This window comes from Sphaerisporangium fuscum, assembly GCF_018531465.1.
In the GTDB taxonomy this organism is placed as follows: domain Bacteria; phylum Actinomycetota; class Actinomycetes; order Streptosporangiales; family Streptosporangiaceae; genus Sphaerisporangium; species Sphaerisporangium fuscum.
Genome location: NZ_JAHDTF010000004.1, coordinates 57462 through 113629, shown reverse-complemented (window position 1 = coordinate 113629; position 56168 = coordinate 57462). Strand labels below are relative to the sequence as shown.

53 protein-coding genes and 1 pseudogene are annotated in these 56168 nt (G+C 70.4%); 32 read left to right on the top strand and 22 right to left on the bottom strand.

What is annotated here, in order from left to right; genetic code table 11:
- Positions 1 to 90: 90 nt before the first annotated feature.
- On the bottom strand, positions 91 to 645 hold the full coding sequence (locus tag KIK05_RS05520) for a hypothetical protein (protein WP_214409456.1): 555 nt from the start codon (positions 643 to 645) through the stop codon (positions 91 to 93).
- Positions 646 to 738: 93 nt separating this feature from the next.
- On the opposite strand from KIK05_RS05520, the gene KIK05_RS05515 reads away from it, so the two are divergent.
- The 3 genes from KIK05_RS05515 to KIK05_RS05505 are packed head-to-tail and all read left to right on the top strand — an operon-like array spanning position 739 to position 3175.
- The gene (locus tag KIK05_RS05515) at positions 739 to 1419 is read left to right on the top strand and encodes a response regulator transcription factor (protein ID WP_214409455.1); all 681 of its coding nucleotides are present in this window, start codon (positions 739 to 741) and stop codon (positions 1417 to 1419) included.
- Positions 1416 to 2696 carry a sensor histidine kinase gene (locus tag KIK05_RS05510; RefSeq protein WP_214409454.1) on the top strand — a complete coding sequence of 427 codons (1281 nt, stop codon included), beginning with the start codon at positions 1416 to 1418 and terminating at the stop codon, positions 2694 to 2696. The genes KIK05_RS05515 and KIK05_RS05510 overlap by 4 nt, the downstream gene beginning before the upstream one ends.
- 47 nt (positions 2697 to 2743) lie before the next feature.
- Complete coding sequence (locus KIK05_RS05505; protein WP_214409453.1) at positions 2744 to 3175, top strand: PepSY domain-containing protein; 432 nt, start codon at positions 2744 to 2746, stop codon at positions 3173 to 3175.
- Positions 3176 to 3263: 88 nt separating this feature from the next.
- Here the strand turns inward: KIK05_RS05505 and KIK05_RS05500 are convergent, their stop codons facing one another.
- Together KIK05_RS05500 and KIK05_RS05495 are read right to left on the bottom strand one after the other, a co-directional pair.
- Positions 3264 to 4460 (bottom strand): alginate lyase family protein, encoded by a 1197-nt coding sequence (locus KIK05_RS05500; protein ID WP_214409452.1) that lies wholly within the window; start codon positions 4458 to 4460, stop codon positions 3264 to 3266.
- Positions 4461 to 4607: 147 nt separating this feature from the next.
- Positions 4608 to 5633, bottom strand: coding sequence for a GDP-mannose 4,6-dehydratase (locus KIK05_RS05495; RefSeq protein ID WP_214409451.1), 1026 nt, complete (start codon positions 5631 to 5633; stop codon positions 4608 to 4610).
- Positions 5634 to 6017: 384 nt separating this feature from the next.
- On the opposite strand from KIK05_RS05495, the gene KIK05_RS05490 reads away from it, so the two are divergent.
- The 9 genes and pseudogenes from KIK05_RS05490 (at position 6018) to KIK05_RS05450 (ending at position 15979) form a co-directional block, all read left to right on the top strand.
- Positions 6018 to 7256 (top strand): glycosyltransferase family 4 protein, encoded by a 1239-nt coding sequence (locus KIK05_RS05490; protein ID WP_250562353.1) that lies wholly within the window; start codon positions 6018 to 6020, stop codon positions 7254 to 7256.
- A gap of 64 nt (positions 7257 to 7320) precedes the next feature.
- Positions 7321 to 8034, top strand: coding sequence for a class I SAM-dependent methyltransferase (locus tag KIK05_RS05485; protein ID WP_214409449.1), 714 nt, complete (start codon positions 7321 to 7323; stop codon positions 8032 to 8034).
- The gene (locus tag KIK05_RS05480) at positions 8031 to 9143 is read left to right on the top strand and encodes a prenyltransferase (protein ID WP_214409448.1); all 1113 of its coding nucleotides are present in this window, start codon (positions 8031 to 8033) and stop codon (positions 9141 to 9143) included. The genes KIK05_RS05485 and KIK05_RS05480 overlap by 4 nt, the downstream gene beginning before the upstream one ends.
- Before the next feature lie 91 nt (positions 9144 to 9234).
- Positions 9235 to 9597 carry a type II toxin-antitoxin system RelE/ParE family toxin gene (locus KIK05_RS05475; protein WP_214409447.1) on the top strand — a complete coding sequence of 121 codons (363 nt, stop codon included), beginning with the start codon at positions 9235 to 9237 and terminating at the stop codon, positions 9595 to 9597.
- Positions 9594 to 9932 (top strand): helix-turn-helix domain-containing protein, encoded by a 339-nt coding sequence (locus KIK05_RS05470; protein WP_214409446.1) that lies wholly within the window; start codon positions 9594 to 9596, stop codon positions 9930 to 9932. The genes KIK05_RS05475 and KIK05_RS05470 overlap by 4 nt, the downstream gene beginning before the upstream one ends.
- Before the next feature lie 103 nt (positions 9933 to 10035).
- Positions 10036 to 10434, top strand: a pseudogene (locus KIK05_RS05465) (HD domain-containing protein); the annotation flags it as partial.
- A 347-nt stretch (positions 10435 to 10781) separates the two neighbouring features.
- Entirely contained in the window at positions 10782 to 12656 is a 1875-nt protein-coding gene (locus tag KIK05_RS05460; RefSeq protein WP_214409445.1) for an asparagine synthase-related protein, read from the top strand.
- 131 nt (positions 12657 to 12787) lie between these two features.
- The gene (locus KIK05_RS05455) at positions 12788 to 14383 is read left to right on the top strand and encodes a carboxylesterase/lipase family protein (protein ID WP_214409444.1); all 1596 of its coding nucleotides are present in this window, start codon (positions 12788 to 12790) and stop codon (positions 14381 to 14383) included.
- 9 nt (positions 14384 to 14392) lie between these two features.
- Positions 14393 to 15979, top strand: coding sequence for an outer membrane protein assembly factor BamB family protein (locus KIK05_RS05450; protein ID WP_214409443.1), 1587 nt, complete (start codon positions 14393 to 14395; stop codon positions 15977 to 15979).
- A gap of 27 nt (positions 15980 to 16006) precedes the next feature.
- On the opposite strand, the gene KIK05_RS05445 is transcribed toward KIK05_RS05450, so the two are convergent.
- Positions 16007 to 16792 carry an MBL fold metallo-hydrolase gene (locus KIK05_RS05445; RefSeq protein WP_214409442.1) on the bottom strand — a complete coding sequence of 262 codons (786 nt, stop codon included), beginning with the start codon at positions 16790 to 16792 and terminating at the stop codon, positions 16007 to 16009.
- A gap of 96 nt (positions 16793 to 16888) precedes the next feature.
- Between KIK05_RS05445 and KIK05_RS05440 the strand changes: the two genes are divergently transcribed.
- Positions 16889 to 17500: a CGNR zinc finger domain-containing protein gene (locus KIK05_RS05440; protein WP_214409441.1), complete on the top strand. Its 612-nt coding sequence runs from the start codon at positions 16889 to 16891 to the stop codon at positions 17498 to 17500.
- 44 nt (positions 17501 to 17544) lie between these two features.
- Here KIK05_RS05440 and KIK05_RS05435 read toward each other — a convergent pair whose 3' ends face one another.
- Complete coding sequence (locus KIK05_RS05435) at positions 17545 to 17892, bottom strand: VOC family protein (RefSeq protein WP_214409440.1); 348 nt, start codon at positions 17890 to 17892, stop codon at positions 17545 to 17547.
- 127 nt (positions 17893 to 18019) lie between these two features.
- Between KIK05_RS05435 and KIK05_RS05430 the strand changes: the two genes are divergently transcribed.
- On the top strand, positions 18020 to 18562 hold the full coding sequence (locus KIK05_RS05430) for an RNA polymerase sigma factor (RefSeq protein WP_214409439.1): 543 nt from the start codon (positions 18020 to 18022) through the stop codon (positions 18560 to 18562).
- Positions 18559 to 19476 (top strand): hypothetical protein, encoded by a 918-nt coding sequence (locus tag KIK05_RS05425; RefSeq protein ID WP_214409438.1) that lies wholly within the window; start codon positions 18559 to 18561, stop codon positions 19474 to 19476. Before KIK05_RS05430 ends, KIK05_RS05425 begins: the two co-directional genes overlap by 4 nt.
- A gap of 62 nt (positions 19477 to 19538) precedes the next feature.
- Here the strand turns inward: KIK05_RS05425 and KIK05_RS05420 are convergent, their stop codons facing one another.
- On the bottom strand, positions 19539 to 20174 hold the full coding sequence (locus KIK05_RS05420; RefSeq protein ID WP_214409437.1) for a class I SAM-dependent methyltransferase: 636 nt from the start codon (positions 20172 to 20174) through the stop codon (positions 19539 to 19541).
- A gap of 149 nt (positions 20175 to 20323) precedes the next feature.
- On the opposite strand from KIK05_RS05420, the gene KIK05_RS05415 reads away from it, so the two are divergent.
- From KIK05_RS05415 to KIK05_RS05405, 3 genes are read left to right on the top strand one after another with little or no spacing between them, the layout of a single operon-like run.
- The gene (locus KIK05_RS05415) at positions 20324 to 20794 is read left to right on the top strand and encodes a pyridoxamine 5'-phosphate oxidase family protein (RefSeq protein WP_214409436.1); all 471 of its coding nucleotides are present in this window, start codon (positions 20324 to 20326) and stop codon (positions 20792 to 20794) included.
- A 41-nt stretch (positions 20795 to 20835) separates the two neighbouring features.
- Positions 20836 to 21030, top strand: coding sequence for a ferredoxin (locus tag KIK05_RS05410; protein WP_214409435.1), 195 nt, complete (start codon positions 20836 to 20838; stop codon positions 21028 to 21030).
- 21 nt (positions 21031 to 21051) lie between these two features.
- Positions 21052 to 22137: a Zn-dependent alcohol dehydrogenase gene (locus KIK05_RS05405; RefSeq protein WP_214409434.1), complete on the top strand. Its 1086-nt coding sequence runs from the start codon at positions 21052 to 21054 to the stop codon at positions 22135 to 22137.
- 48 nt (positions 22138 to 22185) lie between these two features.
- Here the strand turns inward: KIK05_RS05405 and KIK05_RS05400 are convergent, their stop codons facing one another.
- The 7 genes from KIK05_RS05400 to KIK05_RS05370 form a co-directional block, all read right to left on the bottom strand.
- Positions 22186 to 23193, bottom strand: a complete 1008-nt coding sequence (locus KIK05_RS05400; RefSeq protein WP_214409433.1) for a sugar phosphate isomerase/epimerase family protein — start codon at positions 23191 to 23193, stop codon at positions 22186 to 22188.
- 30 nt (positions 23194 to 23223) lie between these two features.
- Positions 23224 to 24405 carry a Gfo/Idh/MocA family protein gene (locus KIK05_RS05395; RefSeq protein ID WP_308249765.1) on the bottom strand — a complete coding sequence of 394 codons (1182 nt, stop codon included), beginning with the start codon at positions 24403 to 24405 and terminating at the stop codon, positions 23224 to 23226.
- Positions 24406 to 24420: 15 nt separating this feature from the next.
- The gene (locus KIK05_RS05390) at positions 24421 to 25482 is read right to left on the bottom strand and encodes an ABC transporter substrate-binding protein (RefSeq protein ID WP_214409432.1); all 1062 of its coding nucleotides are present in this window, start codon (positions 25480 to 25482) and stop codon (positions 24421 to 24423) included.
- A gap of 46 nt (positions 25483 to 25528) precedes the next feature.
- Positions 25529 to 26542 (bottom strand): ABC transporter permease, encoded by a 1014-nt coding sequence (locus tag KIK05_RS05385; RefSeq protein ID WP_308249764.1) that lies wholly within the window; start codon positions 26540 to 26542, stop codon positions 25529 to 25531.
- The gene (locus KIK05_RS05380; protein WP_308249763.1) at positions 26539 to 28047 is read right to left on the bottom strand and encodes a sugar ABC transporter ATP-binding protein; all 1509 of its coding nucleotides are present in this window, start codon (positions 28045 to 28047) and stop codon (positions 26539 to 26541) included. The genes KIK05_RS05385 and KIK05_RS05380 overlap by 4 nt, the downstream gene beginning before the upstream one ends.
- A 94-nt stretch (positions 28048 to 28141) precedes the next feature.
- A complete protein-coding gene (locus KIK05_RS05375; RefSeq protein ID WP_250562347.1) occupies positions 28142 to 29314 on the bottom strand; it encodes an ROK family transcriptional regulator in 1173 nt (390 codons plus the stop codon).
- Between the two features lie 200 nt (positions 29315 to 29514).
- A complete protein-coding gene (locus KIK05_RS05370; RefSeq protein WP_214409430.1) occupies positions 29515 to 30411 on the bottom strand; it encodes an SDR family oxidoreductase in 897 nt (298 codons plus the stop codon).
- Between the two features lie 351 nt (positions 30412 to 30762).
- Here KIK05_RS05370 and KIK05_RS05365 point away from each other — a divergent pair, with 351 nt between their 5' ends.
- Positions 30763 to 31821, top strand: a complete 1059-nt coding sequence (locus tag KIK05_RS05365) for an NAD(P)H-dependent amine dehydrogenase family protein (RefSeq protein ID WP_214409429.1) — start codon at positions 30763 to 30765, stop codon at positions 31819 to 31821.
- 24 nt (positions 31822 to 31845) lie between these two features.
- Here KIK05_RS05365 and KIK05_RS05360 read toward each other — a convergent pair whose 3' ends face one another.
- The 6 genes from KIK05_RS05360 to KIK05_RS05335 all read right to left on the bottom strand — a co-directional run bounded on the left by KIK05_RS05360 (position 31846) and on the right by KIK05_RS05335 (position 36953).
- Complete coding sequence (locus KIK05_RS05360) at positions 31846 to 32412, bottom strand: DUF305 domain-containing protein (protein ID WP_214409428.1); 567 nt, start codon at positions 32410 to 32412, stop codon at positions 31846 to 31848.
- Between the two features lie 128 nt (positions 32413 to 32540).
- Positions 32541 to 33047 (bottom strand): flavin reductase family protein, encoded by a 507-nt coding sequence (locus KIK05_RS05355; RefSeq protein WP_214409427.1) that lies wholly within the window; start codon positions 33045 to 33047, stop codon positions 32541 to 32543.
- Positions 33044 to 33559 carry an NADPH-dependent FMN reductase gene (locus KIK05_RS05350; RefSeq protein WP_214409426.1) on the bottom strand — a complete coding sequence of 172 codons (516 nt, stop codon included), beginning with the start codon at positions 33557 to 33559 and terminating at the stop codon, positions 33044 to 33046. The genes KIK05_RS05355 and KIK05_RS05350 overlap by 4 nt, the downstream gene beginning before the upstream one ends.
- 287 nt (positions 33560 to 33846) lie before the next feature.
- Positions 33847 to 34977: an MBL fold metallo-hydrolase gene (locus KIK05_RS05345; RefSeq protein ID WP_250562297.1), complete on the bottom strand. Its 1131-nt coding sequence runs from the start codon at positions 34975 to 34977 to the stop codon at positions 33847 to 33849.
- A gap of 60 nt (positions 34978 to 35037) precedes the next feature.
- Positions 35038 to 36375 (bottom strand): MFS transporter, encoded by a 1338-nt coding sequence (locus KIK05_RS05340; protein WP_214409425.1) that lies wholly within the window; start codon positions 36373 to 36375, stop codon positions 35038 to 35040.
- Positions 36372 to 36953 carry a winged helix-turn-helix domain-containing protein gene (locus KIK05_RS05335; RefSeq protein ID WP_214409424.1) on the bottom strand — a complete coding sequence of 194 codons (582 nt, stop codon included), beginning with the start codon at positions 36951 to 36953 and terminating at the stop codon, positions 36372 to 36374. The genes KIK05_RS05340 and KIK05_RS05335 overlap by 4 nt, the downstream gene beginning before the upstream one ends.
- A gap of 226 nt (positions 36954 to 37179) precedes the next feature.
- Here KIK05_RS05335 and KIK05_RS05330 point away from each other — a divergent pair, with 226 nt between their 5' ends.
- From KIK05_RS05330 to KIK05_RS05305, 6 genes are all read left to right on the top strand, one after another.
- On the top strand, positions 37180 to 39786 hold the full coding sequence (locus tag KIK05_RS05330) for a glycoside hydrolase family 9 protein (RefSeq protein ID WP_308249762.1): 2607 nt from the start codon (positions 37180 to 37182) through the stop codon (positions 39784 to 39786).
- A gap of 66 nt (positions 39787 to 39852) precedes the next feature.
- Positions 39853 to 40521, top strand: a complete 669-nt coding sequence (locus KIK05_RS05325; RefSeq protein ID WP_214409422.1) for a B3/B4 domain-containing protein — start codon at positions 39853 to 39855, stop codon at positions 40519 to 40521.
- 259 nt (positions 40522 to 40780) lie between these two features.
- Positions 40781 to 44464 (top strand): multifunctional oxoglutarate decarboxylase/oxoglutarate dehydrogenase thiamine pyrophosphate-binding subunit/dihydrolipoyllysine-residue succinyltransferase subunit, encoded by a 3684-nt coding sequence (locus KIK05_RS05320; protein WP_214409421.1) that lies wholly within the window; start codon positions 40781 to 40783, stop codon positions 44462 to 44464.
- A 76-nt stretch (positions 44465 to 44540) separates the two neighbouring features.
- Positions 44541 to 44717 (top strand): DUF6104 family protein, encoded by a 177-nt coding sequence (locus KIK05_RS05315; protein WP_214409420.1) that lies wholly within the window; start codon positions 44541 to 44543, stop codon positions 44715 to 44717.
- A 107-nt stretch (positions 44718 to 44824) separates the two neighbouring features.
- A complete protein-coding gene (locus KIK05_RS05310; protein ID WP_214409419.1) occupies positions 44825 to 45619 on the top strand; it encodes a DUF4097 family beta strand repeat-containing protein in 795 nt (264 codons plus the stop codon).
- Positions 45616 to 46371 carry a PadR family transcriptional regulator gene (locus KIK05_RS05305; protein ID WP_214409418.1) on the top strand — a complete coding sequence of 252 codons (756 nt, stop codon included), beginning with the start codon at positions 45616 to 45618 and terminating at the stop codon, positions 46369 to 46371. Before KIK05_RS05310 ends, KIK05_RS05305 begins: the two co-directional genes overlap by 4 nt.
- 1025 nt (positions 46372 to 47396) lie before the next feature.
- Here KIK05_RS05305 and KIK05_RS05300 read toward each other — a convergent pair.
- Complete coding sequence (locus tag KIK05_RS05300; protein ID WP_214409417.1) at positions 47397 to 48374, bottom strand: zinc-binding dehydrogenase; 978 nt, start codon at positions 48372 to 48374, stop codon at positions 47397 to 47399.
- Positions 48375 to 49015: 641 nt separating this feature from the next.
- On the opposite strand from KIK05_RS05300, the gene KIK05_RS05295 reads away from it, so the two are divergent.
- Entirely contained in the window at positions 49016 to 50047 is a 1032-nt protein-coding gene (locus tag KIK05_RS05295) for an Ig-like domain-containing protein (RefSeq protein WP_214409416.1), read from the top strand.
- A gap of 508 nt (positions 50048 to 50555) precedes the next feature.
- Positions 50556 to 51401 (top strand): L,D-transpeptidase, encoded by an 846-nt coding sequence (gene ldt-CoaP / locus KIK05_RS05290; protein WP_214409415.1) that lies wholly within the window; start codon positions 50556 to 50558, stop codon positions 51399 to 51401.
- A gap of 263 nt (positions 51402 to 51664) precedes the next feature.
- On the opposite strand, the gene KIK05_RS05285 is transcribed toward ldt-CoaP, so the two are convergent.
- A complete protein-coding gene (locus tag KIK05_RS05285) occupies positions 51665 to 52516 on the bottom strand; it encodes an AraC family transcriptional regulator (RefSeq protein ID WP_250562296.1) in 852 nt (283 codons plus the stop codon).
- Between the two features lie 137 nt (positions 52517 to 52653).
- Positions 52654 to 52986 carry a DUF2218 domain-containing protein gene (locus tag KIK05_RS05280; protein WP_214409414.1) on the bottom strand — a complete coding sequence of 111 codons (333 nt, stop codon included), beginning with the start codon at positions 52984 to 52986 and terminating at the stop codon, positions 52654 to 52656.
- Positions 52987 to 53299: 313 nt separating this feature from the next.
- On the opposite strand from KIK05_RS05280, the gene KIK05_RS05275 reads away from it, so the two are divergent.
- The 5 genes from KIK05_RS05275 (at position 53300) to KIK05_RS05255 (ending at position 56126) form a co-directional block, all read left to right on the top strand.
- Positions 53300 to 53710, top strand: coding sequence for a DUF2000 domain-containing protein (locus tag KIK05_RS05275; protein ID WP_214409413.1), 411 nt, complete (start codon positions 53300 to 53302; stop codon positions 53708 to 53710).
- Between the two features lie 81 nt (positions 53711 to 53791).
- On the top strand, positions 53792 to 54211 hold the full coding sequence (locus tag KIK05_RS05270; protein ID WP_214409412.1) for an ester cyclase: 420 nt from the start codon (positions 53792 to 53794) through the stop codon (positions 54209 to 54211).
- Between the two features lie 176 nt (positions 54212 to 54387).
- Positions 54388 to 54621, top strand: coding sequence for a ribbon-helix-helix domain-containing protein (locus tag KIK05_RS05265; RefSeq protein WP_214409411.1), 234 nt, complete (start codon positions 54388 to 54390; stop codon positions 54619 to 54621).
- 97 nt (positions 54622 to 54718) lie between these two features.
- Positions 54719 to 55066, top strand: coding sequence for a type II toxin-antitoxin system PemK/MazF family toxin (locus tag KIK05_RS05260; RefSeq protein WP_308249761.1), 348 nt, complete (start codon positions 54719 to 54721; stop codon positions 55064 to 55066).
- Between the two features lie 502 nt (positions 55067 to 55568).
- Entirely contained in the window at positions 55569 to 56126 is a 558-nt protein-coding gene (locus KIK05_RS05255) for an ATP-binding protein (protein WP_214409409.1), read from the top strand.
- The last annotated feature ends 42 nt before the right edge of the window (positions 56127 to 56168 follow it).

The window sequence follows — 56168 nt, the reverse complement described above, 5'->3', positions numbered from 1 at the left end:
GTCGGCGCCGGGCCGGCGGGACGGTGTGCGATGAAGCCGGCGCCGCCGTACGGCGGGCAACGCAAGGAGCCTGCGACGGGAGGGGGACGATCAGTCGTACTTGACGGTGGAGACAGGGTGGCCGTCGGAGCAGCGGATCTCGAGCTCCGTCCTGGAGCTTTCCGTCTCGAACCTCACCCGCACCTTCTCCCGGGGGCCCCGCTCGGCGTCCTTGACCTCGTATCCCTGGGCGGGCGTCCAGGACTGCAGGGTGACCAGGCCACCGTCGCAGCGGGCCACCACCACGCCGCCGCGCGCCGCCAGCGCCTTGCTCCGCGCCTGTCCGGACGTCCCGCCGGAGGACGAGGCAGAGGACGCCCGAGGAGACGGTGCAGGGGACGACGGCGAGGGAGAGGCGTCCGGGAGGGCGGAGGAGTCGCCCGGGCCGGTGGAGGAGGAAGCGTCCGGGGTGGCGGAGGAGGAGGCGTCCGGAGTGGTGGAGGGGGAGGTGTCCAGGGCGCGTCGTACGTCGGCGGCCGAGAGGGCGCGTGTGGCCGAACCGGTCATCGCCTCGCCGAGGAAGCCGGTGACGACGACACCCGCGCCGGTGGCCGCCAGCACGACACCGAGCCATCCGGACACGGCCAGGAGCACACGCAACTTCATGCGCAGATCCTCCCCGACCGGACGCTAATAGGGGGTTAAGGGCACCATAACGCCCTTATGTCCATGCCGCCGGACCGGTTACCGTAACCGCACATGGCTACCGTCCTGCTCGTCGAGGATGACGCGACGATCCGCACCGCTCTCATGCGAGGCCTGCGTGACCGCGGTCACGCGGTGTCCTCCGCCCCCACCGCGATGGACGGCCTGCGGCAGGCCCTCGCGGAACGCCCCGACCTGATCGTGCTCGACCTCGGCCTGCCCGACCTGGACGGCACCGAGATGCTGCGCATGCTGCGCGCGGTCAGCCGGGTACCGGTGATCGTGGCCACCGCGCGGGACGGCGACGCCGAGATGGTCCGGCTGCTCGACGCCGGAGCCGACGACTACGTGGTCAAGCCCTTCAGCGCCGCCCAACTGGACGCCCGGGTCCGGGCCGTGCTCCGCCGCGGCGCCGAGAGCCGTACCGACTCCTCGGTGAGCGTCGGAGAGCTGCGGCTGGACCCGCGCAGCCGGGAGGCCCGCCTCGGCGGCGCGCTCCTGGACCTCACGCCGCGGGAGTTCGACCTGCTGCACTACCTGGCCGCCCGCCGCGGCGAGGTGGTGACCAAGCGGGAACTGCTCACCGAGGTGTGGCAGGTGCCCTACGGCGGGGCGGACAAGACCGTGGACGTCCACCTGTCGTGGCTGCGCCGCAAGCTCGGCGAGACGGCCCAGGAGCCGCGCTACCTGCAGACCGTGCGCGGTGTCGGGGTCAAGCTGGTCGACCCGTCGTGAGGCGCTGGCTCGCGCTGCTCGTCGCGGCGACCACGTCCCTGGTGCTGATCGCCCTGCTCGTACCGCTGGGACTGCTGGTCAGGGCCCTGGCGGAGAGCAGCGCCGTCACCCAGGCCACCGCGGAGGCGCAGTCGGTCGCCGCGTCCGTGGGCGGCGCGGACACCACGGCGCTCGCGCTGACCGCCGAGCGGACCGCCGCGTCGGGCGGACACCCGATCACCGTGTTCCTTCCCGGAGGGCAGGTCGTGGGCGCCCAGGCGCCCAGGTCGCCTGCCGTGGAACTGGCCGCGCGGGGGCAGAGCCTGACGGCCGAGACGCCGTCCGGGCTGGAGGTGCTGGTCGCCGTCCAAGGGCTGCCCGGCGGTACGGCGGTGGTGCGGGCGTATCTGAGCGAGGACGACCTGCGTCGCGGGGTGAGCCAGGCGTGGACCGGCATGCTGGTGCTCGGGCTGGTCCTGATCGGAGTGGGCATCCTGGTGGCCGACCGGCTGGCCCTCGCCCTGACCCGTCCCATGACCCAGCTGGCCCGCGTGTCGCACCGGCTGGCCGCCGGGGACCTCGACGCGCGGACCACGCCGGGAGGTCCCCCCGAGGTACGCGAGGTGGCGCGGGCCCTGGACCATCTCGCGGGCCGGATCACCGACCTGCTCGCCGAGGAACGCGAGACGGCCGCCGACATCTCCCACCGGCTGCGGACGCCGCTGACCGGGCTGCGGCTGGAGGCCGAGTCGCTGGCCGACCCGGAGGAGGCCGCGCGGCTCGGCGCCCGCGTCGACGCGCTCGAACGCGCCGTCACGTCGGTCATCACGGACGTACGCCGCCGGTCCAGCGAGCAGGAGAGCTGTGACGCCAGGGCGGTGGTGGCCGAGCGTGTCAGGTTCTGGTCGGTCCTGGCGGAGGACCAGGGACGGCCGAACGACCTCGACCTGCCGCCGGGGCCGCTGCCGGTGGCGGTGGGCGCCGCCGAGCTGTCGGCCTGCGTGGACGCGCTGCTCGGCAACGTGTTCGCCCACACCCCGGAGGGGGCCGCCTTCTCCGTACGGCTGGTGGCCACCGGCGGCGGGGCCCGGCTGGAGGTCGCCGACTCCGGGCCGGGCTTCGGGCACCGCGGCGCCCCTCTCGAACGTGGCGCCAGCGGCGCGGGGTCCACAGGGCTGGGGCTCGACATCGCCCGGCGGACCGCCGAGACGTCCGGCGGCGCCCTGCGTCTGGAGGCGTCCCGGAGCGGCGGCGCCATGGTGGTGCTGGAGCTCGGCTCCCCCTTAGCGACTCCTTAACGTCGCCGCAGCGCGGGCTTAGCGGGGTGGGCGCGAGCCTTGGGCACATGACGAACACACAGCGCATCAGCAAGGCCGCGAAGCTCACGATCGCCGGCGTCGGCGTCCTCGCCGTCCTCGGCACCGGGGCGGTGACCGCCTCGGCCGCGACCGCACTCGACACCCCCGCCGCGACCGGGCTCGGCGCCCCCGCCGTGACCTCCACGGTCCGGACCGCCTCCGCCGCTTCCCACGGGGCCGACGACGTCCCGTCCGTTTCCGCCACGCGGTCGGCCACGGCCGGGATCGGCTACCGGCAGGCGGTGAGGGTCGCCAAGAAGCGCGTCCCCGGCGCCAGGGTCACGAAGGTCGAGCGCGAGTGGGAGCACGGCCACCGCGTCTGGAAGGTCGAACTGCGCGACGGCCGCGCCGAGTACCGCGTCTACGTCTCCGTGAAGACCGGCAAGATCATCGAGTTCCGCCAGAAGCACGACGACTGACACCCGGTTCCCCTCGCCCGGGAACCCCTCCCGGGCGAGGGACCGACCCGCCGTCACCCGCGGGGGAGCTCCAGCGCGGTTCGGCTGGTCAGCTGGGGTTTTCGGCGTGGGTGAGGGTTTCCCAGGCGAGGAAGCGGTCGTCGGAGCCGGAGGGGCGGGTCGTGGTGACGTACTGGGCGGTCTTGGACATCGCGATGCCGAGGCGGTTGTGCAGGGCGTTGTAGCCGATCTCGGCGACCGGGCCGAGGCCGAGGTTCACCTTGCCGCCGCACAGCCACGACGGCACCGCGGCGCCGAGTTCGTACGCCGCGTGGAAGCCGAGCGCGTGCCGCAGCCGGTCCTTGCCCTCGGCGTACAGGTCGACGCCCTGGAGTCGGGCGGTCTCGGCGACGTGGACGGCGGCGTCGATGCCCCACCCGGTGTGCCCGAAGTCGCGGCAGGTCTCCTGGCTGAGCCCGTCGACGAACGTCTTCTGCCCCTGCCAGTAGTCGATCAGTTCGGCTCCGGTGTCCTTGCCGGCTCCGGGCGGCGGGACGGGGAGCGGGCCGTCCGACTTGAGGTAGATGTACGCCGGGAGCCGCTTGCGCCAGGTGCCCACGGCCGTGTCGAACGACGCCCTGTCGTCGAGGAAGACCGCGATGCCGATCGCGGCGTCGGTCATGATGAGTTCCCAGTTGCCGTTCTTGGCCGGGGCTCCCTTGATGACCAAGGGGAGGTAGACGGTCCGGAGCATGGTGGCGAACCTGCCCGCGTTCGGCCACGTGCCGTACAGGTGCTTGATGATCTCCGCGGCCCGAGACCAGGACGCGCCCGACCAGCCGGTCTGCAGGGGGGCGTTCGAGTTGGTGTGCTCCTTGATCACCGGCGACCAGGCGTCCATGATCGCGATGGACTTCTCGGCGTACCGGACGTCCTTGGTGATCGCCCACATCAGCGCGTCGGTGTAGGCGGCGAGGGCGTCCTCACGCTCATCCGAGCAGCCGTTGTTCGGGTTGGAGCCGGACCCGCACTCGACGTTCGCGCGGGGCTTCGGGGTGCGGCTGAGCGAGGCGTACCTGCTCGCCTTCATCTTCGCGAAGGCCGTCTTCCACGGCTCGGCTCCGGCCGCGACCTTGCCCGCGACGAAGCCGAGGCCTTCCTTGCCGACGAGGACGCCGGGATGGGTGAAGGAGGCCGCCTTCACGGCGACGGGACGGGCTTGGGCGTCCGCCTGGGTCCCGGCGAGTGCTCCCGAGAGGAGGAGGACCGTGCCGGTGAGCCCGCTGACGATCAGACGTCGTGGCATCTTGCGCTCCCGCTGGGGGTCGAGGGCGTGGACCACTTGTGTGGTGACTGCCGATCCAACTGACGCCGGGACTCAGTGGTCAAGTGCTGCGCGATGAATCGTAAGGCTCGTTTACAAAGTGTGGCCGGAACGCAAGGGGAAGCGAGCTTACGGCCAGGAGGAGTCCTGGTCGGGGTCGCCGCCGTCGGACAGGAGCTTGATGTCCGACTCGACCATCATGGCGACCAGGTCCTCGAACGGCACCGAGGGCTCCCAGCCGAGCTGCACGCGCGCCTTCTTGGGGTCGGCGCACAGCAGGTCGACCTCGGCGGGACGGTGCAGCGCCTGGTCGGCGACGACGTACCGCTCCCAGTCGAGCCCGGCGGCCTCGAACGCGGCGACGACCAGCTCCCGCACCGACTGGGTGCGGCCGGTGCCGATGACATAGTCCTCGGGCGCGTCGGCCTGGAGCATCAGGCGCATGGCCTGCACGTAGTCGCCGGCGTAGCCCCAGTCGCGCCGGGCCGACAGATTGCCCAGTCGCAGTTCGGAGGCGAGGCCGAGCTTGATCCGCGCCGCGCCCAGGCTCACCTTGCGGGTGACGAACTCCGCGCCGCGCCGGGGCGACTCGTGGTTGAACAGGATCCCGGAGACGGCGAACATGCCGTACGACTCGCGGTAGTTCTGGGTGAGGAAGTGCCCGTAGGCCTTGGCGACGCCGTACGGCGAGCGCGGATGGAAGGGAGTGCGCTCGTTCTGCGGCGTCTCGCGCACCTGCCCGAACATCTCCGAGGACGAAGCCTGATAAAAGCGGATCTGTCCGGAGCCTGCCGCCCGGGAGGACGTGATCCCCGAGCACACCCTGATGGCCTCCAGCATGCGAAGCACGCCCATGCCGGTCACCTCGGCCGTCAGCTCGGCCTGCTCCCACGACATGGGGACGAAGGAGATGGCGCCGAGGTTGTAGACCTCGTCCGGCTGAACACGTTCCACGGCGGAGATGAGGGAGCCCTGGTCGAGCAGGTCGCCGCGCACAAGCTGCACGTCCTGCAGGAGCTTGCGGACCCGCGAGACCCGGGGGTTGGCCTGCCCTCGCACGAGGCCCCAGACGTCGTATCCCTGGTCGAGCAGGTGTTCGGCGAGGTAGGAGCCGTCCTGCCCGGTGATGCCAGTGATCAGCGCACGCCTGGCCAACAGGTCCTCCTGGTTCCTCGGGCTTGGCGGCTTGGATGGCTTCACCCGAACTTCGAGCTGTAAGACGCGAATGTACCGCCATGCCCCCGGTGGAGCGCTACGGGTGACGGACCGGCCCGCCGACCCTCCATAGAACCCGTTCTACCGAGCAGCGCTCGGTCAGCCTAACTTCCCAGCTCGCGGCCACTGAGCGTGATGTGAGGCACAATTCCATGTCTACCCCAAGATGGTAGTCTTCGCGTCTAAGATCAGCTTTCGCGGTACATGCCCACTTGTGGGCGGCTACCGAGCACCGCCTTGAAAGGGGTGTCCGTGGAGGTTCCAGACGACGCGCGAGAGCACGGACCGTACGGAACGAACCAGCCGGAAGGCACCGAAGGGCGGCTGCGCGTCGCCCTGCTGTCGTACCGCAGCAAGCCCACCTGCGGCGGCCAGGGCGTCTACCTGCGCCACCTCAGCCGCGAACTCGTCGCCCTCGGACACTACGTCGAGGTGTTCTCCGGCCAGCCGTACCCCGAGCTGGACGAAGGCGTCGTACTGACCAAGGTGCCGAGCCTGGACCTCTACCGCGACGAGGACCCGTTCCGCACCCCCAAACGGGACGAGTACCGCGACTGGATCGACATGCTCGAGGTCGCCACGATGTGGACGGCCGGCTTCCCCGAGCCCCTGACCTTCAGCCTGCGGGCACTGCGCGCGCTGAAGAAGCGCCGGGGCGACTTCGACGTCGTGCAGGACAACCAGACGCTCGGCTACGGCGTGCTCGGCATCCAGAAGCTGTTCCCCGTCGTCGGCACCATCCACCACCCGATCAGCGTCGACCGCCGCATCGAGCTGCAGGCCGCGCCGCTGCGCAAGCAGCTGTCGATGCGCCGCTGGTACGGCTTCGTGCGCATGCAGAGCATCGTCGCGCCCCGCCTGAAGCCGATCCTCACCGTCAGCGAGTCGAGCCTCGCCGACATCCACCGCGACTTCAACGTGCCGCAGAGCAGCATGCGGCTCATCCCCCTCGGCGTCGACACCCGGTACTTCCACCCGCGTCCGCACCTGCCCAGGCGCAAGGGCTCGATCGTCGCCGTCGCCAGCGCCGACTCCCCGATGAAGGGCGTCGCCACCCTGCTGCGCGCCGTCGCCAAGCTCGCCACCGAACGCGACGTGAACCTCACCGTCGTCAGCAAGCCCACCCCCGGCGGGCCGACCGAGAAGCTCGTCCAGGAGCTCGCCCTCGGCGACCGGGTGCGGTTCGTGCACGGCATCTCCGACGACGAGCTCGGCGAGCTCATCGCCACCTCGGAGATCTCGGTCGTGCCGTCGCTGTACGAGGGCTTCTCGCTGCCCGCCGTCGAGCACATGGCCTGCGCGACCCCGCTCGTCGCCAGCCGGACGGGCGCGCTTCCCGAGGTCGTCGGCGACGCGGCGATCCAGGTCGCGCCGGGCGACCCCGAGGAGCTCGCCTCGGTGCTGCGCCGCCTGCACGACTCGCCGGAGGAGCGCGAACGCGTGGGCCGGGCCGGCTACGACCGGGTGATGGAGAGGTACACCTGGCAGGTCGTCGCCAAGCGCACCGTCGAGGCGTACCGCGAGGCCATCGCGGCCCGCAAGCAGGAGAAAGGGCGGCGATGACCGCTCTCGGCACGGCGAAGGGTCGCCGGACGGCGACCCCGGCAAGGCGAAAGGGGAGCGGTAAGTGCTGACCGTCGACTTCGGGAGGCTCCCGGTCGGGCCCGGTGTCCGCGTGCTCGACCTCGGGTGCGGCGGTGGCCGTCACGCGTTCGAGGTGCTGCGGCGCGGCGCGGACGTCGTGGCGTTCGACCAGGACGCCAAGGAGCTGGAGAACGTCGCGAGCATGTTCGCCGCGATGGACAAGGCGGGCGAGGTGCCGGAGGGCGCCAGCGGCGAGACCGTGACCGGCGACGCGCTGGCGATGCCGTTCCCCGACGCGTCGTTCGACCGGGTGATCGCGGCCGAGGTGCTGGAGCACATCCCGGACGACATGGCGGCGATGCGCGAGATCCACCGCGTGCTCAAGCCGGGCGGCCACGCGGCCGTCACGGTGCCGAGCTTCCTGCCCGAGCGCATCTGCTGGGCACTGTCGGAGGCGTACCACACGGCGCCCGGCGGGCACGTGCGGATCTACACCCTCGCCGAGCTGACCGCGAAGCTGAAGTCGATCGGCATGGAGATCGGCCCCCACCACTACGCCCACGGCCTGCACTCGCCCTACTGGTGGATCAAGTGCGCCGTCGGCGTCGACGACAACGACCACCCGCTCGCCAAGGCGTACCACGAGCTGCTGGTCTGGGACATCATGAAGCGCCCGGCCGCCACCCGGATCGCGGAGGCCGTGCTCAACCCCCTCATCGGTAAGAGCGTGGTCCTCTACGTCCGGAAGCCCGCATGACCGAACCGGCCGCCGTCCCCTCCCCCGGCCACCCGTCGACCCTGCCGTCCGTGCCCGGGGTGATCACCGCCGAGCAGGTGGTCGCCACGGCGCGGAGCATCGCGGCCGTACAGGAGCCCGACGGCGGGGTGCCGTGGCCGGAGGGGCACGTCGACGCGTGGAACCACGTCGAGTGCCTCATGGCGATGACGGTGGCCGGCCTCACCGCCGAGGCCAGGAAGGGCTACGACTGGCTGCTGCGCCACCAGCGCGACGACGGGTCGTGGCCGATGAAGGTGCTGCGCGGCGAGCCGCTTGAGACGAACGGCGAGAGCAACCACGCCGCCTACGTCGCCGTCGGCGTCTGGCACGACCTGCTGGTCACCGGCGAGGAGGACTTCGCCCGCGCGATGTGGCCGATGGTGCGCAAGGCGCTCGACTTCGTCGTCGGCCTGCAGACCGCGCGCGGCGAGATCGTGTGGGAGCGTACGGCGTCGGGTGCGCCGGGGGCGTACGCCCTGCTCACCGGCTGCTCCTCGATCCACCAGGGACTGCGCTGCGGCGTGCTGCTCGGGGAGTACCTCGACGAGCCGCAGCCCGACTGGGAGCTGGCCGTCGACCGTCTCGGCCACGCCCTCACCGACCACCCGGAGGCGTTCGCCGACAAGAGCCGGTTCTCCATGGACTGGTACTACCCGATCCTCGGCGGCGCGGTGCGCGGGCAGGCCGCGGCGCGACGGCTGGAGGAGGAGTGGGAGACGTTCGTCGTCCCCGGCCTCGGCGTCCGCTGCGTGTCCGACCAGCCGTGGGTGACGGGGGCCGAGTCGTGCGAGCTGGCGCTCACCCTGGACGCGGCGGGCGACCGTGAGCGCGCCCTGGCCGTCTACCGCGACATGCAGCACCTGCGGCACGCGGACGGCTCGTACTGGACCGGCTGGCAGTTCGTCAACGAGAAGCACTTCCCGCACGAACAGTCGGCGTACACGGCCGCCGCCGTCGTCCTCGCCGCCGACGCCCTCTCGGGCACCACCCCCGGCGCCTCCATCTTCCGCGACGCCGCCGCCCGCACCCCCACCCCCGCCACCGACCCCGAAGCCTGCGGCTGCTCCCCGGCCTCCAGCCGGACTTAGCTCTCCCCACGTTCACCAGAGAGTGAGATTCGCGATACGGAGTGTTGACGAAACTGCGCTTGGATCAAGATAAGAAATTTATTATCCTGGAGTGCAGTGGCAGATAGTGATCATTCCGGAGGTTCGCGACTGGCTTCATGAGCTGCGGAAGGGCGACAGACAAACGCTCAAGCTGATTGCCGCCGCCCTCGATCGAATCTGCGAGGAGGGGCCGGGCTTGGGGCGTCCGCTGGTAGACACACTTCAGGGTTCGACCATCCGCAATCTCAAGGAACTCAGACCCGGATCAAGCGGGCGGAGTGAGGTTCGCTTGCTCTTCGTCTTCGACCCGTGGCGTCAGGCCGTCTTCCTGGTCGCGGGCGACAAGTCCGGCAACTGGGAACGCTGGTACGACGAGGCGATCGAGATGGCAGAGAAGCGCTTCGCCCGCTATCTGAAGGAGAGAGAGCAATGAACGAACAACCTGTGACGTGGGAGGAGTTGCGTTCCGAGCTCATTGGACCAGAGGATGAGCAGGAGATCGCCGAACTCCGCAACGAGTTGATAGCCCGGCAGCGGGCCTATCAACTCGCCGAGGCCAGACGGAAGCTCGGTCTGCGCCAGGAGGACATCGCCCAGGCGATGGGAGTGTCCCAGGCCCGCATCTCACAGATCGAGAACGGCGTGATCAGCGAGGTCGCCACACTCGCCGCTTATGTGGCTGCCCTGGGAGGGCAGCTTAAGATCGTGGCGGACTTCGGGGAGTCGATCATGGTCCTCGACGCTCCGCGCGGACGTCGTACCGGATGACAGCCGAAGCGAAGACACCGTCATCCACAAGCTGGGTACAGGACGTCGGCTAAGGATGGAAATCCGGTAGGGAGGACCCCGGCCGAAGCCGCCGCACTGGCAGGTGCCGTGGCCGGAGATCCGGGACGCCTTCGCCTGGGTACGGCGCCTCGCGGACGTGCCGCAGGACGCGGTCCACCACGCCGAGGGCGACGTCGAGACGCACACGCGGATGGCCTGCGAGGCCCTGGCCTCCCTTCCGGAATGGCGGTCCCGCCCGCCCGGCGAGCGCGTACGGCTGTTCGCCGCCGTCCTCATGCACGACATCGCCAAGCCCGACTGCACACGCACCGAGGACGACGGCCGGATCACCGCGCACGGCCATTCACGCCGCGGCGACCTGGCCGTGCGCCGCGTCCTGTGGGAACTGGGCGCGCCCATCGCCTGGCGCGAGCACGTGGCCGGGCTGGTGCGCCACCACCAGGTGCCGTTCTGGGCCCTGGAACGCTCCGACCTGCAGAAGCCCGTGCTGTACGCGCGCAACCGCGCCCGCACCTCACCCGTCCCCGACGCGGTCATCGACCGGCTCGCCGGCCGCTGGGAGCTCCCCGACCCGACCGAGGCCCACCAGGTCCACTGGCTCTCGACGGCCTGAGCCGCACATGACCGGGACGTCTCGACCTCAGCGGGGGGACGACGCAGGCGGCCCGTGAAATCGAATGCGGGCATCGGCGGAGTAGCAGGTGTAAGCCATCGAAGGGACACCTGTCGTATGACCGCTCCACCGAAGGTCCTCCAGCGGCGTCACGCCGGTCGAACAGTTCCGTACCCCGCCGTCGCCGCTGCTCCCAGGGCCGCCAGGAGGTCGCGTTGCGCGTCCATCTAGCGGTCGCGGCCAAGCGTGCGGGGGTCCCGCTGCCGCCCGTGGTGCTCGACGCGGCGCGCCAGGCCATCACACGCGCCTTCCCCGTGCCCGCCGAGACCGTGACCGCGAGCGAATGGCGGTCGGCCGCGGGCGACACGGCGCTGCTCTCCTGGTCGAACGAGCCCGAGGGGCACGGGTTACCGATCGTGTGCTCGGGGGCCGGCCGGGTGGCGGGCCTCACCGGGCACCTGGCCGAGCCCGCCGAGGTGGACCGGTTGCTGGCGGCTCCCCGCCTGGGAGAGACCACCGCCCGTACCGGCGGCGTCTTCTCGATCTTCCGGGCCGGCGAGGGGGAGGTGGGCGCGGCGACGGGGCTCACGCGGGCGTGTCCCGTCTACTACGCCGAGACCTCCGACGTCCACGTCGTCGGCAGCCGCGCGCTGCTGGTCCACCTCGCCGCCAGGGCGGCCGAGACGGCGTCCAGGCGGCCCGAGATCGTCTGGGACCTGCCCGCGCTGGAGTCGATGGTGCGGGTCGGGTACTTCCTCTCCGACGAGACGCCGTTCCTCGGGGTCGGCGCGTTGCCGCCCGCCGCCGAGATCGTCGTCACCGCCGGCCGCCGTACCATCGGCGCGGCCCCGCTTCCGCCGACCCGCCCGGCGCCGTCCGGAAGGCGCGCGGTGCGCGCCCAGGTCGACGAGCTCGCCGACGCGCTGCTCGCCGCGGTACGGCCGCTGCGGGACACCCCGGAGCCGGTACGACTGTCACTCACCGGGGGCCGTGACAGCCGTCTCCTCGCCGCACTGCTGCACAGGGCGGACATCCCGTTCGTCACGGCGACCTCGGGGCAGGACGACAGCCCCGACGTCGTGATCGCCAGGCAGGTCGCGGACGCGCTGGGCGTCCGGCACGACGTCGCCCGGCCGAAACGGTCCGAGGACGGCGAGGCGCTCGTCGTCCCGCATCCCCTCGTCCGCGGCCACAACGTGCTGTTCGCGTGCGAGGGCATGATCTCGGTGTACGAGAACATCCCGAACGGCGTGCGGTTCGACCCGACGCCCCGGATGTCCGGCCACGGCGGGGAGATCCTGCGGGGCGGTTTCCTGCAGAACCAGGCCGATCCGGATCCCAAGGCCATCAGGCGCAGGGTGGACGGCTTTTTCGGCAAGAACACCGACCTGCTGACCGAGGAGGCCAAGGAGCACGCCCGTGCCCTGGCGTCCCCCTGGCAGGATCGCTGCCGGGACGACGGCGCGAAGGTGCTCGACGACCTCTATCTGACGTACCGCGTGGGCCGCTGGCACGCCGCCTCCCGCGCGTCGCTGCTGCGCGGCCAGAATCCCGTCCCGCCGTTCCTCGACAATCTGGTCGTCCGGACCGCGCTGAGCATGGATCCGATGTGGCGGCGATCCGAAGAGCTCATCCACGGCGTGATCACCGCTTTCGCGCCCTCGCTGCGCGACGTCCCCATCGAGGGCACACCGTGGCGATTCACCACCGACTCCCCCGCCCGGGGGCTGATGGACCGGCTCCGGCGCCGGTTCGCCACCACGCCCGGCGGCCCTTCCGAGGCCGGGCCGTCCAGGGCCGCCCCGGGCGAGAAGCCGTGGAACTGGCGGACGAAGCCCTCACGCGAGCTGACCGACCTGCTGTGCGCGGCGGTCAACGGCGCGCGAGAGGCACCAGGGACCGACGGGCTCGCGCGCATCGTCGACGGGGCCGGCGCGGCGCGGCTGCCGGAGCTGCTGGTGAAGCAGCGGATGGACGTCCTGTGGCACCTGTACACGGTGTCGGTGATGCTGACGGACGCCTTCTCGACACCCGTCGCTCCCGGGCTCCCGCCGCTGCGCATCCCCTCACCGCGCCCCGGCGGTCAGTGACGGCGGCTGTCGCCGCAGGACGGCGGTCGTATACGTCCGGGTGATGGGACGCTGTTATGACCAGCGGCATTGATCCTCCTGACTGCCGTTGTCATGATGCCTGTGATCCCGAACAGGTGAGGAAGCGCCCCATGAAGCCTAGGTACGGGCTGAGCGCGCTAGTGGCACTCGCGTTGCTCGGCACGATGACCCCCTCGCAGGCGGCCCCCCTCGCAGCCCCCGCCTGCGCCCCCGGCACCACCGTCACCACCGACACCGGTCAGGTGTGCGGGACGACCGGCGACGGCGTACGGTCCTGGCTCGGCGTCCCCTACGCCGAGCCGCCCGTGGGCGAGCTGCGCTGGACGCCCGCGAAAGCGCATGAGCCGTGGACCGGCGTCCTGCCGGCCACCGAGCGGGGCGGCTCCTGCCCGCAGGGCGCCCTGCTCGGCTCGCCGTCGGAGAACGAGGACTGCCTCAAGCTCAGCATCGTCACCCCCGCCGACGTCGGCGCGGGAAAGCTCGCGGTGATGGTGGAGTTCCACGGCGGCGGGTTCAGGTTCGGCGCCCCCGGCGACGGCTCCTATCTCGCCAAGGCGGGGCAGGTCGTCCACGTCGGAGTGGGCTACCGGCTCGGCGTCTTCGGTTTCCTGTCCCACCGCGCGTTCGGGCCCCACTCCGGTAACTACGCGCTGAGCGACCAGCAGGAGGCGCTGCGCTGGATTCGCCGCAACATCGCCCGCTTCGGCGGCGACCCCGGCAATGTGACGATCTTCGGGGCCAGCGCGGGCGGGTCGAGCGTCTGCGCGCACACCGTCTCGCCCACGGCCAGGGGACTGTTCCAGAAGGGAATCGTGCAGAGCGGCGAGTACAACTCGCTGCGCGGCGTCGACACCATGTGGCAACCGCAGGACTGCAAGGCCGAGCTGCCCACCCTGGCCGAGGCCCAGCGGGCCGGCGACCGCTTCGCCGCCGCGCTCGGCTGCGAGCCGGCCGCCGACGTCGCCGCCTGCCTGCGCGCCAAGCCCGTCAAGGCGTTGCTGGACCAGTCCGCCGACGGTCTCGGCCCCGACCGCGGCACGATCGCGCCCATCGTGGACGGCCGCATCCTGACCGTGTCCCCCGGGCGGGCGTTCGCCGAGGGCAAGGTCAACAAGGTCACGCTCATGCACGGCGTGGACCGCGACGAGGTGCAGCTCGCCTCGGCCACGACCCCGGCGGAGTACGAGAAGCTGGTCCGGCAGCAGTACGGCCCGCTGGCCCCGCAGGTGTTCGCGCGCTACCCGCTCGCCAGGTTCCCCGAGCCCTCGGCGTTCATCGCGTACCGCACGATCGTGGCCGACAGCAACTCGGTCTGCCCGGCGCTGCTGAACGACCGGCGGCTGGCCCGCCACCTGCCCGTGTACGCCTTCGAGGTCGACAACACCGACGCCCCGCCGCTGTTCTTCCTGGACAGGACCAAGCCCAACGGCTCCTTCCACGTCAGCGAGGCGCCGTTCCTGTACGGCCCGGCCCCTGATCTGGACGCCAACCAGCGCACCTTCGGCGCCCAGCTCGTCGCCCAGTGGACCGGCTTCGCCCGCACCGGGAACCCCACCGTGGACGGCACCCCCGACTGGCCGCGGTACACCGGCTCCGACCCCGCCGTCATGTCGCTGGCCCCCGCCGGTGACAGCACGGCCACGCGTGAGATCGGAAGGCAGCACCAGTGCGCCTTCTGGAACCAGCACACCCCGTACGGCGACTAGGAGGACGACATGACCGGCAGACGGCTCATCGGCGTGGCGGCGGCGCTGGTCGCGTTGTGCGTGGCCGCCGCGACCACACCTGCCGCCTCCGCCGACGGCGGCCGGCCCGGCGGGGACTGGCCGATGTGGCAGGGCAACGCGCTCGGCTGGCGCCACAACGCGGCCGAGCGCCGGATCACCCCGCAGAACGTCAGCGCGCTCGAACTGAAGTGGGCGTTCGCCTACCCCAAGGAAGCCGGCACACCGCGCAGCCAGCCCGCCGTCGTCGGTGACACCGTCTACTTCGGCTCGCCGGACGGCAAGCTGTACGCCAGGGACGCCGTCACCGGCGCGGCCAGGTGGGAGTTCGACCTGACCACGGTCGGCGAGGGCGGCACGCAGGTGCAGGACGGGCCCGCCGTGGCCAGAGGCAAGGTCTACTTCGGCGACGTGCGCGGCTACTTCTACGCCGTGGATCAGCGCACCGGCCGCCTGGCCTGGTCGCGCAGGCTCGACGACACCGTCTCGGCCATCGTCACCAGCTCTCCCCTGGTCTTCGGTGACCGGGTCTACGTCGGGGTGTCCAGCGGCGAGAACATCCTCGGCAAGGACCACGCCTGCTGCACCTTCCGCGGCCACCTGGACGCCATGGACGCCGACACCGGCCGTCCCGTCTGGCGCTTCCACACCACGCCCGAACCGCGGCAGGACGGCACCTGGCCCAACGGCACGCCCAGGTACGCCCCCTCGGGGGCTGGGGTGTGGAGCTCCCCGGCCATCGACCCCCTCACCCGGACCATCTACGTCGGCACGGGCCAGAACTACACCGGCAGCGCGGGACACTACGACTCGGTACTGGCCCTGAACGCCGACACCGGCCGCCCCCGCTGGACGCGGCGGATGACCGATGTGGACACCTGGCGGCTGGAATGCTCGCTGCCCACGCCGGAGGACCGCGAGTACTGCCCCAACCTGCCCGACGGCACCGCCCTGGACTTCGACCTCGGCGCGTCGCCCAACCTGTTCCGGGCGGGCGGTCGCACGTTGCTCGGCATCGGCCAGAAGGCGGGGGTGTACCACGTGCTCGACGCCCGTACCGGGCAGATCGTCTGGCAGCGGCAGCTGTCCAAGCCGATGCCCGGCGGCGGGCTGTCCGGCGTGCAGTGGGGCAGCAGCTTCGACGGCGAGCGGCTGTACGTGGCGACCTACATGGCGAACCCCGGCACCCTGTTCGCCCTGGACCCGGCGACCGGCCACCTGCTGTGGGAGGTCCCCAACCCGGCCGACGGCTGCTCCACCGGCGTCGCGGCCCGGTACCCCCAGGTGTGCCGCCTCGGCCACGGCCCGGCCGTCACCACCACGCCGGGCCTGGTGTGGGAGGGCAGCATGGACGGCAAGATGCGCGCCTACTCCGCCAGTGACGGGCGGGTGCTGTGGGCGTACGACACCATGCAGGACGTGCAGGGCGTCAACGGGCTACCGGGTCGCGGCGGCGCGGTGTCGGGCGGCGGCGGAGCCGTGGTCGCGCACGGCATGCTCTACGTCCAGTCCGGATACTTCTTCACCCCCTACCCCAACCCCAACGGCCATGTCCTGCTCGCCTTCGGCCTGAAGTAGGTGACCCTCGCACGGTGACCGGCGCGGTCAGGTCTGGTCGGCCAGGTCCAGGCGGCCGGCCAGGCCCGCGGCGGTGAAGGCGGCCACCAGGGCGTCGCGGCCCTCGGTGAAGTGGGCCCAGCTGTCGTAGTGGACGGGAACCACCCGGCGGGCGCCGAGGATCCCGGCAGCCTCGGCGGCCTGGGCGCTGTCGAGGACGAGCAGGCCGCCGTCGAAGACGACGGGGAAGCGGGGAGCTCCGGCGAACAGGACGGCTGTGTCCACCGGGCCGAAGCGCTCGGCGATCTGCCCGACCGCCTCGAGCGAGGCGTTGTCGCCGCTGACGTAGACGGTGGGCAGCCCCTCCCCGGTCAGGACGAAACCGACGACCTGGCCGAGAAACGGTTCGACCTCCTCGCGCGTCCCGGGACCGTGGATGGCGGGCACCCCCGTGACGGTCACCGTGCCGCCCCCGGGACGGTCCAGCTCGATGGACTCCCAGTCCTCGAGCCCCTTGGCGCCGTCTCCCAACCGGCCGGCGCCCCCAGGGGTGGTGAGGGTGAGCGGGACGTCGGCGAGCAGGGCGCGGCCGGAGTCGTCGAGGTTGTCGGCGTGCTCGTCATGCGACAGCAGGACCACGTCGATCCGGCCGAGGTCGGCGGGGGCGACGGAGGAGGGCGCCGTCTTGGTCAGCAGCGGGCGGCCCGGCCGCTGGTAGTCGCCGGGCGCGTCGAAGGTGGGGTCGGTCAGGAATCGCAGGCCGCCGTATTCGATCAGGGCGGTCGGGCCGCCGAAGACCCGCACGCGAACGGCCTGCTCATCGATGGCACTCATGCCGGTCATGGAACACCTCATGGATAGACAGCGGTTTTTCCGTGAGGCCAACATAGTGAGTTCTCACGGAAACGCGCAAGACGTAACATGAGACCCATGAGAGAGGCCGTGGCCGTCGAGCCCCCGTCCCCCGCCCCGCCGCCGGCACCCGGGGCGGAGCAGTACCCTGCGCTCGACTTCGCCAACAGCGCGCTCGCCCTGCCCGGCGGCCAGACCCTCGACCTGCTCGGCACGCCCGCAGCCGCCACAAGGTGGCTGGCCGAACGCGATCTCGCCCCGCCGGACGCCGGGCTGCGGGAGATATGCGCCGCTCAGCTGCGGTCGCTGCGCGAACAGGTCAGGGCACTGCTGGCCTCCCGGATCGACGAGCTCCCCGCTCCGCCGTCGGCCCTGTCGGCCGTGAACGACGCGCTGTCCCGCGTCCCGGCGGCCTCCTTGCTGTACTGGGACCAGACCCGCGGCCTGTACCGCGCCGCCTCCCACCCCACCAGCCAGATCCTCGAGCACGCCCTCGCGGCCCTGGCGGCCGACGCCGCCGACCTGCTCACCGGGCCCGACGCCGAGCGTCTGGCCGCCTGCGGCTCCCCGCCCTGCAACCGCTTCCTGCTGCGCACCCACGGCCGCCGCCACTGGTGCTCGGTCCGCTGCGGCGACCGCGCCCGCGCCGCCCGCGCGTACGCCAAGCGCACGCGGCAGGGGGCGGACTGAGCCACGCGACGCCCGAGGCGCTCGCCTCGGGCGTCACCCGGCTGTCAGCGGTGGCCCACGATGTTCAGGACCCGGCCGTTGGGGTCCCTGACGAAGAAGCGCCGCACCCCCCAGGCCTCGTCCTGGAGCGGATGCAGGACCTCCGCTCCGGCGTCCACCATCGCCGCGTAGGCCGCGTCCACGTCGTCCACCTCGATGCTCATGTCCGGGTGGACGGCGGCCGTGGCGTCCGGCCCCATGAATGTCACCTGTGCCGTCGGGTTGGACGGGGACGCGAGCGTCATCACCCAGCCCTGGTTCATCACCTCCACGAACCCCAGCCGGCCGTAGAAGTCACGGCTCTCCTCCAACGCCTCCGACCTGATGTCGGGCACCACACGACGGATCTCCACGACGCCTCCTCCAACTCTTGCGTGCCGGGAAAGCGTAGGCGCGTTCCCGTTCCTGGACGCCGCCCTGTAATGCTTCCGGCATTCCGGACATGGCTTGGATGACCGACGATCCAAGTGAGGAGGCCGAATGGGAGACGATTCCCACGGCCGGTTCGTAGAGATCTACGAGCGCGCGTACGGCCCTCTGCTGGGGTACGCCCTGCGCCGCTGCCAGGAGCCGGACGACGCGGCCGACGTGGTGGCCGAGACGTTCACGATCGCCTGGCGGCGCGTGGACGAGATACCGAAAGGCGACGAGGCCCGGCTCTGGCTGTTCGGCGTGGCCCGCAAGGTGCTGGCCAACCACCGGCGCGGCGAACGACGCCACGAGCAGCGCACCGCGGCGCTGCGCGAGCAACTGGCGGTGTCCCCTCTGCTCTCGCACATGCCGGAAGACGACCTGTCCCAGGTGGGCAGGATCTTCCGGCAGCTGTCCGACGACGACCGGGAACTGCTGTCCCTCGTCGCCTGGGAGAAGCTGGACATCGGGCAGATCGCGCGCACGTTCGACATCTCCCGCAACGCCGCCCGTGTACGGCTGCACCGCGCCCGCAGGCGATTCGCGCGGGGCATGGCGAAAGCCGGCATCGACCACCCCAATGCCATCACGTTCGAACGGAGCACGGTGTGAACATCTCCGACCTCGCCAAGGTGCGCGACGAGGACCTGCTCGGCGACCCCGCCGGCCGGGCGACCGGCCCGGGGGCCCGCGCGCTGATGACGGCGATCATGGCCGAGGAGCGCGTCCCGGCCCTCTCACGACGACGGAGGCCGCGGCTGCGGCGTCCCTACCTGCTGGGCTCCGCCACCGTCGCACTGGCCGCGGCCGTCGCGATCGGCATCGGCCTGCCGACCGGCGGCCCGGCCACCCGGTACGCCAACGCGGCCATCTCCATCACGAAGGCGGACGACGACTACAGCATCACGATCACCGATCCCGCGGCCGATCCTCGGCGCATCGAGGAGGCGTTCCGGGCGGTCGGGGTGAGGGCCATCGTGAAGATGGTCCCGGCGATGCCGGCTCACGTGGGCAAGCTGTACGGCCCCTTCATCCCCGAAAGCGAAAGAGGTCGCTGGCCCGGCCACCTGACGATGAGCCCCGTCGAACCGTGCGCGTCCGCGTTCTGCGCCACGCTCACGATGGGCGGGGGCTCCCCCGACCGGCTCGTCTTCGGGATCGGCCGCCCCGCCGCGCCCGGCGAGCCCTATGTGGAGGTCCCTCCCTCCGGCACGGGCATGTACCTGAACGCCCTGGACGGCTACACGCCCGACGGTTTCAAGGTCCACGGCAAGACGGTCGCGGAGGTCCGCGCCGAACTGGACCGGCGCGGGCTGAAGGCCGTCTACCAGCTGTGGTGGAGCTACTCGGACAACTCCTTCTTCCCTCAGCCCGTCCCGGCGGACAAGATCAAGGACACCTGGATCGTGGACCACTCCCGGGCGTACAGCTCCGACACGATCGAACTCTTCGTCGCCCCCGGGCCCGAGGCCGGCCCCGCCCCCGCCTCCTCTCCCAGCCACCACTGGTGGGACACGGTGAACTGACCACGCCGCCCCCCGCTCCAGGCGAGGTTCGCGGGCGAACCCGCGAACCTCGCGGCGCCGTGTTACGCCACGCGCTCCAGGACCCGCAGGGAGCCCTCGACGCGGACCTCCTTGAAGTCGCCGGTGGCCAGGGCGCGCTGGTAGACGCGGTACGGCGCCTGGCCGCCGTCGGCCGGGTCGGGGTAGATGTCGTGGAAGGCCAGTGCCCCGCCGACCATGAGGTGCGGCGCCCAGCCCTCGTAGTCCCTGGTGACGGGCTCCTCGGAGTGCCCGCCGTCGATGAACAGCATCGCCAGCGGGGTGTTCCAGTGGCGGGCCACGGTCTCCGACCGTCCGACGATCGCGATGACGTGGTCCTCCAGATCGGCGGAGGCGATGGAGGTGCGGAAGAACGGCAGCGAGTCCATCTTGCCGAAGCGCGGGTCCATCAGGGTGGGGTCGTGGTGGGCCCAGCCCGGCTGGATCTCCTCCGAGCCCCGGTGGTGGTCGACGGTGAACACGACGGACCCGGTCTGGCGGGCGGCCGCCCCGAGGTAGATCGCCGACTTGCCGCAGTACGTGCCGATCTCGCAGATGGGGCCGCGCGAGCCGTACAGGCAGGCGGTCTGGAACAAGGCCAGGCCTTCGGGCGGCGGCATGAACCCCTTGGCCCGCTCGGCCGCGTAACGCAGATCCGCTGGTAACGACACGTCAGTCATGATCTTTCCTCTGTGTACGGCGACGCTGCTGCACCCTACACACCAACGTGCCGCCCCTCGGAACCGTCCCCGGTTTCTTGATCGAGAAGGGCCGAACAAAGTTCCGCACGACCCTTGCCCGACCTGGTGGAACGTGTTCTACTTTCTGCGTGAACCAGCGTGCTCGCATAGCGATGTCCGAGGCCGAGGTGACCGCCTTCGTACGGGAGTCCCGCAAGCTCCAGCTGGGCACGATCAACCCGGACGGCACCCCGCACCTGGTCACCATGTTCTACGGCCTGGTCGGCGACCGGATCGCGTTCTGGACCTACGGCAAGGCGCAGAAGACGCGCAACCTCGAGCGCGACCCCCGGGTGACCTGCCTGATCGAGGCCGGCGACGACTACTTCGAGCTGCGCGGCGTGCTGGTGTACGGCACCGCCCGGCTCATCGACGCGCGCGAGGAGGTCCTCGACGTCGGCATGGCGGTGACCGCGCGCATGCCGGGCGTCGGCGACGCCGTCGACGAGCTGCGCGAATACGTCGTGCACACCGGCCGCAAGCGCGTCGCGTACGTCGTGGAGCCGACACGAGTGGTTTCGTGGGATCATCGCAAGCTCGCGACCCCCGCTTCGGCCTAGGCTCGGTCTGAGCGGTACATCCGGGAAGAAGGGCTCCGACGATGAGAATCAAGGTCGATTACGACGTCTGCGAGGCCAACGCCGTCTGCATGGGCCTGGCCCCAGAGGTCTTCGAGGTGGACGACGAGGACAACCTGCACGTGCTCCTGCCCGAGCCGCCTGCGGAGATGCTCGACCGCGTGCGCCACGCGGTCCGATCCTGCCCCAAAGCCGCCCTCTCCCTCGAAGAGGAGTAGGCGCCCCCCAAGGAGGTCCTTATGCGAGCCGCGCTGCTGCACGCCGTCGGCGACGACAAGCTCGACATCCGCGACGACTTCACGCTCACACCGGTGGGCCCGACGGACGTCCGGGTGAAGATCAAGGCGACAGGGGTCTGCCATTCGGACCTTTCGGTGCTGTCGGGCGTGCTGCCCATGCCGCTGCCGGTGATCCCCGGCCACGAGGGGGCGGGCGAGGTCGTGGAGGTCGGCGACCACGTCACCACGGTACGGCCGGGCGACCACGTCATCATCAACTGGACCCCCGCCTGCGGCACCTGCCCGAACTGCGTCGTCGGCCAGCCGTTCCTGTGCATGACCTACGTCATGGAGAGCTTCACGACCGCACGGTTCCGGTACGGCGGCGAGACCCCGGCGTTCGGCATGGCGGGGTGCGGCACGTGGGCGGAGGAGATCGTCGTCCCGTGGCAGGGGGCGGTCAAGGTCGACCCGGACGTGCCGTTCGAGGTGGCCGCGCTGATCGGCTGCGGCATCACCACCGGCGTCGGCGCGGCGATCAACACGGCGAAGGTCAGGCCCGGCTCCACGGTGGCCGTGATCGGGTGCGGCGGCGTGGGCCTGTCGGTGATCCAGGGCGCCCGCGTCTCCGGGGCGACGACGATCCTGGCGGTCGACCCGCTCACCTCCAAGCACGAGCTGGCCAAGAAGGTCGGCGCGACCGACGCCTGCACGCCCGACCGGTTGCCCGAGGTCATCGGATCGCTGACCGGCGGCCAGGGGTTCGACTACGGCTTCGAGGTCGTCGGCAAGTCGGCGACCATCATGTCGGCCTGGCAGGCCACCCGCCGGGGCGGCGACGTGGTCATCGTCGGCGCCGGCGCCATGGACGACACGGTGCCGCTGACGGCCTTCAACCTGCTGTTCGAGGGCAAGAACATCCTCAGCTCGCTGTACGGCGGCAGTGACGTCCGCCGCGACTTCCCGTTCTTCGCCAAGCTGTGGAAGGCCGGCAAGCTCGACCTGGAGAGCATGATCAGCTCCCGCATCAGGCTCTCCGACCTCAACGACGCCGTCGCGGCCCTCAAGGGCGGCGAGGTGCTGCGGCAGATCGTCCTGTTCGACTGACGCGCCCCGCTGAGGCGCCCAGGCCGGGGGCGCCTCAGCGGCTTGCGGTCACTCCGAGGAGAAGGCCGCGTCGAAGGCGGCGGTTGGTGGGGTGATGGCGTTCAGGGCGCGGACGTAGGCGAGGGACTCGGGGGCTCCGGCGAGGCGGTCCATGCCGGCGTCCTCCCACTCGATCGAGATCGGGCCGTCGTAGCCGATCGCGTTGAGGGCGCGGAAGCAGTCCTCCCATGGCACGTCCCCCCTACCGGTGGAGACGAAGTCCCAGCCTCGGCGCAGGTCGGCCCAGGCCAGGTGGGACGACAGCCGGCCGCGCCGGCCGTTCCCGGTGCGGACCTTGGCATCCTTGCAGTCGACGTGGTAGATCCGGTCGGCGAAGTCGAGGATGAACCCGACCGGGTCGATCTCCTGCCACACCATGTGCGAGGGGTCCCAGTTGAGGCCGAACGCCGGCCGGTGCCCGATCGCCTCCAGCGTCCGCACGGTGGTGTGGTAGTCGTAAGCGATCTCGCTCGGGTGCACCTCGTGGGCGAACCGCACGCCGACCTCGTCGAAGACGTCCAGGATGGGGTTCCACCGGTCGGCGAAGTCCTGGTAGCCCGCCTCGATCATCGACGGCGGCACCGGCGGGAACATCGCCACGGTGTGCCAGATGGACGACCCGGTGAAGCCGACCACCGTCCGCACGCCCAGCTTGGCCGCCGCGCGGGCGGTGTCCTTCATCTCCTCGGCCGCCCGCCGCCGTACCTCCTCCGCCTCGCCGGAGCCCCAGATCCGGGCGGGGAGGATACCCTTGTGGCGCTCGTCGATCGGGCTGTCGCACACCGCCTGGCCGACGAGATGGTTGGAGATCGTCCACACCTTCAGCCCGTGCTTGTCCAGGATCTCCAGCTTGCGGGGGATGTAGGAGTCGTCGGCCAGCGCCTTGTCGACCTCGAAGTGGTCGCCCCAGCAGGCGATCTCCAGGCCGTCGTACCCCCACTCCCCGGCCAGGCGGCACACCTCTTCGAAGGGCAGGTCGGCCCACTGGCCGGTGAACAACGTGATCGGTCGCGTCATGTCCGCTCTCCTCAGGTCGTCAGATACCGGTCACTGAACGGGGGTCCAGCGGCTCTGGTCGGCCGCGCTCCGCTCGACGGCGGCGAGCACCCGCTGCACCCGCAGCCCGTCGGCGAAGGACGGCGACGGGTCGGTGCCGGCGGCGATCGCCTCCAGGAAGTCCTTCACCTCGTGGGTGAAGGTGTGCTCGTACCCGAGCCCGTGCCCGGGCGGCCACCACGCCCCGGCGTACGGGTGGCCGGGCTCGGTGACGAGGATGCGCCGGAAGCCGGCGTCCTCGGCGGGCAGCGTGTGGTCGTGGAACCACAGCTCGTTCAGCGACTCGAAGTCGAACGCCAGGCTGCCGAGCGAGCCGTTGATCTCGAACCGCATGGCGTTCTTCCGCCCGGTGGCGAACCGCGTGGCCTCGAAGGAGGCGAGCGCGCCGCCGGAGAGCCGTCCCATGAACAGCGCGGCGTCGTCCACGGTGACCTCGCCCGTCTCGCCGGCGCCGGCCGCCCCGGCGGCGAGGCCCGCGGAGTCCTCCGCCAGCGGGCGCTGCCTGACGAACGTCTCGGTGAGGGCCGACACGCCGGTCAGCGTCTGCCCGGTGACGAACTGGGCGGTGTCGACGATGTGGGAGCCGATGTCCCCGAGCGCCCCGGAGCCGGCCTTGTCCTTCCGCAACCGCCACACCAGCGGGAACTCGGGGTCGGCGATCCAGTCCTGGAGGTACTGGGCGCGGACGTGCCGCAGCTCGCCCAGCCGTCCCTCGGCCACCAGCCGCTGCGCGAGCGCGACGGCGGGGACCCGCCGGTAGTTGAACGCCACCATGCTCCGCACGCCCCGGCGCGCGGCGCGCTCGGCGGCGACGGCCATCGCCTCGGCCTCGGCGACCGTGTTGGCCAGCGGCTTCTCGCACAGCACGTGCTTGCCGGCGTCCAGAGCGGCGATGGCGATCTCGGCATGGGAGTCGCCGGGCGTGCAGATGTCGACGATCTGCACGTCGTCGCGCCGGATGAGTTCCTTCCAGTCGGTCTCCACGGCCGCCCAGCCGAGGTCGGCGGCCGCGGCGGCCGTACGCTCCTCGGACCTGCCGGACAGCACGGCCATGACGGGCGTGATCGGCACGTCGAAGAACGCCCGGACGCTGCGCCACGCCTGGGAGTGCACGCGTCCCATGAACGCGTAGCCGACCATGCCCACTCCGAGCGCGGACCTGGTGTCAGTCACGAAACAACCCCCGATTCAGGATTCGAAGCCGAGCGGCAGATACTTCTGCACGTTCTCCTTGGTGATGGTCTCCGACGCCAGCGTGATCGACTGCGGCACCTGCTGCTCGACCAGGTCGCTCAGCCCCTTGCCCTGGGCGATCAGTCGGGCGAGCTTGACCGCCGAGGAGGCCATGGTGGGGCTGTAGGTGACGGTCGCCTTCAGCACGCCGCCGTCGGACTGGATCTCCCTCATGGCGTTGGCGGAGCCGGCGCCGCCGACCATGAAGAACTCGTTGCGGCCCGCCTCCTTGACGGCGGCCAGCACGCCGATGCCCTGGTCGTCGTCGTGGTTCCAGATGGCGTCGATCTTCTTGTGGGCCTGCAGCAGGTTGCCGGCGACCTGCGTGCCCGACTCGACGGTGAACTTGGCGTCCTGCTTGGCGGTCACGGTGAAGCCGAAGGTCTTCAGCGCGTCGGCGAAGCCCTTGCTGCGGTCCTGGGTCAGTGGCAGGGTCGCGATGCCCTGGATCTCCAGGATCACCGGGTTGGTGACGCCCTTGTCCTTGAGGGTCTTGCCGATGTAGGTGCCGGCGGCCACGCCCATGCCGTAGTTGTCCCCGCCGATCCAGGTGCGGTACGACAGCTTGTCGGGGAAGACGCGGTCGAGGTTGATCACCGGGATCCCGGCGTCCATCGCCTTGCGGGCCACCTGGTTGAGCTGCTCGCCGTCGTTGGGCAGGATGACCAGGGCGTTCACCTTGGCCGCGATCAGCGACTCCACCGCCGAGATCTGCTGGTTGATGTCGTTGGTCGGCTCCACCGGCTTGAACTCCACGTCGGAGTACTGCTTGGCCACGTCCTGCGCGTTCTTGGCGATGGCCGCGATCCAGCCGTGGTCGGCGGCGGGGGCGGAGAAGCCGATGACGACCTTGGTGCCCGGTTTGTCGTTGTCGGTGCCGGCGGCCGCGCTCTGGGGGGCGGCCGAGGAGCTCGGGGCGGCCGCGGGCTCGTTGCTCGTACAGGCGCTCACCAGTGCCCCTGCGCCGACGACGGCTCCGCTGAGCAGGAAACCCCTGCGGCCGACGCGCTCATTCATGGTGACTTTCTCCTTCTCGTGCGGGGGTTACCGGCCGGACGCCGCTCTAGGTCGCCGATCGCAGGCCACGCCTCTGCAGGAGCACGGCGATGACGATGATCAGGCCCTTGGCGATGAGCTGGTCGCTGGTGTTGAGGCCGTTGAGGATGAACAGGTTGGTGATGACCGTGAAGATCAGCAGCCCGAGGATCGAGCCGATGATCGTTCCCCGGCCACCGGTGAGAAGAGTTCCCCCGATGATCACCGCGGCGATCGCGTCGAGTTCGTAGAGATCGCCGTGGGTGCTCGAACCGGTGGTGGTCCGAGCCATGATCAGCACCGCGGCGATGCCGCAGCACAGTCCTGAGATCGCGTACAGCATCATGGTGTGGCGCCGCACGTCGATGCCTGCCAGGCGCGCGGCCTCCGGGTTGCCGCCGACCGCGTAGGTGCGCCGGCCGAAGGTCGTGCGGTTGAGCACGAGCCAGCCGACCGCGACCACCAGCGCGAAGATGTAGACCAGCAGCGGCAGGCCGAGCACCCGGGTGGTCGACAGGTCCACGATGGCCTGGTTGTCCGGGTGCACCAGCTGGGTCTTGCGGTCCGACATCCGCTGCGCCAGGCCGCGGGCCGCCACGAGCATGGCCAGTGTGGCGATGAACGGCACGATCCGCCCGTAGGCGATCAGGAAGCCGTTCACCAGCCCGGCGCCGGTGCCGACGAGGATCGCGCACACGGCCATGACGACCGGGCCGTACGACTGGGTGGCGAGGGTGGTCGCCCACACCGAGGCCAGCGCCATGACCGCGCCGACCGACAGGTCGATGCCGCCGCCGATGATGACGAAGGTCATCCCGACGGTGATCACACCGATGGTCGCGGCCAGCGCCAGGATGCTGACCAGGTTGGACGAGGTGGCGAAGTTGCCGGGCACGGTCACCAGGCCCACTCCGGCGAGCAGGAGCAACGCCACCACGAGCCCCAGATGCCGGGCCCGTCCGATCCTGCCGGTCAGTGTCCGTCCCACGCCGGCCGCCGTCGCCTGTCCCGGCGTGCTCATCGCGCCGCCTGCGTCGGTCACAGCGCGCTCCCTTCCATGATCATGTCTAGGGCACGTGATTCGTCGAGTTCGCGTGCGTCCGACTCGTGGATGACCTTGCCCTCGCGCAGCACCAGGACCCGGTCGGCGAGGCCGAGCACCTCGGGGACCTCGCTGGACACCAGCAGCACGGCCACCCCTTCGTCCGCCAGCCGCCGGATCACGGCGTACAGCTCCGCCCTGGCGCCGACGTCGACGCCGCGGGTCGGCTCGTCCAGGAGCAGCAGGCGGCGGTCCCGTACGAGCCACCGGGCGAACACGGCCTTCTGCTGGTTGCCGCCGGAGAGGGTGCGGACCGGGCGGCGGGGGTCGGGCGGGCGGATGTCGAGCGCCCGCACCAGGTCCGCCGCCGCCTCTCTCTCCTTGCGGCGGTCGACCCAGCCGAACCGGGCGTACTTCGAAAGACCCGCGATGGTGATGTTGCCCCCGACGGTCTCGTTCATCAGCAGGGCCTGCGACTTGCGTTCCTCGGGCGCCAGCCCCATGCCGAGCCGTACGGCCTTGGTGGTGCTGCCCGGCGGCACGGGCTCGCCGGCGAGCACGATCTGGCCGCGCGAGGGGCGGCGCGCTCCGTACACCGTCTCGACGATCTCCGAGCGGCCCGAGCCGACCAGGCCGGCCAGCCCCACGATCTCGCCCTCCCTGACGGTGAAGGAGACGTCGGTGAAGTGGCCGGGCAATGAGAGGCCCTCGACCTTCAGCACCTCGGGACGGCCGTCGTGCGAGCCGGGTCCGGGACGCGGGGGGAAGACGTACTCCACCTCCCGGCCCGTCATGAGCGACACGATCGACGAGGTCGGGGTGTCGCGCGCCGGGAGCCCGACGGCGGCCGTCCTGCCGTCCTTGAGGACGGTGACGCGGTCGCCGATCTCGCGGATCTCCTCCAGCCGGTGGGAGATGTAGACGACGGCGACGCCCTGGGCCGTCAGGTCCCTGATGATGCGGAACAGGTTGCCGACCTCGTCGTGCGCGAGCGCGGCCGAGGGTTCGTCCATGATGATCAGGCGGGCCTGGTGGGAGAGGGCGCGGGCCATGCTGACGATCTGCTTCCCGGCCGCCGGCAGCGCGCCGACCTCGGCCGTGGGGGGCATCTCGCCGTGCCCGAGCCGGCCGAGCAGCGCCGAGGCGGCGGCGTTCATCTCGCCACGGCGGGTGAAGCCGAGGGTGGCCTGTTCGTGGCCGAGGAAGATGTTCTCCGCCACGGTCAGGCCGTCGACCAGGTCGAGTTCCTGGTAGATGGTCGAGATGCCCGCCTTGATGGCCGCGACGGGGTTGGCGAAGCGCACCGGCTCGCCGCCGAACGTCATCGTGCCGCCGTCCGGCCGGTGGGCACCGGCGAGGATCTTGATGAGGGTCGACTTGCCCGCGCCGTTCTGCCCGAGCAGGCAGTGCACCTCGCCCGCGCGGACGTCGAGGTCGACGCCGTCCAGGGCGCGCACGCCGGGGAACTGCTTCACGATCCCTCGCATGACCAGCAGGTCGCTCACGGGGCCTCCGGGGGGTGGATCGGTGGTGGCTGGGGGCCGGGTCAGGCGGCCGGTCGGGTGCGGCGGGGGCTGGGTCGTCCTGATGCCGTCCGGGTCAGGGGGCCGAGAAGACGTGGTCGCTGATGAGCCGGGCGCCGCCGACCACTCCGGCGGTGTCGCCGAGCTCCGACAGCACGATGGGGAGGTTCCCGGTGGCCAGTGGCAGCGATCTGCGGTAGACGACGCTCCTGATCTCCGCGAGCAGCACGTGGCCGAGCCGGGCCACCCCTCCGGCGATGATCACCAGACCGGGGTTGAAGAAGCTGACCAGGCTGGCGAGCACCTGCCCGGCCTGCCGCCCGCCGTCGCGGACGAGCCCGATGGCGGCGGGGTCGCCGAGTCCGGCGGCCGCGGCGACGTCCTCCGCCGAGAGCCGTCCCATGGCGGCGAGGCGCTCGGAGAGGTACGGCGAGCGGGGCGCGATCCGGACGGCCTCGCGCGCCAGGGCCGCGCCGCCGAAGTACGCCTCCAGGCAGCCGGTGTTGCCGCAGGTGCAGACCGGCCCCTGGTCGTCGACCCGCATGTGGCCGATGTCGCCCGCGCTGCCCGAGACGCCGCGGTAGATCTTGCCGTCCACGACGATGCCGCAGCCGATGCCCGTGCCGATCTTGATGAGCAGGAAGTCGTCGACCTGCCGGGCGAGACCCGCGTGCAGCTCGCCCAGGGCCATGAGGTTGACGTCATTGTCGATCATGGCGGGGCAGCCGAGCTCCTGGGCCATCACGTCCTTGACCGGGTAGCGGTCCCAGCCGGGCATGATCGGCGGCGCCACGGGGACGCCCTCGCGGAAGCTCACCGGGCCGGGCACGCCGACCCCCACGCCGTGGAGCTGGGTGAACAGCCCGTTCTCGCGGAGCTTGCCGAGCAGTTCGAGCGCCCGGTCGAGTACGGCGACCGGGCCCTCGCGCACGTCGCAGGGCTCGCTCAGGTGGCCGAGGACCGACAGCTCGCCGTCGGTGACCGCGACGTCGACCGAGGTGGCGCCGATGTCGATGCCGGCGAACCTCAGGTGCGGCGACAGCCGTACCATCCCCGACCGCCTGCCGCCGCGGGAGGCGGCCAGGCCGGCCTGCTCGGCGAGGCCCGTCTCGATGAGCCGGTCGAGTTCGAGGTTGAGCTTCGAGCGGGAGAGGTCGACGTCGTCGCCCAGCTCGGCCCGGGACCGGCCGCCGTCGCGCAACAGCCGGAGCAGGGTCGCCTGGTGGACGTTCTCGGGGCGTACGGGCATTCGCTTCACAGCGCCTCCGGATCGGAGTGATGTGCTGCAGAAGTTAATGGACTTCCGCTGCCAGGTGAAGAGCTTTTTGATGACGATTCATAACTTTCGTCGTTATGAGCGAAAGCCTGTGACGTACGCCACCCTGTGGACACGCGGAAGGCCGGGTGCCCGCACGGGCGCCCGGCCTTCCGGAGTGGACGGTCAGAGGGTCAGAGCATGGCCTTCATGGACGCGGTCGCCTGCTCGCCGAGCGTCGTCGGCTGCAGGTAGGGCTGCTCGGTCATGATGGCGTCCCAGTTGTCGCGGATGGCCTCGATCGAGAGGTCGTCGGTGCGCCAGCCCGGCCCCTCGGCCACGAACACCCGCGCCACGCGCCCGGCGCCGACGCTGAACACCTCGCCGCTCGTCTCGCAGCTCTCGTGCGCGAGGAAGGCGACCAGCGGGCTCACCCGGTCGGCGGTGAACTTCTCCTCGAACTCCGCCGGGAGCAGGCTCTCGGTCATCCGGGTCCAGGCGATGGGCGCGATCGCGTTGGCCTTGACGCCGGCGCGGGCGCCCTCGATGCCGAGCGTCTTGGTCAGCCCCACCAGGCCCATCTTGGCCGTGGAGTAGTTCGCCTGGCCGAAGTTGCCGAACAGCCCGGCGGGCGAGGAGGTGTTGACGATGCGGCCGTACCGCTGCTCCTTCATGTGGGGGAACGCGGCACGGCTGACCAGGAAGGATCCGCGGACGTGCACCGCGATGACGGCGTCGAACTCCTCGACGCTCATCTTGCCGAACGACTTGTCGCGCAGGATGCCGGCGTTGTTGACGACGATGTCGACCCGCCCGAAGGAGTCGACGGCGGTGCGGACGATCGCCTCGGCCCCCTCCGGCGTGGCGACGTTGTCGGTGCTGGCGACCGCCTCGCCGCCGTTCTTGGTGATGAGCTCGGCGACCTCGGCCGCGGGACCGGCCGACGCCCCGGTGCCGTCGAGCGCCCCGCCGAGGTCGTTGACGACGACCTTGGCGCCGCGCTCGGCGAGCAGGAGCGCGTGCGACCGCCCGAGCCCGTGCCCGGCACCGGTGACGACCGCGACCTTCCCGTCAAACCTGAGTTCGGACATGCCGCCCACCCTTCGAGGAGAATAAGATTCTAGTGCCCCCACGATATCCCGCCCCGCCCCTCATACCCAGAGCCGGCGCGGCGGGACGTGGTGCGGTGACGCCGGCGCCGTTCACGGTGAGCCGCGCGGAAAGGGTAGGGACGTGGTCTTGTCGAATCGCTTCGCCTGGGCACTGGACGGTGCTCACCTGCGTTGACAGATCACGGAAGGGCCGTCGCCCACTCTCTGTCACGTAGCGGATAGTGATCAGACAGGTAAGATTCTGCTAGAGTTTCTGCCCCGCGTGGGCGTGGGTCAGTGTCGACCCCATCACTGTTCGGCCCCGTCCGGAACCCGGGCTGGAGGCCTCGCATGCCCGCACAGCCGCCCCTCCGCGTGATCCAATGGGCCACCGGTGCAGTCGGCAGCTATGCGCTGCAGAGCGTCATCACCCGGCCGGAGTTCGAGCTGTGCGGCGTGCTCGTCTACGACCCCGACAAGGTTGGGCTGGACGCCGGGCCGCTGGTCGGGCGGCCCGAGACGGGTGTGCTGTGCACCGACGACGTCGACGCCGTGCTCGCCACCGAGGCCGACTGCGTGCTCCACATGCCGCTGCCGGCCGCCTACTGCGGCGGCGACTACTCCACCGACCTGCGGACGGTGTGCGACCTGCTCGCCTCCGGCAAGAACGTCATCACCACCACCGGCTTCATCTACCCCCAGGTGTACGGCCCCGCCGTCGTCGAGCGCCTCGAGAGCGCCTGCCGCGCGGGCGGCACCTCCGTCCACGGCACCGGCATCAACCCGGGGTTCATGAGCGACCTGCTGCCCCTCGCCCTCAGCGGCCTTTCGTCGCGGCTCGACCACATCTTCGTCCGCGAGTCCTCCGACTTCGTCGGGCACCCGTCACGCCAGATCGTCATGGACCTGATCGGGTTCGGCCGCGCGCCGAAGGACTACGCCGTGGCGGTGCGCCCGTTCCGTAACGTCCAGCGGGCGCTGTTCTCCGAAAGCGTGCAGCTGGTGGCGGGCGCGCTCGGCGTGCGGCTCGACGAGGTCGAGGAGAGCGACGAGTACGACCTCGCGACCGAGGAGTTCCAGATCGCCGCCGGCACCATCCTGCCCGGCACGGTGTGCGCCTCGCACTGGGTATTCTCCGGCCTGATCCGCGGCCGTCCGTTCATGACGGTCGAGTGCGTCTACAAGTCCGACGCCGCCAAGGTGCGGCGCTGGCCGGCGCCGGGCTTCGCCGTCCACATCGAAGGACGGCCGCAGATGACGCTCACGGTCGACGAGGTGTCCCACGGGCTGGCCGGGGCCGCCGCCCACGCGGTGAACTCCATCGCCGCGGTGTGCGCCGCCCCGCCCGGCATCCGCACGCTGCTCGACCTCCCCCCCGTCACCGGCCGGGGCACCGTCCGCCTCGCCTGACCGCCACCGGCGGCGCGGCACACCTCACCGCAGGTGCGTGATGACGTCGTCCATCTGCGACTTCTGCGCGACGGCGATCTCGCCGGCGAGCCTCCTGGTGGCGGCGTCCTTGCCCTCCGCCTGCGCCTTCCGCGCCAGCAGCACGCCGTAGTAGTCGTGCCTGGCCAGCGTGGTCAGCCAGAGCCTGTCGAAGTCGGGGCCGGACTTGCCCTTCAGCACCAGGAGCTGGGCCTCGGACAGCATCCCCTCCATCTGGTGCACGGGCGGTTTGCCGGGGTCCGGCGGCCGGAAGTTCCACTCCTTGAGCGAGGCCGCCATCGTGACCGTCTCGCGGGTGCCGGCCCTGACGACCGCCGCGGCGAGGCCGGTGACGTACGGATCCCGGCTGCGGCCCCCGACGAGCCCGGCCAGGGTGTTCGCCTGCTGGTAGTGCAGGGTCATCTCACGGCAGAACAGCACGTCGGTCAGGTTGTACGGCAGGTCCTCGTACGTCGCCGCCACCGGCACCGCGCGCCCCGGCGCCGAGGCGCACCCGGCCGCCCCCAGCAAGGCCAGCGCGAGGGCCGCCGGGATGCCGAACGTCCTGCGCACCGGCTTCCACCTTCTTCCACCACCGCGTCACGAATTGGCGCGCCGGAAGCGCGGAAGGAGGGTCCGCGCTTCCGGCACGTACGGTGGTACGCGCGCCGGCGGGGAAGTGTTCAGCCTTTCCCCGGCTCTCAGGGATGCGGGAGGAAGCGCCCGAACCTCCCCTGGTGGTACAGCAGAGGCCGCCCCGCGGAGCCGATCCCCGTCTTCCTGACCATGCCGACCACCAGGATGTGATCACCGATCTCCACGGTGGTGTGCGGCGTGCAGACCAGGTGGGCGGACACGTCACTCAGCAGGGGAACGCCGTCGGGCCCTGCCGTCCACCTCGTCGGCGCGGCGAACCGGTCGATGCCCTTGCGGGCGAACCTGGCCGCGAGGTCGGCCTGGTCGCTGGCCAGGACGTTGACGGCGAAGCTGCCGGCCTGCCGCAGCCAGGGCCATGTCGTGGACGACTGGTCGACGTAGAACGACACCAGGGGCGGGTTGAGGCTCACCGAGGAGAAGGACGTCGCGGTCAGGCCGACGGGCACGCCCTCCGTCTGCGCGGTCACCACGACCACCCCGGCCGCGTGCACGGCGAGCGCGCGGCGGAAGCCGTCGTTGTCGACCGAGGGCTCGGCGATCGTCTCGGTCATACCGCCGCCCCCTCCTTCAGCGGGATCTGAGGCGTCACCCGATCCGCCCACCGGCCCAGCACCTCCTCGGGAGAGGTGATCTCGGATTCGAGCAGTGCCAGCCCCGGGGTCGGCACGGTGGCGCCGAGTTCCACCAGCAGCGGGCGCAGGTGGGTCTCGACCGCGAGGGCGTGCCGCGCGTCGCCCATGACCAGGACGGGGAGCGCGACGGTGCCGGCCAGCGCCTGGGACGGCAGCCGGTCGAGGAAGACCTTCAGCAGGCCTGTGTAGGTGCCCTTGTAGGTGGGGCTGGCCACCAGCAGGACCTTGGCTCCGGCCACCAGGTCGAGGGCCTGCCGCACCTCGTCCGCCGGTTCGGGCCGGAGCAACACCGGGGCCAGCCCGGCGAGGTCGATGACTTCACTCTTCCCGTCGTACGCGAGCCGCTCGGCCACCTGTTCGGCGGCCTGCTCGGCCGCCGTCCGCGTGCGTGACCCCTCCCGCGGATTGCCCACCAACGTCACGAAACTCATCTGTCGCTCACCACTCGTCTTCTCCCGGTTTCCGCGACCGCGCCGGACGGTTCACGCCGGCGCGAGGAGAGTGCTCAGAGATTGCCGTCTTGACCTACGGGCGGCGACACTGGGCACTGCTGACGTGGCCGAAGTCCACGTGCGGGCGCCGGGTCAGGGGTGCCTGGCTCATGCTCAAGACGCTACGTAGACCAAACCGTGATGTCAATATTTCCTACCTGTTTTCCATAGAAAGTGACGGGCGTAACGCTTCGAGCCGGATGCCGGGAATGTCGCAGCCGGCGGGGTCAGCCGGCCGGGTACCAGAGATCCGGCTCGCCCGGCACGCGGCGCACGCGTCCCCGCGCCTCCAGGTACACCAGATGGGCCAGCGTCTCGTTCGTCGCCGCCCGGCGCATGAACGCCGGGATGGTCTCCCACGGCCGCGACCAGGTGAGCCGGGTGGTGATGTCCCAGCAGGCGGCGCCGTCCGCCCCGGCGACGGCCGTCTCGATCTCCGCCAGCCGCCCGGCGTGGTGCGCCATCACGTACCCGACGCGGTCGGCGAGCTCCAGGAAGCGGTATTCGTGCGCGGGCAGCACCTCGTCGACGTCCAGGTGGCGGACGGCGGCCAGGGCGTCGAGGTAGTCGGCCAGCGGGTCGGGTCCCGACTGCGGATGGACGGCCACGATCGGCGTGATCCGGGCCAGCACGTGGTCGCCGGAGAACAGCACCCGCCGCGAGGGCGAGACGAAGCACAGGTGGCCGGGCGAGTGGCCCGGGGTCCACAGGGCCTTCAGGTCCCAGCCGGGCAGGCCGAGGTCGGCGCCGTCCTCGATCAGCCGGTCCGGCCCGGCCATCGTCACGTAGTTGCGGATGATCCGCGAGGCGCCGCTCAGCTCGTCCGCCGAAAGCGGCGGGACGCCGGAGCGGACCAGCATCGCCCGCTCCCTGGCGACCAGTTCCTCGATCGCCGAGTCGTCGTAGCGGCCGTGCAGCAGGGCCGCGTCCGCCGGGTGCAGCCCGATCCAGGCCCCGGAGGCCTCCCGCACCCGCCCGGCGAGCCCGTAGTGGTCGGGGTGGATGTGGGTGACCAGCACCGCCCGCACGTCGCTCATCGCGTACCCGGCGACGGCCAGCCCGTCCTGGAGTGCGGTGTAGGCCTCCTCGGTGTTCCAGCCGGCATCGATGATCGCGACGCCGTCGGGGAGTTCGAGGGCGTACACCAGGACGTACCTCAAGGGGTTGATCGGGATCGGCACCGGGATCGACCACAGCCCTGGCCGCACGCGCTCCACGACGGGCATCGCGCCGCTCTGCCAGGCCTCCCGCTGCTCCTCGCTGGCCGGTGTGACCCTCCTGCCCGGCTCCGCGGAGACCGGCGCGCGCCGCCGGGTGTCCGCCTCGCTCATGGCCGGCCCTGCCCCCTGATCGGTCATCCCCGTGCTCCCTTCGGCCGTGCGACGCACCTGATTGTGCACCGACGACCGAACATCGTTCTACTCGGGGTGCCGTCCCGGGCCGGGCAGGCGCACGAAGAGCGACGCGGAGGCGAGCACCACGACGGCGGCCGTCCACCAGACCGAGGCCAGGCCGACGTGCGAGGCGAGCAGCCCGAGCCCCAGCGACCCGACGACGCTGCCGAACTGCAGCTGCAGCGAGTCCACCGACATCAAAGTGGCCCGGGTCGAGGAGCCCACCCGCCGGTGCATCATCGCGATGCGGAGGATGTCGGCCACGGCGACCGTGCCGAACTTCACGACGTACGCGCCGCACGCCGCGACGATGCCCGTCAGGCCGGTCAGCCCCGCGGACGCCGCGAAGAACGCGAACGCCGCGGCCGCGGCGAACATGCCCGCCACCGCCGCCCTGCCGGGACCCCCCTTCACCAGCCGGGACACCGCCGGAGCCGCCATCGCGCCGAGCGCGTAGGCCCCGAACCCCACGGCGGCCACCACCGAGTACACCGAACTGCCCTCCTCCACCCCGCCGGCGAGCGTGGCGAGCCTGCCGGGGGTGAAGATCTCTATCGCGCTGTTCGCGATGCCGAGTGCGAACGCCACGAGCAGCAGCCGGCTCAGGCCGCGATCCCTCACTCCCAGCCGCAGGCCCGATCTGATGGTGACCGGCACGTCCCGCAGCACCGACATGATCGACGGGCGGGGACGTGGCGGCTCGGGCATCGCGACCAGCACGACGACGAACAGCACGGCCGCCGCGACCGCCGCCCCGATCATCGGCACCACCAGGCCGCCGGGCACGACCAGCGGCAGCACCCCTCCGGCGATCGTGGCGACGGCGAGCGACGCCGACCCCATGGCCTCACCTCGGGCGAGGCCGGGCCGCAGGTCGGCGTCCGGCCCCTCGGCCGCGTGGAGCGTGTCGACGTACCAGGCCTGCGCGGGGCCGCTCGACAGGGCGCGGGCGACGCCCTTGAGCACCGAGGCGAGCACGAACGGCCAGAAGGACGAGGCCACGGCCATCAGCCCGAGCGCCGTCACGCTGAACAGCGCCGAGGTGGCCAGCACGACCCGCCGTCCGGCGACGTCCGCCAGACCACCGGTGGGAAGCTCCAGCACCACGATCACCACGGAGTAGACCGCCGTGGCGGTGCCGACCTGCGCGAGGCTGAGCCCGCGCGAGGTCATCAGCAGCACCATCACCGGCACCGTCAGCCCCGCGGGGAACCACGACAGGAAGCTGACCAGCAGGTAGCGGCGCAGGGCCGCGGAGGCGGAAAGGACATGCCGTAAGGCGGGGTCGGCCGGCGACGCCGGGAGCGACCCGGCGCCGGACGGCGCCGCGAGGGCGTGAGGAGAGGCGTCGCGGGCGGTCATCGGACGAACCCCTTCGTCGGGAAGGCCGAGAGGTGGACGGCGACCCGCTGCGCCTCCGGACGGTCCGCGTCCTGCGCCTCCATCTCCTGGACCATCGCGGTGAAGCGTTCGTACAGCAGCCGCACGGACCCGGGGGTGAGCCGGGCGACGGTGTCGCTCATGCCGGCCACGTCGATCCACTCGGGCCCCCAGGATTCCCGATCGCGCTCGAACGCCTCGCGGGTGGCCGCCTGGACCTGCACCTGGCGGTCGCGCATGAACTCCACCGCGGCCCTGCCCTCCGGGGTGCCGCCGAGCTCCAGCTCACTCCAGGAGGTGTAGCGGTGGACGGACCGCCACCGCCGCTCCCTCGCGTCTCGCTGCTCGGGGTCCTCCTCGACGAAGCCGTACCTGGCAAGCTGGCGCAGGTGGTAGCTGGTCGAGCCGGAGCTCTCCCCGAACCGGGCGGCCAGCTCGGTCGCCGTCGCGGGCCCGTCCACGCGCAGCGCTCCGAGCAGCCGTATCCGCAGGGGATGCGCCACGGCCTTCAGCGTCTGAGGATCTTGGACCTGGTACACGTCGCCTGAAGATTCGCCCATACCGCAAAGATAACTTTGCGAAGGATACTTTGCAAAGGTCTGTTTGTAATCTGGCCCGGCCTGCCTCCGTGAAACTTTCAGCGGCACCGCGACGCCCCCGGCGTCCTGACAGGGACGGTTCTCCTCGCGTGCCGCCCGGCCGGGGGACGTTCGTTGACGCCCGCCCGCGCGGTTGGGAACCATGCGGGCACCTCACCCCGAACCCTTACCTGACTTGGGGAGACGCGTGTTCAGACCATCCCGTCGATGGGGCGTGCCCCTCGCCGTCACCGCCGCGGCCGTACTGGCCGCCTCCGCCCTCGGCGCCCCGGCCGCCGGCGCCGCACGGCGTCACGCCACGACCACGGCCGCCGAGGGGCCGGAGCAGATCGTCAACGGCACCTTCGACAGCGGCACCGACCCCTGGTGGCACACCGCCGACCTCACCTTCGACGCCACCGGCGGGCGGCTGTGCGCCGACGTCCCCGGCGGCACCGTCAACCCGTGGGACGCGATCATCGGCCAGAGCGGCATCGCCCTGGTGAAAGGCGAGACCTACGCCGTGAGCATGTACGGCTCCGCCGACCCGGCGAAGCCCGCCAAGGTGCTGGTGCAGATGCCGGCCGACCCCTACACGGCGTACCTCACCGCCACCCCCCAGCTGGCCCCCGATGGGGGGACCTACTCCTACACGTTCACCTCACCGGTCGACATCTCCGACGCCCAGGTGCAGTTCCAGCTCGGTGGCAGTGCCACGCCGTGGCGGTTCTGCGTGGACGACGTCTCGCTCAAGGGCGGCGCGCCGCCGGACGTCTACAAGCCCGACACCGGCCCCCGCGTCCGGGTGAACCAGGTGGCGTACCTGCCCAAGGGGCCCAAGAACGCCACCGTGGTCACCGACGCCACGACGCCCCTCGCCTGGCGGCTGAAGAACGCCGGTGGCGAGGTCGTGGCGTCCGGCGAGACCACCCCGCGCGGTGTGGACGCCAGCAGCGGCCAGAACGTCCACTCCATCGACTTCAGCGGCTACACCAAGCCGGGATCGGGCTACACCCTCACCGCCGACGGCGAGACGAGCAGGCCGTTCGACATCGGCGCCGACGCCTATGAGCGACTCAGCGTGGACGCGCTGAAGTTCTACTACACCCAGCGCAGCGGCATCGCGATCCAGGACTCCCTGCGGCCCGGCTACGGCAGGCCCGCCGGCCACGCCGGGGTCGCGCCCAACCAGGGCGACACGGCCGTCCCCTGCCAGCCCGGCATCTGCGACTACTCCCTCGACGTGTCGGGAGGCTGGTACGACGCGGGCGACCACGGCAAGTACGTCGTCAACGGCGGAATCTCGGTCGCCCAGCTCATGAGCGAGTTCGAGCGGACCAAGAACGCCGCCACGGCGCACTCGCCGCGCGACGGCGCCCTGGCCATCCCTGAGAGCGGCAACGGCGTCCCCGACATCCTCGACGAGGCTCGCTGGGAGCAGGAGTTCCTGCTGAAGATGCAGGTCCCGGACGGCAGGCCGTACGCCGGCATGGCCCACCACAAGATCCACGACCAGAACTGGACCGGGCTCCCCCTGCTCCCCCACCTGGACCCCCAGAAGCGGGAACTCCACCCGGTGTCCACGGCGGCCACCCTCAACCTGGCGGCCACCGCGGCCCAGGCGGCCCGGCTGTTCGCGCCGTACGACCCGGCGTTCGCGGCCAGGAACCTGACGGCGGCCCGTAAGGCGTGGGCGGCGGCCAAGGCCCACCCCGCCATCCTCGCCTCCCCCTCCGACGGCACCGGCGGCGGCACCTACGACGACGCCGACGTGAGCGACGAGTTCTACTGGGCCGCCGCCGAACTGTTCATCACCACCGGGGAGGAGGAGTTCCGGGACCAGGTGCTGGCCTCGCCCCTGCACACGGCCGACATCTGGGGACCGGGCGGCTTCGACTGGGGCCATGTCGCCCAGCTCGGCCGACTCGACCTCGCCACCGTGCCCAACACCCTGCCGGACCGCGACCGGGTGCGCCGGTCGGTGGTCGAGGGCGCCGACCGGTACCTCGCGACGCTGAACGGCCACCCGTACGGCCTGCCGTACGACCCGCCCACCTATGAGTGGGGATCCAACAACCTGGTGCTCAACAACATGATCGTCATGGCGGCGGCCTACGACATCACCGGCACCCGCGAGTACCGCGACGGCGTGCTCCAGGGCGTCGACTACATCCTCGGCCGCAACGCGCTGAACCAGTCGTACGTCACCGGCTACGGCGAGGTCGCCTCCCACAACCAGCACAGCCGGTTGTACTCCCACCAGCTCGACGCGAGCCTGCCGAACCCGCCCGCGGGCACCCTCGCCGGCGGCCCGAACTCCGGCATTCAGGACCCCACGGCCCAGGCGAAGCTCCAGGGCTGCAAGCCGCAGTTCTGCTACATCGACGACATCAACTCCTGGTCGACCAACGAGCTGGCGATCAACTGGAACTCACCGCTGTCATGGATCTCCGCCTTCGTCGCGGGCCAGGGTGACGGCACCGTCAAGGCCTCCGGCGGGTGCCGCGTCACCTACACCACGCACGGCCAGTGGCCCGGCGGCTTCACCACCCAGGTCACCGTGCACAACACCGGCCAGACGGCGATCGACGGCTGGACCCTGAAGTGGTCGTTCCTCGGCGGTCAGAAGGTGTCGCACTCCTGGAGCACCGACCTCACCCAGACCGGCGCCACGGTCACCGCCAGGAACTTGCCCTGGAACGCCCACCTGGCCCCGGGCGGCTCCGTCACCTTCGGCTTCACCGCCTCGTCCGCCCCCGGCCCCAACCCGCCCCCCGACCTGATCACCCTCGACGGCGCCCCCTGCGCCGGCTGACCAGGAGCAGCGGCCCCCGCCACCGCCCGGACAGACCATCGGCCCACCCCGGTTAAGGTATGCGGCATGATCGAAGCCATCTGGGTGGACGAGGCGGTCACCGAGCTGCGGCCCGACTTCCACGTGCTCGCCGTCGCGGCGTACGGCCTGCGCAACGGGCCGTCCGACGACCGCTCCCGCCGATGGCTGGCCGAGGCGGCGGCGGAGGCCGTGCGGCCCGACCACGAGAAGATCGTCGCCTGGCAGGACGCCTACCGCGCGTTCGGCGCCAAGCCGCAGCGCACCCGCCCGTCGGTGGACGCCCTGGTGCGCCGGATGCCGCCCCCGGAGATCAACCTGGTCGTCGACGCCTACAACAGCGTCAGCATCCGGCACGTCCTGCCCATCGGCGGCGAGGACCTCGCCCACTACGAGGGCACCGCGCGGCTGGTCCGGGCGAAGGGCGACGAGCCGTTCGACGCGATCGACAAGGGCGAGCCGGTGATCGACCACCCCGAGATCGGCGAGGTGATCTGGCGTGACGACCGGAGCGTCACCTGCCGCAGGTGGAACTGGCGGCAGTGCGTGCGCACCCGGATCACCGAGCAGACCGTGGACGCGCTGTTCCTCCTCGAACGGCTGGAGCCGATGACGCTCGCGGAGCTGTCGGCGGCGGGAGACGAGCTGACCGCCCTGCTCGGCGAGATCACCCCCGGCGCGCGCGTCGAGTCGCGCCTCGTGGGGCCGGGCGCCTGACCGCCACCGAGCGCGGGCCACGGCTTGTTCGCGAAAGGCGTAGAGGGACCCCGCCCGGCCCGGTCAGAGAGGCCAAGCCGTAAGGTGAGCATGACCTCACCCCCCGGACGGACTACCCGAGCGTGACCAGTTTGAACGGTCCTGGGATGATCGGGCGGTGAGCCGGTCCGAGAGGGCGCACGCCACCTATTTGGGCGAGTAGCCTTGGACAGGTTCTCTATTCAACAACGCCGATCTGCGGAAGAGGGCGATTTCCGCCGTGTCGTCTGAGTCGTCACGGACAAACCCACTGGCCAACTTCGGTCAGAACGAGTGGCTTGTCGACGAGCTGTATCAGAAGTATCTCCAGGACCCCGAGTCTGTCGACCGTGCCTGGTGGAACTTCTTCGCTGACTACAACCCCGATTCCGGTACGAGCCGCGCGGCCGCCGGCGGGGCCAACGGCGCGACGGCCACCGCCGCTCCCCCGGCTCCCGCCGCACCCCCGGCCCAGCCCGCGCCGGCCAAGGCCGCCGCCACGACGACTCAGGCTCCGAGCCCGCAGGCCGAGAAGGCCAAGCCCGCCGCCTCGACGCCGGCGGGGGCCGAGGAGGTCCGGCTGCGCGGCGCCGCCGCCCGCACCGCGGCCAACATGGACGCGAGCCTCGCGATCCCGACGGCCACCAGCGTGCGGGCCGTGCCGGCGAAGCTGCTCATCGACAACCGCATCGTCATCAACAACCACCTGTCGCGCGGGCGCGGCGGCAAGGTGTCGTTCACCCACATCATCGGCTACGCGATCGTCAAGGCGCTGGCCACGATGCCGGAGATGAACTACTCCTACACCGAGGTCGACGGCAAGCCGACGCTGGTCAAGCCCGAGCACGTCGGTCTCGGTCTCGCCATCGATGTGCAGAAGGGCGACGGCAGCCGTCAGCTCCTCGTGCCCTCGATCAAGAGCGCCGAGACGCTCGACTTCCGCCAGTTCTGGAGCGCCTACGAGGACATCGTCCGCAAGGCCCGCAGCGGCAAGCTGGGCGTCGACGACTTCGCGGGCACCTCGATCAGCCTCACCAACCCCGGCACGATCGGCACCGTCCACTCGGTCCCGCGCCTGATGCCGGGCCAGGGCGCGATCATCGGCGTCGGCGCCATGGAGTACCCCGCCGAATATCAGGGCGCCTCCCCCGAGACGCTCAACCGGCTCGCGGTCAGCAAGGTCATGACGCTGACCAGCACCTACGACCACCGCATCATCCAGGGCGCGCAGTCCGGCGACTTCCTCCGCATCATCCACCGGCTGCTGCTGGGCGAGGACGGCTTCTACGACGAGATCTTCCAGGCGCTGCGCATCCCCTACGAGCCGGTGCGCTGGGTGCAGGACATCTCGGCCACCCACGACGACGACGTGGCCAAGTCCGCCCGCGTCATCGAGCTGATCCACGCCTACCGCGTGCGCGGCCACCTCATGGCCGACACCGACCCGCTCGAGTACAACCAGCGCAAGCACCCCGACCTCGACATCAAGTCCCACGGCCTCACCCTGTGGGACCTCGAGCGCGAGTTCGCCACCGGCGGTTTCGGCGGCAAGCCGCTGATGAAGCTCCGCGACATCCTCGGCGTCCTGCGCGACTCCTACTGCCGCACCGTCGGCATCGAGTACATGCACATCCAGAACCCCGAGGAGCGGGCCTGGATCCAGGAGCGGGTCGAGAAGCCCCACGCCAAGCCGACGCGCGAGGAGCAGCTCAACATCCTGCGCAGGCTCAACACCTCCGAGGCGTTCGAGACCTTCCTGCAGACCAAGTACGTCGGGCAGAAGCGCTTCTCCCTCGAGGGCGGCGAGTCGCTGATCCCGCTGCTCGACTCGGTGATCTCCGCGGCCGCCGACGAGCAGCTCGACGAGGTCGTCATCGGCATGGCCCACCGCGGCCGCCTCAACGTCCTGGCCAACATCGTCGGCAAGTCGTACGCCCAGGTGTTCGGCGAGTTCGAGGGCAACATCGACCCCCGCAGCGCCCACGGCTCGGGTGACGTGAAGTACCACCTCGGCGCCTCCGGCGACTTCGCCACCTCGACCGGCCGGAAGATCACCACCTCGGTCGTGGCCAACCCCTCGCACCTCGAGGCGGTCGACCCGGTCCTCGAGGGCGTCGTGCGCGCCAAGCAGGACCTCCTGGAGCGCGGCGAAGAGGGCTTCACCGTCCTGCCCGTGCTCGTCCACGGCGACGCCGCCTTCGCGGGCCAGGGCGTGGTGGCCGAGACGCTGCACCTGTCGCAGCTGCGCGGCTACCGCACCGGCGGCACCGTGCACGTCGTGGTCAACAACCAGGTCGGCTTCACCACCTCCCCGGCCTCCTCGCGTTCCAGCGTGTACGCCACCGACGTCGCGCGCATGATCCAGGCGCCGATCTTCCACGTCAACGGTGACGACCCCGAGGCCGTCGTCCGGGTGGGCCGGCTCGCCTACGAGTACCGCCAGGCGTTCCGCAAGGACGTCGTGATCGACCTCGTCTGCTACCGCCGTCGCGGCCACAACGAGACCGACAACCCCAGCTTCACCCAGCCCCTGATGTACGACCTGATCGACGCCAAGCGCTCGATCCGCAAGCTGTACACCGAGGCGCTGATCGGCCGGGGCGACATCACGGTCGAGGAGGCCGAGCAGGCGCTGCGCGACTACCAGGAGCAGCTCGAGCGGGCCTTCACCGAGACCCGTGAGGCGGCCAAGAAGCCCCTGGAGCCGGGCGCCGTCGTCAAGCCGGCCGCGGGCGAGATCGTCCCGTGGTCCCACAGCGACACGCCGACGGCGATCACCGAGGAGACCATCAAGCGGGTCGTGGAGACGCAGCTCACGCTGCCCGAGGGCTTCACGGTGCACCCGCGTCTGGCCCCGCTGCTCCAGCGCCGCGGCCAGATGGTCACCGAGGACGCCATCGACTGGGCCATGGGCGAGACCCTCGCCTTCGGCTCGCTGCTGATCGACGGCCACCCGGTGCGCCTGGTCGGGCAGGACTCCCGCCGCGGCACCTTCGGCCAGCGCCACGCCGTGCTGGTCGACCGCGTCACCGGCGAGGACCACACCCCGCTCAAGGCCTTCAACCAGGGCACCACGAAGTTCTACGTCTACGACTCCCTGCTGTCGGAGTTCGCGGCGATGGGCTTCGAGTACGGCTACAGCGTCGTGCGCCCGGACGCCCTGGTGGCCTGGGAGGCCCAGTTCGGCGACTTCGCCAACGGCGCACAGTCGATCATCGACGAGTTCATCTCGTCGGGCGAGCAGAAGTGGGGCCAGCGCTCCTCGGTCGTGCTGCTGCTGCCGCACGGCTACGAGGGCCAGGGGCCTGACCACTCCTCCGCCCGCATCGAGCGGTTCCTCCAGATCTGCGCCCTCGACAACATGACGGTCGTGCAGCCGACCACCCCGGCGAACTACTTCCACCTGCTGCGCTGGCAGGTGCTGTCGAACCGCCACCGGCCGCTGGTCGTCTTCACGCCGAAGTCCCTGCTGCGTCTGAAGGCGGCGGCCTCGGCGACGGCCGAGTTCACCTCCGGGGCGTTCCAGCCGGTCCTCGGCGACTCCACGGTCAACCCGTCGAGCGTCCGCCGGGTGCTGCTCACCTCCGGCAGGGTCTACTACGACCTGGCGGCGGCGCGCGAGAAGAACCAGCACAACGACGTCGCGATCGTGCGTCTCGAGCGGCTCTACCCGTTCCCCGCCGAGGAGCTGCGGGCCGAGCTGTCCCGGTACGGCGCCGACACCGAGCTGGTCTGGGTGCAGGACGAGCCGATCAACATGGGCCCGTGGCCGTACCTCACGCTGAAGCTCACCGAGGACCCCGGCCTGCTCGGGGGACGCGGGCTGCGGCGGGTGTCGCGTCCGGCGAACTCCTCGCCGGCGACCGGCTCCCACGCCGCTCACGACGCGGAGCTGGAGCACATCATCACCCAGAGCTTCGCCTAGTGCCGTAGTAAGGAAGTCCCCCACAGGCGGTTCTGTGGGGGACTTCGTCATATGTCCTGCATGTCATGGAGTTGCGATGTATTTCACCGACAGGGGTATCGAGGAGCTTGTCGAGCGGCGCGGCGACGAGGAGGTCGGCATCGTCTGGCTGGCAGAGCGCCTGCGCGAGTTCGTCGACCTGAACCCCGAGTTCGAGACGCCCGTGGAGCGCCTGGCCACGTGGCTGGCCCGTCTGGACGACGAGGACGACTGACCGCACCTCCTTCACTCGGACAGACGCGATACATCTTGACTTTGGTCGTACGCGATATATCGTGTCTGTGAAAGGTGTGCCAAGGACAGCCATCGAAGGGCGGGGCCATGCCGACGTGGACGATCGAGAAACCCGAGCAGCTGACGTTCGACTCCGTGAGCGCCCTGAGCGTGCGCATCGTGGCGGGACGCCTCGCCGTCCTGGCGAGCGAGGGCCCGCCGTGCCTGGAGGTGACGGACATCGGGACACCACCGCTGCTGGTGGAGCAGGACGAGAACGGCCGGCTCACCGTCGCGTACAAGGACCTCACCTGGGACGGCATCCTCGGCTGGCTGCGCCCGGGCAGCCGGGCCACCACGCTGACACTGACGGTGCCGAAGGACTGCCCCGTGCAGGCCGGCGTGATCTCCGCCTCGGCGGTCGTCGCCGGGTTCGAGAACCGCACCAGCGTCAAGAGCGTCTCCGGCGAGATCGTCCTCGACGGGGTGAGCGGCGAGGTCGAGGCCGAGACGGTGTCCGGCGCCCTCGAGAGCCGAGGGCTGGCCGGTGACCTCTCCTTCACCAGTGTGGCCGGGGAGTTCACCGTCGCGGGCGGCACCCCGCGCCGGCTCCGGGCCAACACCGTGTCCGGTCGTATCACCGCCGACCTGGAGCTCCCGCCCACCGGGCACGTCACCCTGCACAGCGTGTCCGGCGCCATCGTCGTACGCCTGCCGCACTCGGTCGACACCGACGTGTCGCTGCACTCGACGTCCGGCCGGGTGCGCACCTCCTTCCCCGGCCTCGACACCTCCACGCGGCCGGGAGCCAAGGCAGTGGTCGGCCGGATCGGCGGCGGCATGGCGAGCCTGTCCGCCACCACCATCTCGGCTGACGTGACGCTTCTGAGGAGAGAACAGTGAGCCCGGTTTTCGCCCACGGACGGCTACGGCTGTACCTGCTCAAACTGCTGGAGGAGAGCCCACGGCACGGCTACGAGGTGATCCGTCTCCTGCAGGACCGCTTCCTCGGCGTGTACTCCCCCTCACCCGGCACGATCTACCCTCGCCTCGCCCGGCTGGAGGAGGAAGGCCTGGTGACCCACGAGGTGGTGGAGGGCAAGAAGGTCTTCACGATCACCGAGAAGGGCCGCGCGGAGCTGGCCGCCCGTGCGGACGAGCTCGCCGATCTCGAACAGGAGATCTCGCAGTCGGTCCGCGACATCGCGCGCGAGGTCAAGGAGGACGTACGCGACACGGTGCGCTCACTGCGCGAGGAGCTCACCCAGATGGCCCGCGACGTCCGCCACACCGAGGCGGACGAGCGCCACCAGGCGAGGGAGAGCCACCGCGCCGCCGGCGAGGACTACCGCCGCGCCTGGCGCGAGCAGAAGCAGGCCTGGCAGGAGCAGAAGCAGGAGTTCCAGCGCCAGAAGCGCAAGTGGAAGGAAGAGACCGAGCGCTGGAAGCACGACTGGATGCGCGGTATGTGGGGCGGCAGCTGGCAGGGCCACGGCTCCCGCGACCGCGACGAGGCGCTCGGGCAGATGCTGGCCGAGTTCGTGGAGGAGATCCGCACGGCCGCGGCCACGTCCGCGGTCACCGAGGAGGCCCTCGCGGCCGCTCATGACGCCCTGTACGAGGCCGCCGTCCGCATCCGCTCGGCCCTGCGATGATGACCCTCTACGGCGGCCTCCGCCCACCCCTGCTCAGACTGCCCCACCCCCGCCCCGCGCCGGCAGCCGAGCAGACACCCCCCACCCCACCAGAAACCAAACCGAACCTCCTCCCCTCTCCGAAGTCCGAGCCCCCTTCGGAAGGCGAGCAGACCCGCCTGCCCCTTCCGAAACCCCTGCCTCCTTCGGAAGCCGAGCCCCCTTCGGAAGGCGAGCAGACACGCCTGCCCCTTCCGAAGCCTCTGCCTTCTTCGGAAGTCGAGCCGACTCCCCTGCCTTCTTCGGAAGCCAAGCCGACTCCCCTGCCTTCTTCGGAAGCCAAGCCGACACCCCTGCCTTCCTCGGAAGCCGAGCCGAAGCCTCTGCCCCACCAGAAGCCGAGCCGACACCCGTGACCCCTCCGAAAGCCGAGCCGACACGCTCCGCCCACCGGCCGCGACCGGCGACCTCGGCGTGGAAGCGGCGGACGGCCGCCCTTCCGCCGGCCCTGGACGATCTCCTGACAACCCCCGCCCGCCTCATCGCCCATTAGCGACCTTCCACCACGCTCCCCCACCCCTCGGCCCGCCAACGCCAGGCCAGGTCACCCCCCCGCCCTCGAACACCGCCACCCGCCCCAGCGCCCCCCATCCCCACGCCGCGAGTGACGCAAGAGAACCAGTTCCACCAACCAGCCACCTCGCCGGGCAACACCCGACACCGTGACCGCAGGCCAGAAACAAGGCCCTCCGTCCGGCAACACCCCCCCAGCCCGGCACCACGACCGCACGTCAGGAACAGGCCCTCCGTCCAGCAACACCCCAGCCCGGCACCATGACCGCACGTCAGGAACAGGCCCTCCGTCCAGCAACACCCCAGCCCGGCACCACGACCGCGAGACCGAGGACCAGGGCCGCCGACCGGCCACCCCTCCGGGCAGCGCCTCCACCCCCGCCCCCATCCGGCGCCGCGTCGGCGAGACGGGGGTACGGCGGTACCGGCGCCGTCCTACGGCGGGCGGCGCCGGTATTCGGGTGAGGCGAGGCTCAGCGGCCGGCGGCCGGCTCGGTGAAGACGATCTTGCCGAAGATCTCGCCCTCGTGCATCGCCGCGAACCCGTCGGCGGCCTGGGTCAGCGGCATCACCCGGTCTATCACTGGACGTACGCCCGTCTGCTCGAGGAACGTGGCGAGCCGGCCGAGCTGGTCACGCGTCCCCATCGTGGAACCCACCACCGACAGCTGCAGGAAGAAGACCCGGTTCAGGTCGGCGGGAGGGACCGCTCCGCTCGTGGCGCCGGAGACCACGATCCTTCCGCCCGGCCGCAGTGACTTCAGCGAATGATCCCAGGTGGCCTGCCCCACGGTCTCCATGACGGCGTCCACCCGCTCGGGAAGCCTGGCCCCCGGCGCGAACGCCTGGTCGGCGCCGAGTTCGAGCGCACGCGCCCGCTTCTCCTCCGACCGGCTCGTCGCCCAGACGCGGTAGCCGCCCGCCCGCCCGAGGGCGATGAGCGCGGTGGCCACCCCACCCCCGGCCCCCTGGACCAGTACGGTCGACCCGGGCTCCAGTCCCGCCTTCTCGAAGAGCATGCGGTACGCGGTCAGCCACGCCGTCGGCAGGCACGCCGCCTCCTCGAACGACAGCGCGGCCGGCTTGGGAACGAGGTTCCCCCGCGGCACCCCCACCTTCTCGGCGAACGTGCCGTCGTGAACCTCCGACAGCAGCGATCGCTTGGGGTCGAGGGTCTCGTCCCCCTGAACCGGCGTGCCGATGACGGAGTGGACGATGACCTCGTTGCCGTCCTCGTCGACCCCCGCCGCGTCACAGCCGAGGACGATCGGCAGGCGGTCCTGGCGGATGCCGACGCCCTTCAGCGTCCAGAGGTCGTGATGGTTGAGGGCCGCGGCCTTGACGGTCACCGTGGTCCACCCGTCGGGGAGCTTCGGCTCGGGATGCTCGCCGAGCGTGAGCCCGGCGAGAGGGTTGTCGGGATCGGTACGTGTGCACGTTACGGCGAACATGCCGGAACCCTATCCCCGCCCCGCCCGGAGCGATCAGAGCCACCCCTCGCCGTCCGCCGCCTCGGCAGGAATGCCGCGGTTCACCGACGCGTAGATTCCCCCGGAAAATACGCTTACCCCCCAATTCGCACCTAATCCACTAAGCGCGCATACACCTTTCAAGCCCATCGATCCCCCATCTTCGGCGGTTGCCGAATAAAGCGGCAATCCCCCCTGAACCGCGATGCGAATCAGACCGCGACACGCCCACCGGGGCCGAAGTCGGCCCAGCGAACCCGACCAACCCGGACACGGAGCCTCACAGACCAGACACCCCGCCCCACCAGCACAAACAGGGACTTCACGGCCGACACACCCCGTCCCCTCCGGCCCGATTTATCACGACAAACCACTAAGTAGTCACCTTATATTTTTTGCAATTAACTCGCCGGTTACGCGAATCTCCCGCATGTCGGACAACGGTATTGAGGCGGACGATGAGTAGTGTCTGTCATGCAGGTGCGCCAGCATCGAGGTGCTCCTTTACCTTGAACTGCAAAAAGAAAAGGACCGCTTTAATGATAGACGTCGGTCACCATCGGTCTCTACAACGTAATGTCGGTCGTTCATGCCTCACGGCAGGTCTCACGGGCGCTCTCGCCATGGGCGTACTCCTCGCGGCTCCGGGCAGCGCGCACGCGATGGTCGCGCAGGTGAAGGCCGCGACCCTGCTTCCGGGCGCGCCCGTCAAGCCGGGATTCGCCGTCACCGTGCGGCGGGTCGCCTTCATGACCACCACCACGCTCACCGGAGCCCCGAACCCATCCCGTGTCGGCGAGTCCGTCACGTTCGTCGCCACGGTGGTACCCAACGGCACGACGATCCTGCCCACCGGCTCGGTGGTCTTCCGCGAAGGGACGAGGACGCTCGGCACCACCGCCCTCGAAGGAACCGGCCAGGCGACCTTCTCGACCTCCAGCCTGACGCCCGGGAGCCACTCCATCACCGCGGAGTTCCAGCCGGGCATCCCGGCCTCCTTCTCCGGCAGCACCTCCGCGCCCGTCGTCCAGACGGTCGAGAACAAGGACGAGGACTGGAAGAAGAAGGCCGACGAGGAGAAGAAGAAGCACGACGAGTGGCTGAAGAAGGAGGAGGAAGAGAAGAAGAAGCACGAGGACTGGAAGAAGAAGGCCGACGAGGAGAAGAAGAAGCACGACGACTGGGTGAAGAAGGAGGAGGAGAAGAAGAAGCAGGCCAAGAAGGACGGCGTCAAGAAGGACGACGACGAGAAGGAAGACGACGAGAGCAGCCAGCCGGTCTTCAGCCACGACGACAACGACGACGATGACGAGGACGACGACCTCGCCCGTCGCTGCCGCCACTTCCGGCACCACCACAACAACGAGGAACTCGGCGACAGCGAGCACGAGCGTCGGGACGACCTCCGTCGGCGGTGCAACGAGTGGTGGCACCGCAACAACGACTTCTTCACCGTCATCAACAACGCCCAGCGTCGCCACATCGAGGGCAGCCACAGCCACGGCGGCGGCCACCACCACGGCTACTGGGACCACCGGCGCCACCACTGGTACCCGGAGCACTACGAGCACCACGAGAAGCCGTACTACCACCACAAGAAGAAGCACTACGTCAAGCCGAAGCCGGTCGTGAAGCACTTCGCCGTGACAGGTTGATCAGCTGCTCCGGCATCGCCACGGGCCCGCCCATCCGTCCGTTGCGGGCGGGCCCGTCAGGATCACGTGTGCTCGACGCCCTGAAGCAGGGCGGCCGGCGCCGCCGATCCTGACGACGGCGATCGCGGCACTCCCGGCTCTCGCCACCAGAAGCGGAGCCGGATCCTCCCCCCGCACCAACTCCTCGCGCCCGCCAGGACCGGCCGCCACGGCCGGCCTCCTGCCGCCACGCCGCCCCGGGCCTCAACCGGCCCCGGCACTCCCCCGCCCACCTCAAGCCGAACGTTTCCGACGTGCTCGGTGAACGCGGTACTGCTGTCGCCCTGGCACGCCGCCGCCACAGCTGCCGTCCTGGAACGCTGAACCACCCGCTCATCCGTCACAGGCAGGCCGGCCCCGTCCCCTCCGCTTCGCCCTGCCCACCCGATGATCATCCCTCGAACCACTTGGCCGACCTCTACCACCCCTCCGACCGCGACACGCATCAGCCAGTACTTCCGGGGGTCCCATGTTCGTTCGTCGCCGACCCACAGCCACCACCTTCACCATCGTCGCGGCGCTCGCCGCACTGATCGCGGGCCTCGCGATCCTCGTCGTGTTCACCAACAGGAAGGTGGACCGCGAACTGGCCAAGCCGCCCGCGGCCGCGCCGGCCAAGCCCATCAAGCCCGTCAAACTCACCGCCAAGCAGCTCGCGGCCCTTCCCCGTACGACCACCTGGACCAAGATCACGAAAGCCGGGCTGGACTCGCCGCCGTTCGCCGGCAGTGACGGACTGGTCCTCCATCCGCGCACCGCCAAGGTCGTCTACACCGAACCCGGCGGCCCGGCCATCGCGGTCGTACCGACCACCCAGTTGGACAACCCCACCTGGCTGCCGGTGATCGAGACCCGGCCGGAGTGGGCCCGGGTGCTCCTGCCCAGCCGTCCCAACGGCTCCACAGGCTGGATCCACACCGGCGACGGCAAGACGAAGGAGTCCCACAGCCCGTACGAGGTACACATCGACCTCAGCGCGCGACGCCTCACCCTCCTCAAGGACGGCAAGGAGACGGGATCCTGGCGTGTCGCCATCGGCACGAAGGAGACGCCGACCCCGGTCGGCCGCACCTTCCTCCTCGCCTCCCTGACTCCGCCCGAGGTCACCTACAGCCCGATCATCCTGCCGCTCGGCATGCACTCGGACGCGCTGCAGTCCTACGACGGCGGCCCTGCCACGGTGGGCCTGCACGGCTGGCCGGACAAGAGCGTCTTCGGCCACGCGGTGTCCCACGGCTGCGTCCGCATACCGCAGGAGGCACTCAACGCCCTCTCCCGCATCCCACTGGGCACCTTGATCATCATCACGAAGTGACCGCCCCGAAGCACCCCATCAACACCAGACCACCCTGATCACCATCACCAAGCGACCGCCCCGAGGAACCTCAACACGACGCCGGCTCCTTCTCCCCGCCCAGGTTCAGTGCCTTCTTGTCGGCGCCGCGTCGGCGAGAGGTGGTACGGCGAATCCGGCGCCGCCGTACGGCGGGCAACTCGGTGAACCGCCGCGGACACCTCATCGAGAGGCGAACGATCGTCCTGCCGGAGCACAAGAAAGAGGACTGCGACCAGGACGGCTCAGGAGACGGGATCGGAGACGGCCCGGCGGTAGGCGCCGGGCGTCACTCCGAAGCACCGCGTGAACCACCGGGTGAGATGGCTCTGGTCCGTGAACCCGGTGACCGCGGCCACCTCCGCCGCCGACCGCCCCTCGGCGAGCAGCCGCCGCGCGGCCCGCAGCCGTAGCTGCCGCTGGTAGTCGCTCGGCGCCATGCCGTACGTCGCATGGAAGGAGCGGTACACGGCGAACCGGCTCCGCCCGGCGGCCGCGGCCAGGTCGCCGGCGGAGATTCCGCCGTCGTCGCCGTCGTGCAGCATCTCGCGTACGACCTGCGCGGTGGCCCGGTCCGAACGCGCCGGCCCCGCCGGGAATCCCGCGGGCATGCGAGTCCCCGGCACCCGGTGGCTCGCGTGCCCGACCAGGTCCAGCACGACGGAATCGAGCAGTTCGTCCCTGCGCAAGGGCGTCGCCTCGCCGAGCAACGCTTCGTGCAACCCCCGGAGCCTGCCGGCCAGCCGGCGATCGGCCACGACCGGATCGGCGAAGAGCGGCAGCCCCACCGGCCGTCCCGCCGCGTCCTTGAGCACGTCGGCCAGCAGCTCGGGCCCCAGGTGCAGCATCCGATACGTGAAGCCGGCGCCGTTCGTCGCGTGCCCGTCGTGGGGATCATCCGGGTTGAACGCCATCACCATGCCGGCGGCACTCGTATGAGCGGCACCTCGGCAGGTGAAACTCTGCGCCCCCTCCTCGGTGAACCCGAAGGAGTACGTCTCGTGGCTGTGCCGGTGGTAGACGTGCCGCTCGAAGTGCGCGTGCATCGCCTCAAGCGGCCGGTCCGGGGAACGCCAGTAGTTGGACCAGTCAGCCATACCCGCCAGTCTGCCAAACCCCGGCCGACCAGGCGAAGAGCGTTGACAAAAACCCGAGCCGGCCAGGGACCGGGCGAAACGGACTCAGGAGGCGGCCCACCCCTGAGCGCTGAGCCCGGGAACCCGGGCTCACCGGATCAGGAGGCGTCTTCCTCGTTCCGGTACACGGTCCCCGGCTCCCCGTTGTCCCGCTTCCACTCGACCACCAGTTCGTCCTTGGCGCCGAAGCGAACAAGGTGACGGCCGACGACATCCTCCAGCCGCTCGAGGTTCTCGGCATCCCCCTCGACGGCCAGCAGCAGAGCACCGGGCTCGGCGGTGAGCGTTCCCGTACCGACCTGGAACGCCAACCGCCCCTCACCGGCCTCTTCGTCCCACACGGCCTCGACACGACGGCCCAGGTGAGAGGCGAGCTGCTTGGCGTAACGGTGCGGACGATCAGTGGCGACACGTGCTTCAGAACGAGCCATCATCTCTCCAGACTGGGACTGCTCTTCGGATCAGGCGATCAGTTCAACGCTATCCCGAACCCCGCCCTTCCTGGCGCACCCCCTGAACCCGCCCTTCCCGGGTGATCCCCCGAACTCGCCCTCCTCGGACCACGCCCCTGAACCCACCCTTCCAGGGTGATCCCCTTGAACCCGCCCTCCTCGGACCATCCCCCGAACTCGCCCTCCCCAGCACCCTGTTGAACGAGAAGCACCACCCCACGAAGCTGTGCGCCGCTACCTCCCCGCACCGCCGTACAAGACAGCCCTCCCCGCACCCCGCCAAGCTGCGTATATGCGTTTCGACACGAAGATCGGCATCGTCGTCCGGGAGGACCTGGCCGTCTGGCAGAAGCTCAACGTGACCGCTTTCCTGGCCAGCGCCATCGCGGCAGGAGCCGAGGACATCATCGGCAAGCCGTACGAGGACGCCTCCGGCACCGCCTACCTCGCGATGTTCCGCCAGCCGGTACTCATCTACGCCGCCGACGCCGAGGCCCTGACCCGCACGCATTCCCGCGCCGTGAGCCGCGGCCTGCCGACAGCGGTCTACATCGAGGAGATGTTCAAAACCGGCCACGACGACGACAACCGCGCCGCCGTGGCGGCCGTCCCCGCCGACGAACTCCCCCTGGTCGGTCTGGCCGTCTACGGCCCCCGCAACCAGATCGACAAAACCCTCAAGGGCCTCCCGCTCCACCCCTGAACCTGTCCGACGAGGGGCACCGGACGACGCCGGTGTCCCTCGTCCCATGTCCGGGCATGACCCGGGGAGGAGGCCGGCACCATGACCGACGCCCGGGCGATCCGTGACAGGTACACCGCCGCGTTCAACGCACACGACATGCACGAACTGCTGCGCACCGTCAGCCCGACCGGGGTGACGGTCAGCCCGGAAGGTGTGTCACAGGGCCGCGAGGAGCTCGCCTCGTACATAGGCGAGTTCTGGGAGGCCTTCCCTGACGTCCGCGCGGTGATCGTGGAGTCCTACGACGCGGGCGACGTGACGATCGACGAACTCCTGATGGTGGGAACCCACCAGGGCCCCTACACGATGCCCGACGGCCGCATAATCCCACCCACGGGCCGCCCCCTCTCCCTGCGCGGCTGCTACATCTGCACAGTGGAGAACGGCCTGATCGAAAGCCTCCGCCTCTACTTCGACCAGCTACAACTCCTCACCCAACTCGGCCACCCAACCGGCTGAACCTTCCAGGAGCCATACGCCTCACGGCGAACCTGCGCGTGGCAGCCGAACCCACCGCTGCATCGGCAGGAAGGCAAGTGACTCAAGATCACCGAAGCCCCTACCAAGCGACCCTGGCTGCCGCCCCCTTAGGCTGAAGTAGCCAAGTCGGTAGCACCCTCGGTAGCATAGATGGTATGAAGCTGAGTGTGAGCCTTCCCGACGAGGACATTGCAATCCTCGATGAAGCCATCGAGCGCGGTGAGGCGTCTTCACGTTCCGCTGCCATCCACACCGCGATCCAGTTGCTTCGCAGAGCGGACCTGGAAGACAGCTACGCCTCTGCTTTCGCCGAGTGGGACGAGAGCGGAGACGCCGCCCTATGGTCGTCCACGACCAGCGACGGCCTCACAGACAGCGGGCCCCGCTAGTCATCTCATCGACATGGAAGCCGGACGCCTGGTCGCGGACAGCCTGAGGCTGTGCCGATCTCGGCCTCCAGCAGCATTCACCGTAGAAGGGAACTCCGTGCGACGCGGCGACATCCACTGGGTCGACTTCGAACCCGTCAAGGGTTCCGAAGCGAACAAGACCCGGCCCGCAGTGATCGTCAGCAACGACGCCGCCAACCGCGCCGCCGCCCGCAACGGACGGGGAGTCGTCACGGTCGTCCCCATAACGTCTAACATCGAACGAGTCTTCTCGTTCCAGGTCCTCCTCCACGCCGACGAGTGCGGCCTCCCCGTCGACTCTAAAGCCCAAGCCGAGCAACTCCGCGCCGTCGCCGTAAACCGCCTCGGCTCTCGCATCGGCAGCCTGACCCCCAAGACCTTGAAAAAACTGGACAACGCCCTCCGCGTCCACCTCGCCCTTTGACGACACCCTCGCAGAACCCCGCTGCGAGATCGACGGGCAAGACTCCCTATCTCAGGCCCTTCCAACCTCCACGGACCCAGGACATAGTTGATCACCTAGGCTGCGGCATAGAGTCGGGAAAAATCAACAAGTTCCGTGTCGACTCCTGTCAGCCAAGCGTCTGAGCGCATCGGTGAATCCGGATCTCGAGAAGAGCAGAAGCTTAGGCGGGTTCTCTACCTTCTCTGCGGCAAGCAGACCACGGATGTGCTCCAGACGCTCAAGAGCGGTCACGTCAACGCGCTTGGCCGTCGGCTTCACCTCACCGATGGTCGTAACGCGATCAGAGGCGAACGGACGCTCTTCCAGCACGACCACATCCAACTCATGCCCGTTCTTACAGGCGCGGCAGGCAAGCGTCGCTTGCGGGACGCGCCCGGCTACTCCTCCGACCGTCTCGACCGACGCCTCTTCAGCACACCACTGCCGGGCCGGACACCTCAGCACTCGGCAGAGCCGTATCGTGACCTCCGCTCTGGTGTCACAACCGATCCGGGCCCTTTACGTTCTGCGACACGAGACCTTCAAGGCCGCCCTCGACCAGATCTCACTGGCCCGGCGGCTCGTCGAGGAAGCCCTTGCCGGCCACCCGGCAGCCGAGGTCGCCATCCTGCTGGTATCGGAGTTGACAGCCAACTCGGTGCAGCACAGCGGATCAACATCCTTCACCGTTGTGATCGCCATAACGAGTGACCACTCCATCCACGTCAACGTAATCGACGACGGGTACGATGGCCTCCCGCAGCTGCTTTACGGCGAATTTGAGGACGAGCACGGCTGCGGCATCCGATTCGTTGACCAGTTCGCGAAGCGCTGGGGCGTCACCCGCGAACGGGCGGTAGGAATGGCTATCTGGTTCGCACTTGAGACAGAAGCAAGCCATCCCGCCGGAATCAATCCTTGCGCTCCCACATACCTAAAGCCATCGCTCCAAGCATTAAGCAAATTCCCGCAAGGGCGAGCACAATCATACTTAGCTGATCTCGAATCGATGCGGTTGTCGCCGACACGAGAACGCTGAATGAAACGACTATAATGGAGACAGCAAAAAGGATTCGCGATC

What these genes read in the sequence shown, in the direction of transcription:
- KIK05_RS05520 (WP_214409456.1), bottom strand. Translation starts at nt 645, where the DNA reads ATGAAGTTGCGTGTGCTCCTGGCCGTGTCCGGATGGCTCGGTGTCGTG.
- KIK05_RS05515 (WP_214409455.1), top strand. Translation starts at nt 739, where the DNA reads ATGGCTACCGTCCTGCTCGTCGAGGATGACGCGACGATCCGCACCGCT.
- KIK05_RS05505 (WP_214409453.1), top strand. Translation starts at nt 2,744, where the DNA reads ATGACGAACACACAGCGCATCAGCAAGGCCGCGAAGCTCACGATCGCC.
- KIK05_RS05500 (WP_214409452.1), bottom strand. Translation starts at nt 4,460, where the DNA reads ATGCCACGACGTCTGATCGTCAGCGGGCTCACCGGCACGGTCCTCCTC.
- KIK05_RS05480 (WP_214409448.1), top strand. Translation starts at nt 8,031, where the DNA reads ATGACCGAACCGGCCGCCGTCCCCTCCCCCGGCCACCCGTCGACCCTG.
- KIK05_RS05470 (WP_214409446.1), top strand. Translation starts at nt 9,594, where the DNA reads ATGAACGAACAACCTGTGACGTGGGAGGAGTTGCGTTCCGAGCTCATT.
- KIK05_RS05455 (WP_214409444.1), top strand. Translation starts at nt 12,788, where the DNA reads ATGAAGCCTAGGTACGGGCTGAGCGCGCTAGTGGCACTCGCGTTGCTC.
- KIK05_RS05450 (WP_214409443.1), top strand. Translation starts at nt 14,393, where the DNA reads ATGACCGGCAGACGGCTCATCGGCGTGGCGGCGGCGCTGGTCGCGTTG.
- KIK05_RS05445 (WP_214409442.1), bottom strand. Translation starts at nt 16,792, where the DNA reads ATGAGTGCCATCGATGAGCAGGCCGTTCGCGTGCGGGTCTTCGGCGGC.
- KIK05_RS05440 (WP_214409441.1), top strand. Translation starts at nt 16,889, where the DNA reads ATGAGAGAGGCCGTGGCCGTCGAGCCCCCGTCCCCCGCCCCGCCGCCG.
- KIK05_RS05430 (WP_214409439.1), top strand. Translation starts at nt 18,020, where the DNA reads ATGGGAGACGATTCCCACGGCCGGTTCGTAGAGATCTACGAGCGCGCG.
- KIK05_RS05420 (WP_214409437.1), bottom strand. Translation starts at nt 20,174, where the DNA reads ATGACTGACGTGTCGTTACCAGCGGATCTGCGTTACGCGGCCGAGCGG.
- KIK05_RS05410 (WP_214409435.1), top strand. Translation starts at nt 20,836, where the DNA reads ATGAGAATCAAGGTCGATTACGACGTCTGCGAGGCCAACGCCGTCTGC.
- KIK05_RS05405 (WP_214409434.1), top strand. Translation starts at nt 21,052, where the DNA reads ATGCGAGCCGCGCTGCTGCACGCCGTCGGCGACGACAAGCTCGACATC.
- KIK05_RS05400 (WP_214409433.1), bottom strand. Translation starts at nt 23,193, where the DNA reads ATGACGCGACCGATCACGTTGTTCACCGGCCAGTGGGCCGACCTGCCC.
- KIK05_RS05390 (WP_214409432.1), bottom strand. Translation starts at nt 25,482, where the DNA reads ATGAATGAGCGCGTCGGCCGCAGGGGTTTCCTGCTCAGCGGAGCCGTC.
- KIK05_RS05375 (WP_250562347.1), bottom strand. Translation starts at nt 29,314, where the DNA reads ATGCCCGTACGCCCCGAGAACGTCCACCAGGCGACCCTGCTCCGGCTG.
- KIK05_RS05370 (WP_214409430.1), bottom strand. Translation starts at nt 30,411, where the DNA reads ATGTCCGAACTCAGGTTTGACGGGAAGGTCGCGGTCGTCACCGGTGCC.
- KIK05_RS05365 (WP_214409429.1), top strand. Translation starts at nt 30,763, where the DNA reads ATGCCCGCACAGCCGCCCCTCCGCGTGATCCAATGGGCCACCGGTGCA.
- KIK05_RS05355 (WP_214409427.1), bottom strand. Translation starts at nt 33,047, where the DNA reads ATGACCGAGACGATCGCCGAGCCCTCGGTCGACAACGACGGCTTCCGC.
- KIK05_RS05350 (WP_214409426.1), bottom strand. Translation starts at nt 33,559, where the DNA reads ATGAGTTTCGTGACGTTGGTGGGCAATCCGCGGGAGGGGTCACGCACG.
- KIK05_RS05345 (WP_250562297.1), bottom strand. Translation starts at nt 34,977, where the DNA reads ATGACCGATCAGGGGGCAGGGCCGGCCATGAGCGAGGCGGACACCCGG.
- KIK05_RS05340 (WP_214409425.1), bottom strand. Translation starts at nt 36,375, where the DNA reads ATGACCGCCCGCGACGCCTCTCCTCACGCCCTCGCGGCGCCGTCCGGC.
- KIK05_RS05335 (WP_214409424.1), bottom strand. Translation starts at nt 36,953, where the DNA reads ATGGGCGAATCTTCAGGCGACGTGTACCAGGTCCAAGATCCTCAGACG.
- KIK05_RS05325 (WP_214409422.1), top strand. Translation starts at nt 39,853, where the DNA reads ATGATCGAAGCCATCTGGGTGGACGAGGCGGTCACCGAGCTGCGGCCC.
- KIK05_RS05315 (WP_214409420.1), top strand. Translation starts at nt 44,541, where the DNA reads ATGTATTTCACCGACAGGGGTATCGAGGAGCTTGTCGAGCGGCGCGGC.
- KIK05_RS05310 (WP_214409419.1), top strand. Translation starts at nt 44,825, where the DNA reads ATGCCGACGTGGACGATCGAGAAACCCGAGCAGCTGACGTTCGACTCC.
- KIK05_RS05300 (WP_214409417.1), bottom strand. Translation starts at nt 48,374, where the DNA reads ATGTTCGCCGTAACGTGCACACGTACCGATCCCGACAACCCTCTCGCC.
- KIK05_RS05295 (WP_214409416.1), top strand. Translation starts at nt 49,016, where the DNA reads ATGGGCGTACTCCTCGCGGCTCCGGGCAGCGCGCACGCGATGGTCGCG.
- ldt-CoaP (WP_214409415.1), top strand. Translation starts at nt 50,556, where the DNA reads ATGTTCGTTCGTCGCCGACCCACAGCCACCACCTTCACCATCGTCGCG.
- KIK05_RS05285 (WP_250562296.1), bottom strand. Translation starts at nt 52,516, where the DNA reads ATGGCTGACTGGTCCAACTACTGGCGTTCCCCGGACCGGCCGCTTGAG.
- KIK05_RS05280 (WP_214409414.1), bottom strand. Translation starts at nt 52,986, where the DNA reads ATGGCTCGTTCTGAAGCACGTGTCGCCACTGATCGTCCGCACCGTTAC.
- KIK05_RS05275 (WP_214409413.1), top strand. Translation starts at nt 53,300, where the DNA reads ATGCGTTTCGACACGAAGATCGGCATCGTCGTCCGGGAGGACCTGGCC.
- KIK05_RS05270 (WP_214409412.1), top strand. Translation starts at nt 53,792, where the DNA reads ATGACCGACGCCCGGGCGATCCGTGACAGGTACACCGCCGCGTTCAAC.
- KIK05_RS05265 (WP_214409411.1), top strand. Translation starts at nt 54,388, where the DNA reads ATGAAGCTGAGTGTGAGCCTTCCCGACGAGGACATTGCAATCCTCGAT.